Source organism: Micromonospora sp. URMC 106, from assembly GCF_051386395.1.
Taxonomy (GTDB): Bacteria; Actinomycetota; Actinomycetes; order Mycobacteriales; family Micromonosporaceae; genus Micromonospora.
In genome coordinates this window covers 1-57671 of the sequence record NZ_JBPQTP010000019.1, presented here as the reverse complement: position 1 = coordinate 57671, position 57671 = coordinate 1, and the positions used below count along the sequence as shown (strand labels likewise).

General features: G+C 74.4%; 54 protein-coding genes and 1 riboswitch (1 of these 55 running past the window's edge). Of the genes, 4 read left to right on the top strand and 50 right to left on the bottom strand.

Annotated elements, in window-relative coordinates:
• From ACSNOB_RS09360 to rpe, 6 genes are all read right to left on the bottom strand, one after another.
• A protein-coding gene (locus ACSNOB_RS09360; RefSeq protein ID WP_436686177.1) for a bifunctional 3,4-dihydroxy-2-butanone-4-phosphate synthase/GTP cyclohydrolase II crosses the window boundary here: on the bottom strand, window positions 1-105 show its 5' portion. Its footprint begins 1161 nt before the window's first position; only the first 105 of its 1266 coding nucleotides appear in the window; it begins with the start codon at window positions 103-105; the stop codon falls past the left edge of the window.
• A gap of 67 nt (window positions 106-172) precedes the next feature.
• Complete coding sequence (gene pnuC, locus ACSNOB_RS09355) at window positions 173-871, bottom strand: nicotinamide riboside transporter PnuC (protein ID WP_436686175.1); 699 nt, start codon at window positions 869-871, stop codon at window positions 173-175.
• Window positions 871-1578, bottom strand: coding sequence for a riboflavin synthase (locus ACSNOB_RS09350; RefSeq protein WP_436686174.1), 708 nt, complete (start codon window positions 1576-1578; stop codon window positions 871-873). The genes pnuC and ACSNOB_RS09350 overlap by 1 nt, the downstream gene beginning before the upstream one ends.
• Before the next feature lies 1 nt (window position 1579).
• Window positions 1580-2641, bottom strand: coding sequence for a bifunctional diaminohydroxyphosphoribosylaminopyrimidine deaminase/5-amino-6-(5-phosphoribosylamino)uracil reductase RibD (gene ribD, locus ACSNOB_RS09345; protein WP_436686173.1), 1062 nt, complete (start codon window positions 2639-2641; stop codon window positions 1580-1582).
• 159 nt (window positions 2642-2800) lie between these two features.
• A riboswitch (FMN riboswitch) is annotated at window positions 2801-2972 on the bottom strand.
• An 80-nt stretch (window positions 2973-3052) separates the two neighbouring features.
• Window positions 3053-4009, bottom strand: coding sequence for a GGDEF domain-containing response regulator (locus ACSNOB_RS09340; protein WP_436686172.1), 957 nt, complete (start codon window positions 4007-4009; stop codon window positions 3053-3055).
• Window position 4010: 1 nt separating this feature from the next.
• A complete protein-coding gene (gene rpe / locus ACSNOB_RS09335; RefSeq protein ID WP_350681787.1) occupies window positions 4011-4691 on the bottom strand; it encodes a ribulose-phosphate 3-epimerase in 681 nt (226 codons plus the stop codon).
• Window positions 4692-4945: 254 nt separating this feature from the next.
• Between rpe and ACSNOB_RS09330 the strand changes: the two genes are divergently transcribed.
• Both ACSNOB_RS09330 and ACSNOB_RS09325 read left to right on the top strand, forming a co-directional pair.
• Window positions 4946-5833 (top strand): septum formation family protein, encoded by an 888-nt coding sequence (locus ACSNOB_RS09330; protein ID WP_436686170.1) that lies wholly within the window; start codon window positions 4946-4948, stop codon window positions 5831-5833.
• 81 nt (window positions 5834-5914) lie between these two features.
• On the top strand, window positions 5915-6805 hold the full coding sequence (locus tag ACSNOB_RS09325; protein ID WP_436686168.1) for a septum formation family protein: 891 nt from the start codon (window positions 5915-5917) through the stop codon (window positions 6803-6805).
• A gap of 184 nt (window positions 6806-6989) precedes the next feature.
• Here the strand turns inward: ACSNOB_RS09325 and ACSNOB_RS09320 are convergent, their stop codons facing one another.
• The 19 genes from ACSNOB_RS09320 to pyrR all read right to left on the bottom strand — a co-directional run bounded on the left by ACSNOB_RS09320 (window position 6990) and on the right by pyrR (window position 29583).
• Window positions 6990-8531 (bottom strand): RsmB/NOP family class I SAM-dependent RNA methyltransferase, encoded by a 1542-nt coding sequence (locus ACSNOB_RS09320; protein ID WP_436686166.1) that lies wholly within the window; start codon window positions 8529-8531, stop codon window positions 6990-6992.
• On the bottom strand, window positions 8528-9454 hold the full coding sequence (fmt, locus tag ACSNOB_RS09315; RefSeq protein ID WP_436686164.1) for a methionyl-tRNA formyltransferase: 927 nt from the start codon (window positions 9452-9454) through the stop codon (window positions 8528-8530). Before fmt ends, ACSNOB_RS09320 begins: the two co-directional genes overlap by 4 nt.
• 7 nt (window positions 9455-9461) lie before the next feature.
• Window positions 9462-10022: a peptide deformylase gene (gene def, locus ACSNOB_RS09310; RefSeq protein WP_350681795.1), complete on the bottom strand. Its 561-nt coding sequence runs from the start codon at window positions 10020-10022 to the stop codon at window positions 9462-9464.
• Between the two features lie 43 nt (window positions 10023-10065).
• On the bottom strand, window positions 10066-11337 hold the full coding sequence (locus ACSNOB_RS09305; RefSeq protein ID WP_436686162.1) for a cytochrome P450: 1272 nt from the start codon (window positions 11335-11337) through the stop codon (window positions 10066-10068).
• Window positions 11338-11429: 92 nt separating this feature from the next.
• On the bottom strand, window positions 11430-12413 hold the full coding sequence (locus ACSNOB_RS09300; protein ID WP_436686161.1) for an AAA family ATPase: 984 nt from the start codon (window positions 12411-12413) through the stop codon (window positions 11430-11432).
• Window positions 12414-12802: 389 nt separating this feature from the next.
• Window positions 12803-14848, bottom strand: coding sequence for a primosomal protein N' (locus ACSNOB_RS09295; protein ID WP_436686160.1), 2046 nt, complete (start codon window positions 14846-14848; stop codon window positions 12803-12805).
• A gap of 65 nt (window positions 14849-14913) precedes the next feature.
• Window positions 14914-16107, bottom strand: coding sequence for a methionine adenosyltransferase (metK, locus tag ACSNOB_RS09290; protein WP_393109883.1), 1194 nt, complete (start codon window positions 16105-16107; stop codon window positions 14914-14916).
• A gap of 90 nt (window positions 16108-16197) precedes the next feature.
• On the bottom strand, window positions 16198-17406 hold the full coding sequence (coaBC, locus tag ACSNOB_RS09285) for a bifunctional phosphopantothenoylcysteine decarboxylase/phosphopantothenate--cysteine ligase CoaBC (RefSeq protein WP_436686159.1): 1209 nt from the start codon (window positions 17404-17406) through the stop codon (window positions 16198-16200).
• A 14-nt stretch (window positions 17407-17420) separates the two neighbouring features.
• Complete coding sequence (gene rpoZ, locus ACSNOB_RS09280) at window positions 17421-17684, bottom strand: DNA-directed RNA polymerase subunit omega (protein ID WP_007075826.1); 264 nt, start codon at window positions 17682-17684, stop codon at window positions 17421-17423.
• Window positions 17685-17730: 46 nt separating this feature from the next.
• On the bottom strand, window positions 17731-18264 hold the full coding sequence (locus ACSNOB_RS09275; RefSeq protein WP_436686158.1) for a guanylate kinase: 534 nt from the start codon (window positions 18262-18264) through the stop codon (window positions 17731-17733).
• A 25-nt stretch (window positions 18265-18289) separates the two neighbouring features.
• On the bottom strand, window positions 18290-18607 hold the full coding sequence (gene mihF, locus ACSNOB_RS09270; RefSeq protein ID WP_007458370.1) for an integration host factor, actinobacterial type: 318 nt from the start codon (window positions 18605-18607) through the stop codon (window positions 18290-18292).
• Window positions 18608-18785: 178 nt separating this feature from the next.
• Complete coding sequence (gene pyrF / locus ACSNOB_RS09265; protein ID WP_436686156.1) at window positions 18786-19622, bottom strand: orotidine-5'-phosphate decarboxylase; 837 nt, start codon at window positions 19620-19622, stop codon at window positions 18786-18788.
• Between the two features lie 99 nt (window positions 19623-19721).
• Window positions 19722-20996, bottom strand: coding sequence for an adenosylmethionine--8-amino-7-oxononanoate transaminase (locus tag ACSNOB_RS09260; RefSeq protein ID WP_436686154.1), 1275 nt, complete (start codon window positions 20994-20996; stop codon window positions 19722-19724).
• 108 nt (window positions 20997-21104) lie between these two features.
• The gene (locus ACSNOB_RS09255) at window positions 21105-22142 is read right to left on the bottom strand and encodes a quinone-dependent dihydroorotate dehydrogenase (RefSeq protein ID WP_436686153.1); all 1038 of its coding nucleotides are present in this window, start codon (window positions 22140-22142) and stop codon (window positions 21105-21107) included.
• A gap of 73 nt (window positions 22143-22215) precedes the next feature.
• Entirely contained in the window at window positions 22216-25587 is a 3372-nt protein-coding gene (gene carB / locus ACSNOB_RS09250) for a carbamoyl-phosphate synthase large subunit (RefSeq protein ID WP_436686152.1), read from the bottom strand.
• Complete coding sequence (gene carA, locus ACSNOB_RS09245) at window positions 25580-26743, bottom strand: glutamine-hydrolyzing carbamoyl-phosphate synthase small subunit (RefSeq protein ID WP_436686151.1); 1164 nt, start codon at window positions 26741-26743, stop codon at window positions 25580-25582. Before carA ends, carB begins: the two co-directional genes overlap by 8 nt.
• A 58-nt stretch (window positions 26744-26801) precedes the next feature.
• Window positions 26802-28079: a dihydroorotase gene (locus ACSNOB_RS09240; protein WP_436686150.1), complete on the bottom strand. Its 1278-nt coding sequence runs from the start codon at window positions 28077-28079 to the stop codon at window positions 26802-26804.
• The gene (locus ACSNOB_RS09235) at window positions 28076-29002 is read right to left on the bottom strand and encodes an aspartate carbamoyltransferase catalytic subunit (RefSeq protein WP_436686148.1); all 927 of its coding nucleotides are present in this window, start codon (window positions 29000-29002) and stop codon (window positions 28076-28078) included. Before ACSNOB_RS09235 ends, ACSNOB_RS09240 begins: the two co-directional genes overlap by 4 nt.
• Window positions 28999-29583, bottom strand: coding sequence for a bifunctional pyr operon transcriptional regulator/uracil phosphoribosyltransferase PyrR (gene pyrR, locus ACSNOB_RS09230; protein WP_436686147.1), 585 nt, complete (start codon window positions 29581-29583; stop codon window positions 28999-29001). The genes ACSNOB_RS09235 and pyrR overlap by 4 nt, the downstream gene beginning before the upstream one ends.
• Window positions 29584-29869: 286 nt before the next feature.
• Between pyrR and bldD the strand changes: the two genes are divergently transcribed.
• Complete coding sequence (bldD, locus tag ACSNOB_RS09225) at window positions 29870-30358, top strand: transcriptional regulator BldD (protein WP_013285505.1); 489 nt, start codon at window positions 29870-29872, stop codon at window positions 30356-30358.
• Window positions 30359-30448: 90 nt separating this feature from the next.
• On the opposite strand, the gene nusB is transcribed toward bldD, so the two are convergent.
• The 5 genes from nusB to ACSNOB_RS09200 form a co-directional block, all read right to left on the bottom strand.
• Window positions 30449-30859, bottom strand: coding sequence for a transcription antitermination factor NusB (gene nusB / locus ACSNOB_RS09220; protein ID WP_172896683.1), 411 nt, complete (start codon window positions 30857-30859; stop codon window positions 30449-30451).
• A gap of 23 nt (window positions 30860-30882) precedes the next feature.
• Window positions 30883-31440, bottom strand: coding sequence for an elongation factor P (efp, locus tag ACSNOB_RS09215; RefSeq protein ID WP_091095583.1), 558 nt, complete (start codon window positions 31438-31440; stop codon window positions 30883-30885).
• Window positions 31441-31652: 212 nt separating this feature from the next.
• Window positions 31653-32084 carry a type II 3-dehydroquinate dehydratase gene (gene aroQ / locus ACSNOB_RS09210; protein WP_436686146.1) on the bottom strand — a complete coding sequence of 144 codons (432 nt, stop codon included), beginning with the start codon at window positions 32082-32084 and terminating at the stop codon, window positions 31653-31655.
• On the bottom strand, window positions 32081-33157 hold the full coding sequence (gene aroB, locus ACSNOB_RS09205; RefSeq protein ID WP_436686145.1) for a 3-dehydroquinate synthase: 1077 nt from the start codon (window positions 33155-33157) through the stop codon (window positions 32081-32083). Before aroB ends, aroQ begins: the two co-directional genes overlap by 4 nt.
• A gap of 109 nt (window positions 33158-33266) precedes the next feature.
• The gene (locus tag ACSNOB_RS09200; RefSeq protein WP_436686144.1) at window positions 33267-34232 is read right to left on the bottom strand and encodes a helix-turn-helix transcriptional regulator; all 966 of its coding nucleotides are present in this window, start codon (window positions 34230-34232) and stop codon (window positions 33267-33269) included.
• Between the two features lie 80 nt (window positions 34233-34312).
• On the opposite strand from ACSNOB_RS09200, the gene ACSNOB_RS09195 reads away from it, so the two are divergent.
• Window positions 34313-35041: an alpha/beta fold hydrolase gene (locus ACSNOB_RS09195; RefSeq protein ID WP_436686143.1), complete on the top strand. Its 729-nt coding sequence runs from the start codon at window positions 34313-34315 to the stop codon at window positions 35039-35041.
• Window positions 35042-35165: 124 nt separating this feature from the next.
• Here the strand turns inward: ACSNOB_RS09195 and ACSNOB_RS09190 are convergent, their stop codons facing one another.
• The 20 genes from ACSNOB_RS09190 to ACSNOB_RS09095 form a co-directional block, all read right to left on the bottom strand.
• Window positions 35166-35669, bottom strand: coding sequence for a shikimate kinase (locus ACSNOB_RS09190; RefSeq protein WP_436686142.1), 504 nt, complete (start codon window positions 35667-35669; stop codon window positions 35166-35168).
• A 46-nt stretch (window positions 35670-35715) separates the two neighbouring features.
• Entirely contained in the window at window positions 35716-36894 is a 1179-nt protein-coding gene (gene aroC, locus ACSNOB_RS09185) for a chorismate synthase (RefSeq protein ID WP_436686141.1), read from the bottom strand.
• A 183-nt stretch (window positions 36895-37077) separates the two neighbouring features.
• Window positions 37078-37998, bottom strand: coding sequence for a glycosyltransferase family 2 protein (locus tag ACSNOB_RS09180; protein ID WP_436686140.1), 921 nt, complete (start codon window positions 37996-37998; stop codon window positions 37078-37080).
• Complete coding sequence (locus ACSNOB_RS09175) at window positions 37995-38609, bottom strand: glycosyltransferase (protein ID WP_436686197.1); 615 nt, start codon at window positions 38607-38609, stop codon at window positions 37995-37997. The genes ACSNOB_RS09180 and ACSNOB_RS09175 overlap by 4 nt, the downstream gene beginning before the upstream one ends.
• A 74-nt stretch (window positions 38610-38683) precedes the next feature.
• The gene (locus tag ACSNOB_RS09170; RefSeq protein WP_436686139.1) at window positions 38684-39166 is read right to left on the bottom strand and encodes a UDP-N-acetylglucosamine--LPS N-acetylglucosamine transferase; all 483 of its coding nucleotides are present in this window, start codon (window positions 39164-39166) and stop codon (window positions 38684-38686) included.
• Window positions 39167-39391: 225 nt separating this feature from the next.
• Window positions 39392-40654 carry a hypothetical protein gene (locus ACSNOB_RS09165; RefSeq protein ID WP_436686137.1) on the bottom strand — a complete coding sequence of 421 codons (1263 nt, stop codon included), beginning with the start codon at window positions 40652-40654 and terminating at the stop codon, window positions 39392-39394.
• On the bottom strand, window positions 40651-41553 hold the full coding sequence (locus ACSNOB_RS09160; RefSeq protein ID WP_436686136.1) for a sulfotransferase domain-containing protein: 903 nt from the start codon (window positions 41551-41553) through the stop codon (window positions 40651-40653). The genes ACSNOB_RS09165 and ACSNOB_RS09160 overlap by 4 nt, the downstream gene beginning before the upstream one ends.
• Window positions 41554-41560: 7 nt before the next feature.
• Entirely contained in the window at window positions 41561-43171 is a 1611-nt protein-coding gene (locus tag ACSNOB_RS09155; protein WP_436686135.1) for a lipopolysaccharide biosynthesis protein, read from the bottom strand.
• Window positions 43168-44520 carry an O-antigen ligase family protein gene (locus tag ACSNOB_RS09150; RefSeq protein ID WP_436686134.1) on the bottom strand — a complete coding sequence of 451 codons (1353 nt, stop codon included), beginning with the start codon at window positions 44518-44520 and terminating at the stop codon, window positions 43168-43170. The genes ACSNOB_RS09155 and ACSNOB_RS09150 overlap by 4 nt, the downstream gene beginning before the upstream one ends.
• Before the next feature lie 2 nt (window positions 44521-44522).
• Window positions 44523-46136, bottom strand: coding sequence for a lipopolysaccharide biosynthesis protein (locus ACSNOB_RS09145; RefSeq protein WP_436686133.1), 1614 nt, complete (start codon window positions 46134-46136; stop codon window positions 44523-44525).
• Entirely contained in the window at window positions 46129-46680 is a 552-nt protein-coding gene (locus ACSNOB_RS09140; RefSeq protein ID WP_436686132.1) for an acyltransferase, read from the bottom strand. Before ACSNOB_RS09140 ends, ACSNOB_RS09145 begins: the two co-directional genes overlap by 8 nt.
• Before the next feature lie 93 nt (window positions 46681-46773).
• Window positions 46774-48705 (bottom strand): hypothetical protein, encoded by a 1932-nt coding sequence (locus ACSNOB_RS09135; RefSeq protein ID WP_436686196.1) that lies wholly within the window; start codon window positions 48703-48705, stop codon window positions 46774-46776.
• Between the two features lie 221 nt (window positions 48706-48926).
• The gene (locus tag ACSNOB_RS09130; RefSeq protein ID WP_436686131.1) at window positions 48927-50627 is read right to left on the bottom strand and encodes a glycosyl hydrolase; all 1701 of its coding nucleotides are present in this window, start codon (window positions 50625-50627) and stop codon (window positions 48927-48929) included.
• A gap of 153 nt (window positions 50628-50780) precedes the next feature.
• Window positions 50781-51605, bottom strand: coding sequence for a shikimate dehydrogenase (locus ACSNOB_RS09125; RefSeq protein ID WP_436686130.1), 825 nt, complete (start codon window positions 51603-51605; stop codon window positions 50781-50783).
• On the bottom strand, window positions 51605-52804 hold the full coding sequence (gene mltG / locus ACSNOB_RS09120; protein ID WP_436686129.1) for an endolytic transglycosylase MltG: 1200 nt from the start codon (window positions 52802-52804) through the stop codon (window positions 51605-51607). Before mltG ends, ACSNOB_RS09125 begins: the two co-directional genes overlap by 1 nt.
• Window positions 52801-53262, bottom strand: a complete 462-nt coding sequence (gene ruvX, locus ACSNOB_RS09115; RefSeq protein WP_393109831.1) for a Holliday junction resolvase RuvX — start codon at window positions 53260-53262, stop codon at window positions 52801-52803. The genes mltG and ruvX overlap by 4 nt, the downstream gene beginning before the upstream one ends.
• A 73-nt stretch (window positions 53263-53335) precedes the next feature.
• Window positions 53336-56014 (bottom strand): alanine--tRNA ligase, encoded by a 2679-nt coding sequence (gene alaS / locus ACSNOB_RS09110; RefSeq protein WP_436686128.1) that lies wholly within the window; start codon window positions 56012-56014, stop codon window positions 53336-53338.
• The gene (locus ACSNOB_RS09105; protein ID WP_393109827.1) at window positions 56011-56316 is read right to left on the bottom strand and encodes a hypothetical protein; all 306 of its coding nucleotides are present in this window, start codon (window positions 56314-56316) and stop codon (window positions 56011-56013) included. Before ACSNOB_RS09105 ends, alaS begins: the two co-directional genes overlap by 4 nt.
• Before the next feature lie 26 nt (window positions 56317-56342).
• Complete coding sequence (locus ACSNOB_RS09100; RefSeq protein WP_091095618.1) at window positions 56343-56804, bottom strand: DUF948 domain-containing protein; 462 nt, start codon at window positions 56802-56804, stop codon at window positions 56343-56345.
• 150 nt (window positions 56805-56954) lie between these two features.
• Window positions 56955-57578: a hypothetical protein gene (locus ACSNOB_RS09095; protein WP_436686195.1), complete on the bottom strand. Its 624-nt coding sequence runs from the start codon at window positions 57576-57578 to the stop codon at window positions 56955-56957.
• Between the last annotated feature and the right edge of the window lie 93 nt (window positions 57579-57671).

Genomic DNA, 57671 nt, shown 5'->3' with positions numbered 1-57671 from the left:
GATCAGGTCACCCTCGTTCTCCCGGTCGGCGTCGTCGACCACGACGACGGGCCGGCCGGCGGCGATGTCCGCCACCGCCTGCTCGATGCTGGCAAAGGTGGTCATGCCGGTACTCCGCTTCGCTGCGTGCCGCCATGCGGCACCACCGCACCGGACCCTCTGCTTCGCTCGCTCATGCGACGGCCTCCGAGTAGGTCGACGGGATGGGGGCGGGCGCCGGGCGGGCGACCCGCGAGGTGCGCCACCAGCTGACCAGGCCCCAGGCGCAGAAGGCGCCGTAGACGAGGTACATGGCCGCCGAGGGATAGAACCCGCCGCGCAGCAGCAGCGGCACACCGACCGCGTCGACGGCGATCCAGATCAGCCAGAAGTCCACCCAGCCGCGGGCCATCCCGTAGGTGGCGAGCAGGCTGCCGGTGAGGATCCAGGCGTCCGGCAGCGGCCCCCAGGAGCCCAGCGCGGCGAGCACCGGGTACGCGGCGGCCGTGCCGAGGACGGCGGCGGCCAGCAGGCCGAGCCGCTCGCGGCCGGTGGCCCAGCGGGGCGCCACGGCGGCGTGGTCGCCGTCGTCGCCCCGGCGGCGGTTGCGCGACCAGCGCCACCAGCCGTAGAGGCTGACGGCGAAGAAGAACACCTGCCGGCCGGCCTGCCCGTACAGGTCGTGTGCCTGCGGGGTGGCGAAGACCCCGCCCAGGAAGACGGTGAACAGCAGCGCGTTGCCGATCATGCCGACGGGCCAGGCCCAGACCAGCCGGCGCAGGCCGAGCACGGCCGAGGCCAGGCCGAAGCCGTTGCCGACGATCTCCCGGACCAGCACCGGCGAGCCGGCGACGCTCACCTGCGCGTCGAGCAGCCATCCGAGCGGGCCCATCAGGCCACCCCGCCCGTCGTGGCGGCGCCCGGCAGGCCGGGGACCGCAGGCCCGCCGGCCGCCGCGCCCGGCACGTCCGTGGCCGGGGGCCCGCCGGGCGGGCCGGGGTCGGCCGCTCGGGTGCCCAGCAGCCGCTCGACGTACTTGGCGAGGACGTCCACCTCGAGGTTGACCGCGTCGCCGACGCGCCGGGCGCCGAGGGTGGTCAGCTTCAGCGTGGTCGGGATCAGCCCGACGGCGAACCAGTCGGGGCCGACGTCGGCCACGGTCAGCGAGACGCCGTCGACGGTGATCGAGCCCTTCTCCACCACGTACCGGGCCAGGGCGGCCGGCAGCCGGAACCGGACCGTCTCCCACTGCGCGGCCGGCTCCCGGGCGAGCACCTCGCCGACGCCGTCGACGTGCCCCTGCACCAGGTGCCCGCCGAGGCGGCTGCCGAGCGCGGCGGCCCGCTCCAGGTTGACCGGGTCGCCGGCCCGCAGCGCGCCCAGCGCGGAGCGGCGCAGCGTCTCCCCCATCACGTCCGCGGTGAAGGTCCCGTCGGAGACGTCGACCACGGTCAGGCAGACGCCGTTGACCGCGATCGAGTCGCCGTGCCGGGCGTCGGAGGTGACCAGCGGCCCGCGGACCGCGACCAGCGCCGAGTCGTCCGCCGTTTCGGTGATCCGGACGACCTCACCCAACTCCTCGACGATGCCGGTGAACATGTCAGCCCTCCCTCTTCCGGGGCAGCGCGGTGATCCGCAGGTCGGGTCCGACCTGCGTAACGTCGACGTACTCCAGGTCGATGGCCTCGGCGATGGTGGTCACACCGGCGTCGACCAGGGCGGTCGGGCCGGCGCCGAGCAGCCGGGGCGCGACGTAGCCGACGATCTTGTCGACCAGGCCGGCGGCGAGGAAGGCGCCGGCCAGCGTCGGGCCGCCCTCCAGCAGCGCCGCGCGGACCCCGCGTTCGTGCAGGGTGGCGAGCAGCGCCGGCAGGTCGACCCGCCCGTCGGGCCCGACGCCGACCTCCGCGGCGGTGGCGATCCACGTCCGGGCGGCGCCGTCGCGCACCCGGGCGTCGGCCGGCGTACGCGCCGACGAGTCCACCACCACCCGCAGCGGTTGGCGGATGTTGAGCGTGCCGTCGCGCAGGTTGCGGGCGGTGAGCCGCGGGTCGTCGGTGAGCACCGTGCCCACCCCGGCGATCACCGCGTCGACGGTGCCGCGCAGCGCGTGCACGTCCATCCGGGCCGCCTCGGAGGTGATCCACATGCTCGTGCCGTCGGCGGCCGCCGACCGGCCGTCCAGCGTGGCGGCGAACTTCCAGATCACGTACGGCCAGCCGCGGCGCATCGAGGTGAGCCAGGCGATGTTGCCGGCCTCGGCCTCGGCCTCGCGTACCCCCACATCCACCTGGATCCCGGCGGCGCGCAGCGTGGCGGCGCCGCCGGAGGCGACCGGATTGGGATCGGGGACGGCGATGACGACCCGGGCGACGCCGGCCTGGACCAGCGCGGTGCTGCAGGGGCCGGTGCGGCCGGTGTGGTCGCAGGGTTCCAGGGTGACCACGGCGGTGCCGCCGCGGGCCCGCTCCCCCGCCTGGGCGAGCGCGACGATCTCGGCGTGCGGCCCGCCGGCGTAGGCGTGGAACCCCTCGCCGACGACGTGGCCGTCGGCGTCGAGCAGCACGCAGCCGACCACCGGGTTGGGGCTGGTCGTGCCGAGACCGCGCGCGGCGAGTTCCACCGCGCGACGCATCGCCTCGTCGATGGAGACGCCGGCCATGCCCTGCCCTCTCACTCGCCGGTCGGCGCGCGGGCGGTCACGGGAGGCGACGGCATCGGGCCGCGGGCGTGCGGCGGCGGAGGTCCGGGTACGGCGGAGCCGACCCGGGGGCGCGCACGGCACGCTGAGGTCAGCGGCCGGGCAGGGCCCGTCCGTCCCGCGCGCTGTCTCCCATCCGGACTGTCTGGGTGCGGTTTCCCGCGCCCAACCGTCGGCCCCGGATTCTCACCAGGTCCACCGGGCGGCACGAGGCCGACCGGGTCGCGGGCTTACCACGGTCACGCCGTGGATCACCGCCGGTTCGGAATTACACCGAGTCCCGCCAGCGCGTGGTGGGTACACCGGCAGTCTTACACGCCGGACGGGGGAAGGTGCCACACAGGCGAGCTACCTCACAGCGGGAACAGGCGGTCAGGTCACCCCGCGTCGCCGGTCCACCGCCACGTACGAGCCGGGTTGGCTCTTGGCCACCGTCTTCATCTCGGAGGCGACCGCGATCGCCTCCAGGGGGTCGGTGAACCGCTTGTTGGTGTCGGAGATGGAGACGCCGATGGAGAGCGTGACCAGGGCGGCGCGCCGGATGTTGCCCCGGCGGTCCTTCAGCTCCACGTAGCCGCGGGCGGCGTCGGCGGGGTCGTAGAGCGAGTCGGCGGCCTTCTCGAAGTCGGCGGACACCCGGGAGGTGAGCGGCCGGACCTGTTCCGGGGTGCAGACGATGACGAAGTCGTCGCCGCCGACGTGGCCGAGGAAGGCCGGCGGCAGCCCCACCGAGACCACCGCCCGGTGCAGGCTGCGGGCCAGGGCGGAGATGAAGTCGTCGCCGCGCACGAAGCCGTACCGGTCGTTGACGCTCTTGAACCGGTCGATGTCGATGTAGCCGACGGCGTAGTCGACGCCGCTGCGGACCCGGTCGGAGATCTCCCGGCGGATCCGGCTGTTGCCGGGCAGCCCCGTGAGTGGGGAGACCTCGCGGAACTCCTTGTTGCGCCGCAGGGTCGAGCTGACCCGGGCCACCAGCTCCGCGGTGTCGAAGGGCTTGACGAGGTAGTCGTCGGCGCCGGCGCTGAGCCCGTGCACCTTGTCCACCGTCATGCCCTTGGCCGTCAGCATGATCACCGGCAGGGCCGAGGTCATCGGGTCGGCCCGCAGCCGCCGGGTCAGCTCCAGCCCGTCGATGCGCGGCATCATCAGGTCGACCACCGCCAGGTCGGGGCGTTGGCGCTCGATCACCTCGAGCGCCTCCTGCCCGTCGCTCGCGTGGATCACCTCGAAGCCGTGCAGCCGCAGGTTGAACTCGACGAAGCGCGCGATGTCCTCGTCGTCGTCGACGACGAGGATGATGTCCTTGCGGTCGCCGGCGGGCTCCACGTCAGGCCCCGGCGGCGGCGCGTTCCGCGAGTGCCCGCAGCTTCCGGACGGCCTCGGCGGGGTCGTCGGCGCCGTAGACGGCGGTGCCGGCGACGAAGGCGTCCGCCCCGGCCTCGGCCGCCTGCGCGATGGTGTCGGCGGCGATCCCGCCGTCGACCTCGATGCGCAGTTCCAGGTGGCCGCTGTCGACGTGCCGGCGGGCGGCGCGCACCTTGTCCAGCAGTTGCGGGATGAAGCGCTGCCCGCCGAAGCCGGCCTTGATCGTCATGATCAGCAGCGTGTCGAAGCTCGGCAGCAGCTCCAGGTACGGCTCGATCGGGGTGTCCCGGTCGATCGCCAGCCCGGCCTTGGCGCCGGCCGAGCGGAGGTCCTTGGCCAGCGCCACCGGGTCGTCGCACGCCTCGGCGTGGAACGTGACGTTGTACGCCCCGGCGTCGGCGTAGCCGGGGGCCCAGCGGCGCGGGTCCTCGATCATCAGGTGCACGTCGAAGGGCAGCTCGGTGGCGGCCCGCAGGCTCTGCACCACGGGCAGCCCGATGGTCAGGTTGGGCACGAAGTGGTTGTCCATGACGTCCACGTGCAACCAGTCCGCGGCGTTCTCGACGGCACGGACCTCTTCGGCGAGGCGGGCGAAATCGGCGGCGAGGATGCTGGGCGCGACGATCGGCGGCGGTACGGTCACGGGGCCAGTGTACGAACGCGGCCATCAGCCGCCCGCAGCGCGCCACCAACCGGGACACCCGGTGACCCGGCGGTGACCACTGGTGCAGAATTGGCCGTCCCGGCCAGACCAAACCGGACGAAGGGCCAGTCGAGACTGGCCGAACGACGGCACGGCGGCAAGACTCCATCGGGGACGGTGACGCGTGCCGTCGCCACCCGCCCGCGTGGCGGGACGGTGACGGCCGAGGCGTCAGGTCCCGGAAAGGGCGGATGATGCGACGGTGGCTCGCGGCGCTGGCGCTGGCCGGCACGGTGACGGTCCTGCTCGCCGGCTGCGTACGGCCGGGCGGCTCCGACGGCGACCTCACCGACGACTGGCCGGCGCTGGCCGCGCCGCGGCTGTTCGTGCCGGCCACGGACACCTGCCTGCCCCGGGTCACCGCGATCGTGCAGGCCGGCACCTACGAGGTGGTGGACTGCTCCCGCAACCACCTGGCCGAGGCCATCCACGTCGGCACGTTCACCGGCGCTGCCGCTGCGGGCGACCGGCCCGAGCCGGGGTCCCCCGGGCTGCGCCCGGCCCGCGCCGAGTGCGACCAGCGCGCCCGCGAGGTGCTCGGCGGCGACTGGCACTCGGCCCGGATCACCCTGAACATCGCCCTGCCGTCCGCGCCCGCGTGGCGCGGCGGCGCCCGCTGGTTCCGCTGCGACCTGAGCGAGACCGGCAGCATCGACAACACCCGGCCGGTGAACCGCACGGGCAGTCTGCGGGGCGCGATGATCGGCGACTCGCCGCTGATCCACCGTTGCTTCGACCCGAAGCTCATCGGCGAGAACCTGAACTACATGGCCCCGGTGCTCTGCACCGAGCCGCACCGCGCCGAGTTCGTCGGCGTCTACGTGGAGCGGGACATGACCTGGACGCAGTTCCGCCGGGCCCACCGGCAGGCACACACGCGCTGCATGGCGCTCATCGCCGTCTTCGCCGACGTGCCCAACAACAGCGACCTGCCGTACCGGGCGGGCTCCATCTTCTATCCCCCGTCCCAGCGGGAGTGGGAGGAGGGCGACCGCGGGGTGCGGTGTTTCCTGTGGAGCGACGACCGGAAGCTGACCCGCTCCATGCGGGGCGCCGGCCCGAAGGGACTCCCCGCGATCTGAGCGCGGTGCCGTATGCTGCCGCACCGTGGCGTGTCCGCCGACCGTGCGCCGGCCGGACCACGATCGGCGGGAGGTCGGGCGATGCGACGCAGGTGGACGGCGGCCGCGGTCGGTGCGGTGGCGGCCCTGGCGCTCGCCGGCTGCGGCGCCCCGGCCGGCACCGACGGCGACCTGACCGACGACTGGCCGGCGCCCGCCGCGCCGCAGACGTTCGTCCCCGCGGCCGGCGTCTGCCACGCCGGCGTGCAGGACGTCGGCTACCTCACCGCCTACAACCCGGTCGACTGCGCGCAGTCCCACCGCGCGGAGACCGTGCACGTCGGCACGCTCACCGGGGCGGCGGCCGAGCGGACCACGCCCCCGCCGGCCGGCTCGGCCGGCATGCGCGCCGCCCGGGCCGAGTGCGACACGAAGGTCAACGAGGCGGTCGGCGGGGACTGGCGCTCCGGCCGGCTCGGGCTGAACGTGGTGCTGCCGTCGCCGCGGGCGTGGGGCGGGGGCGCCCGCTGGTTCCGCTGCGACCTCAGCGAGCAGACCAGCCTCGACGAGGCGAACGCGAAGGCCCGGACGGGAAGCCTGAAGGGCGCCCTGACCGGCGCCGCGCCGCTCGCCCACCGGTGCTTCGAACCGAGGGTCAGCGACGACGACGTGCGGGAGATGGTGCCGGTGGCCTGCACCAGCAAGCACCACGCCGAGTTCGTCGGCGTGTGGCGGGCCCCGGACATCAGCTACGACGCCTTCACCCGGGACACCCTCAGGGTGCACCGGGCGTGCCGCGCGCTGATCGCGAAGTACGTCAAGGTGCCCAACAACGGTGACCTGCAGTACCGGGCCGGTTCGATCTTCTACCACCCGTTCGAGCGGGAGTGGCGCAACGGCAACCGGGGCGTGCAGTGCTTCCTCTGGGTCAGCGACCGCAACCTGACCCGGTCGATGAAGGGCGCCGGCACGAAGGGCCTGCCGGTCACCTGAGCGCCGCCCGCCCGGGCCGGGCGCGGCGCCGACGCGCGGGCCGGGTCGGCGCACACACCGACGCGCGGGCCGGGTCGGTGCCCACGCGCCCGACCGGAACGCCGCCCACCGCGGCCGGTGCGGCGCGGGGCCGGCCCACCCGCGAGCCGAGCGGGCTCGCGGGTCGGCGTGTCCCGTCCGCGGATCAGGTCCGGCGCAGCATCGCGAGGAACATCGCGTCGGTGCCGTGCCGGTGCGGCCAGAGCTGCACCGTCGGCCCGTCACCGAGACCGGGCATCCCCACCGGCAGCAGCGGCCGGGCGTCGACGAAGTCGACCGGCACGCCGGAACGGCGGGCCGCCTCGGTCACCGTCACGTGCGTCTCCACGGTGTGCGGGGAACACGTCACGTAGGCGACCAGGCCGCCCGGGCGGACCGCCCGCAGCGCCGCGGTGAGCAGCTCGCGCTGCAACCGGGTCAGCGGCGGCAGGTCCGACGGCTCGCGCCGCCAGCGGGACTCCGGCCGGCGGCGCAGCGAGCCCAGGCCGGTGCACGGCGCGTCGACCAGTACCCGGTCGAAGTGCGCCTCCGGCAGCTTCGGGTCGGCGCCGACCGTGCGGCCGTCGGTGTTCAGCACGGTCACCGGCAGGCCGCGGGTGGCCTGGGCGACCAGCCGGGCCCGGTGCTCGGCGACCTCGACGGCGGTCAGCCGCGCGTCCCGCTGCGCGGCCAGCGCGCCGAGCAGCCCGGACTTGCCGCCCGGGCCGGCGCACAGGTCGAGCCAGCGCCCGTCGGGGCCGTCCAGCGGGGCCACCGCCAGGGCGTTGGCCACCAGTTGGGACCCCTCGTCCTGCACGTGGGCCCGGCCCTCGGCCAGCGCCGGCAGGTCACCGGGCGCCCCGCCGGAGAGATAGACGGCGTACGGGGAGAAGGCCCCCGGGGCGCCGCCGACCTCGTCGGCAAGCGCGACCGGGTCGGCCAGCCCGGGACGGGCGCACAGGTGCACCGGCGGGCGCTCGTTGTCCTCGATGAGCAGCCGGGCGGTCTCGCCGAGGTCGCCGCCGAGCGCCTCGGCGAAGGCCCGCACGATCCACTGCGGATGGCTGTACGCCAGCGCGAGATGCCCGACCGGGTCGCTCTCCATCGGCGGGGCGAGCTTGGCCACCCACGCGTCGGAGTCCCGGCCGGCGACCTCGCGCAGCACCGCGTTGGCGAACCCCGTCGCGCCGGGGCCGACCGCGCGGACCAGGTCGACGGTCGAGGAGACCGCGGCGTGCGCCGGCACCCGCGTGTGCAGGAGCTGGTACGCCCCGATCCGCAGCGCGTCGCGCACCGGCGGGTCGATGCGCTGCACGTCCCGCCCGGCCGCGTCGGTGAGGATCGCGTCGAGGGTGCCGAGGTGACGCAGGGTGCCGTAGGTCAACTCGGTGGCGAAGGCCGCGTCCCGCCCGGTCAGCCCGGCGTCGCGCAGGAGCGACGGGAGCACGAGGTTGGCGTACGCGTCGTCCCGGTGCACCGCCGCGACGGCCTCGTACGCGATCTGCCGCGGCAGGTCCACGGCGGGCCGGGCCGGACGGCGGCCGCCCTCGCGCCGGTCGCCGCCCCACCGGCCCTGCGTCGGCCGCTCCCCGCGCCGGTCCCCCGCGGGGCGCTCGCCGCGCTCCCCGGTGGGCCGGCCACCGCCGGGACGCTCGCCGCGTCGCTCGGCGGGGAAACGGTCGCCGGCGGGCCGCTCGGGGCCCGTCACGCGAGTTCCTCCCCCGCGGCGACCCGGGCGCCGCGCGCCCAGTCCGTCGCCGGCATGGCGCGCTTGCCCGCGGCCCGCACCTCGCCGAGCCGCACCGGCACGGTGGCCGTGCCGGCCAGCACCCGCGACTTCTCCACCAGCAGCTCGCCCGGCTTCAGCTCGGGACCGTCCGGCACCGGGGCGACCGGGCCGAGCTTGACCCGCTCGCCGCGGAACGTCGTCCACGGCCCGGGGGCCGGCGTGCAGGCGCGGACGCGCCGGTCCACCGCGAACGCGGGGTCGGACCAGCGGACCCGGGCGTCCTCCACGGTCAGCTTCGGCGCCAGCGACACCCCGTCGGCGGGCTGCGGCTCGGCCCGGGCCGTGCCGTCGGCGATCGCGTCGAGGACGGCCACCAGCAGGCCCGCCCCGGAGTGGGCGAGCCGCTCCAGCAGGTCGCCGGAGGTGTCGGCGGGACGGATCTCGTCCGTGAGCGTGCCGTAGACCGGACCCGTGTCCAGGCCCTCCTCGAGCTGGAAGACGCTGGCGCCGGTCAGCTCGTCGCCGTGCAGCACGGCGTGCTGCACGGGCGCGGCCCCGCGCCAGGCGGGCAGCAGCGAGAAGTGCAGGTTGATCCACCCGTGTCGGGGGATCTCCAGCGCGGCCGGCGGCACCAGCGCGCCGTAGGCCACCACGGGGACGCAGTCCGGGGCCAGCTCGCGCAGCCGGTCCAGGAACTCCGGCTCGCGCGGACGGGCCGGGGTGAGCACCTCGATGCCGTGCTCGTCGGCCCAGGCGCCGACCGGGGAACGGGACAGGCCCCGGCCACGCCCGGCGGGCGCGTCCGGTCGGGTCACCACGGCGACCAGCTCGTGGCGGGAGGCCGCCACGGCGGCCAGGGCGGGCACGGCGACGGCCGGGGTGCCGGCGAAGATCACGCGCACGGGCGGCTCACCGACCCAGGCCGAAGGGGCTGCTGGAGGCGTGCGGGTTGAGCTTCACCGTCGGCGGGGCGGCCGGGTCGTACCACTCCGCCTGGCGGATCGCCTTCATCGCCTCCTTGCGCCCGGCCGGGTCCAGCCGGTCCACGAAGAGCACCCCGTCGAGGTGGTCCGTCTCGTGCTGCACGCAGCGGGCCATCAGGCCGGTGCCGACGATCTGCAGCGGGTCGCCGTAGCCGTTGAAGCCCTTGGCGATCACGTTCTGCCGACGCTTGGTGTCGAAGTAGAGACCCGGGATGGACAGGCAGCCCTCCGGGCCGTCCTGTTCCTCCTCGTCGGGAAACTCCAGCACCGGGTTGACCAGGTGGCCGAGCACGTCGTCGACGTCGAAGGTGAACACCCGCAGGCCCACGCCGAGCTGCGGCGCGGCCAGGCCGGCGCCGTTCTGCTCGCGCATCGTGTCGGTCAGGTCCGCGATGAGCTTGCGCAGCTCGACGTCGAAGTCGACCACCGGATCGGCCGGCGTGCGCAGCACCGGATCCCCGAACAGACGGATGGGCTGGACGGTCACTCGGCGTGGCTCCTTCGGCTGGACGACGTGGTGCCGTACCAGTCTACGGAGTGCCGGGAGCCGCCCCGGCCGGCGTACCGGGATGCGGCGGGGCCGGTTCCGTGTCGATGATCACCGGGAGGGCCTCGTAGCCGCGCAGGGTCAGCCGGGTCCGGTGCCGGGGCCGGCCGGCCAGCGCCAGCCCGGGCAGCCGGCGCAGCAGCAGCGGGAAGGCCACCTGCGCCTCCAGCCGGGCCAGGCCGGCGCCGAGGCAGTAGTGCGGCCCGGCGCCGAAGGAGAGCGGATGGCCCTGCGGGCGCCACGGGTCGAACCGCGCCGGCTCCGGGTAGCGCCGGGGATCCCGGTTGGCCGCGCCGAGCAGCAGCAGGACCCAGGCGCCGGCGGGCACCTCGACGCCACCGACGGTGACCGGCGCGGCGCTCACCCGGGTGGTGAGCTGCACCGGGGAGTCGTAGCGGAGCAGCTCCTCGACGTGGCCGGCGGCGAACTCCGGGTGCCTCCGCAGCGCGTCGGCCTCGCGCGGGTGTCCCAGCAGCACGACCAGGCCGTTGCCCAGCAGGTTGGTGGTCGTCTCGAAGCCGGCGACCAGCAGCACGATGAGGTTGGCCAGCAGTTCGTCGCCGGAGAGCCGTGCGCCGTCGGCGTCGTGCGCCTGCACCAGCGCGGTGGTCAGGTCGTCGGCGGGAGCGCGGCGGCGGGCCGCCACCAGCTCGGCGAAGTAGTCGCGCAGCTCGGTCGCGCCCCGGTCGGCCACGGCCAGCTCGTCCGGCGTGATCTCCGGCTCCAGGATGCCGGTGAGGTCCGCCGCCCAGCGCCGGAACAGCGGCCGGTCGGCCGCCGGCACGCCGAGCAGCGCGCAGATCACCCCGACCGGCAGCGGGTACGCGAACTCGGTCAGGAAGTCGACCGGCCCGCCGTCGGCGCCCCGCGCCGCCATCGCGTCGACCAGCTCGTCGGCCTGGGCCGTCACCACGTCCCGCATGGCGGCGATCCGGCGCGGGGTGAAGGTGCCGGCCGCGAGCCGGCGCATCCGGCTGTGGTCGGGCGGGTTGGTGCGCAGCATCGACCGGGAGATCGAGGCGATGGCGGGGCTGTCCCGCCAGCCGGGCAGGAACTGGTCGCGCAGGGCGTCGTCCAGCACCCCGAACCGGGGGTCGCGGAGCATCTCGTCGGCCTCGGCGTAGCCGGTGACCACGTAGAGTGCCGGCCCGGCCCGGACCACCGGCCCGTGGGCGCGCAGCCGCTCGTACGTCGGGTAGGGGTCGACCCGCCCCCGCGGCGACATGAGCAGGCCGAGGGCCTCGGCAGCGTCCATCGTCCATCCTCCCGCCCGGGGATCGAACGACTTCATCATGCCCCGCCCACCGCCCGCCGGCTGCCCCGCCGGTGGCCGCCGGCCCGCGCGGGTCAGGCGCCGGCGCCCGGCTCCCCGGCCAGCACCGTGCCGCCGCCGAGCAGGGCGTGCTCGGGCAGCGGCAGCTCGATCTTGTGGGCGGCCTCCCAGTCGTGGAGCAGGCCGGGCCGGACCTGGGCGGCGAAGTAGTCCACCGCGCTCATCCCGCCGACCACCGGCTCGTCCACCTCCGCGGCGAGCTGGGCCGGCACCAGACGGAAGCCGCTCTGCAGGGCGGCGCTGAGCCGGCGGTGCCCGTCGACGACGAAGAAGTACTCCCCCGTGTAGCCGATCCGCAGCGGCTCCAGCGCCGCGTCGCCGGCCGCGGCCACCTCGCCCACGAAGTCCGAGTCCCACAGGTCACGCAGGGCGGCGATGTCCTCGGTCGGGTAGACCCGGGCCGGGTCGAGCAGCAGCAGCGGCGGGGCGTCGCGCAGCACGTCCGCGCACAGCCGGCCCTCGTACGCGTCGATGATGTGCTCGATGACCTCGGCGGCCGGGGCGCGGGTGGTGTCGCAGACCAGGTCGTAGTTGCGCAGCCGCGCCTTGTCCACGCCGTAGCGGACGATGAACCGGCCCCGCTCGCTCTCGCTGCGCTCGCGCAGCTTGGCCTTGGCCTCGTCCAGCGAGGCGTAGCTCTCCGCCGGGCCGGAGGGCCGGGCGAGCACCCGCCGGGCCGCCTCGCCCGGCTCGGTGATCATGTGCACCTTGAGCGCGTCGGTGAAGAAGTGCCAGGCCAGCCGGGAGTCCATGACCAGCCGCTCGCCGGAGGCGGCGATGTCCCGCTGGAGCTGGTCGACGTAGCCGTCGACGGCCTGGTCCAGCTCGGCGTGCAGGTTGAGCTGCAGCGCGGTCATCTGCCGCTCCTGCGCCATCTGCCGGTAGAGGTCACCGACGCTGACCCGGCGCAGGCCGAGCCGCTTGGCGATCTCCACCGAGACGGTGCTCTTGCCGCTGCCGAGGTCACCATTGAAGACGATCGACTGACGAACGGTCACGACTGGTCCACCCCTGATCACCGGCTGATTGACATCATCGACATCGCGCCGAACCGACGCGCTCCCGCCACCGTCGCGCGATCCTGCGACCACCCCAGCTCGGCGCGTCTGGCGCCGCGCCGCGACCTGGAGTCGTCGTACGCCCGGGCATGACGGGCGATGCTATCACCCGCTCACCGGCCTCCCCTCGGACACGGCGTGCGACGGCGAACCGCTCGGGCGGTGGGACCGACGGCGCCGTGCGGCGGATCACGGGCGGCGCCGGCCGGCCCGGGGCGCGCACCGCCGGGCACGGGCACCGCCGCCGCACCGGTCGCCGCCGGCACGTCCGCCCACCGGCGGGCCCGCGCACCCCCGGACCGGTTCGTCGACGCTCTGGTCGTCGCCGGTCAGAAGAGGGTGAGGGGGTCCACCTGGAGGCGGACCGGGTCGGCGGCCTTGCGCGCCGCGCGCACCCCGGCCGCCGAGTGCAGCGCGCCGGCCAGGGCGGCCGCCCGGGCCCGCGGCACCCGGATGAGCATCCGCTCCCGCTCCCCGTCCGCCGGCACCGGCCCGAGCAGCTCGGCGTCGGCCGGGAGCCGGGCCTCGGCCAGCAGGTCGGCCACCGCCGCCGGCGGGCCGGTCACGCTGGCCATCCGCACCGCCGGCGGGAAGCCCAGCTCACGCCGTTCGGCCAGCTCCCGGGCGGCGAACCAGGCGGCGTCCCAGCGCAGCAGCGCCTGCACCGGGGCGAGGGCGCCGTCGGCGACCACCACCACCCGGCCGCCGGCGGCGGCGGGGCGGGCCAGCGCGGCGGCGGCCAGCCAGCGGCGCAGCGCCTCCTCCCCCGCCCGCAGGTCGGCCCGGGTGAGCAGTGCCCACGAGTCCAGCAGCAGCACCGCGCCGAAGCCGCCCTCGGCGACCGGCTCGGCGCCCGGGGTGGCGATGACCAGGCCGGCGCCGCCGGGCACGGTGGCGAGCACCTCCTCCCGGCCGGAGGTGCGCACCGGCACGCCGGGAAAGGCGCGCCCCAGCTCCTCGGCGGTGCGCCGGGCGCCGGTGACGGAGGCGCGCAGCCGCCGCCCACCGCACTCCGGGCAGGCGTACGCGGCGGCGACCCGCCCGCACCAGCGGCAGGCCGGGGTGCCCTCGGCCGAGGGCAACGCGAGCGGCCCGGCGCAGTGCGGGCACCGGGCCGGGGTCCGGCACTCGGCGCACGCCACCGACGGCAGGTAGCCGCGGCGGGGCACCTGGACCAGCACCGGCAGGTCGGCCCGGAGCGCCTCCCGGGCGGTGGTCCAGGCCAGGCTGGGCAGCCGGGCGGTGGCCGCCCCGGGGTCCCGGGCCAGTTGCGGGTCGTCGCCGGTGGGCGCGACCGCCGGCATCCGGGCCCGCAGCGTGGCCCGGTCGGCCGCCACCTCGCGGGCCCACCCGGTCTCCACCAGCAGCTGCGCCTCGGCGGTGCGAGCGAACCCACCGACCAGGGCGGCCGCGTCGCCGAGCTGGGCGCGGGTGAGCAGCACCTCCCGCGCGTGCGGGTAGGGAGCACGGGGCTCGGCGTGCAGGTCGTCGCCGTCGTCCCAGATCGCCACCAGGCCGAGCCGGGCGACCGGGGCGAACATCGCGGCCCGGGTGCCGACCACCACGGGCACGTCGCCGCGCCGGGCGGCGAGGAACGCCCGGTAGCGCCGGGCGGGCCCGAGGGCGGCGGAGAGGCAGACGTGCCGCCCCGGGCCCAGGGCGGCCTCCAGTGCGGCGTCGAGGCGGTCCAGGTCGCGGTTGTCGGCGACGACCACCACCGCGCCCCGGCCGCCGGCGACGGTCGCGGCGACCGCCTCGGCGTACCGGGCGGGCCAGTCCTCCCCGGGCAGCGCCGACCAGACCGCCCGGGGGGCCCGCCCGTCGGCCAGCGCCCGGAGCAGCGCCGGCCCGGCCGGGTACTCCCGCCAGCCGCCCGGATCGGGCACGGTGACCGGTTCCCGGGGCGTCGCCGGCGCCCCACCGGCCGGGCCGGGGACCCGGCCGTCCGGCACGGACCGACCGTCGGGCGCGGCGTCACCGTCGGGCGGGGCCGCACCGTCCGGGACGGCCACACCGTCGGGCGCGGTCCGGTCGTCGGGCGCGGCCTCGGAGCGGGCGCGGACGTCCTTCTCCACCCGGGCGTGCCGGGGCGGTACGGCGAGGCGGAGCACGTCGGCGAGGCTGCCGGCGTAGCGGTCGGCGACGGCCCGGGCCAACCGGGCGACCTCCGGGGCGAGCACAGGTTCCGGCGAGACGACCTTCTCCAGGTACGCCAGCCGGCCGGTGTGCCCGGAGTCGTCGGCCCGCTCCAGCAGCCAGCCGTCGACGAGCTGCCCCGCGAAGCGGACCTTCACCCGCGTGCCGGGGACCGCGTCGGCGTCCAGCGCGGCCGGGACGAGGTAGTCGAACGGGCGGTCCAGGTGCGCCAGGGGCACGTCGACGCAGACGCGAGCGACCGGCGACCCGTCCGCGGGTCGCCGGTCGCTGCGCCTGGTGCCGGTCAGGCTCCCGCGGCCGACTTGAGGTCGGCGGCCCGGTCGGTGCTCTCCCAGGTCAGATCCGGCAGCTCCCGGCCGAAGTGGCCGTACGCGGCGGTCTGCTGGTAGATCGGGCGGAGCAGGTTGAGGTCCCGGATGATGGCGGCCGGCCGCAGGTCGAAGACCTCGGTGACGGCCTTCTCGATCGAGGCGACCGGCACGGTCTCGGTGCCGAACGTCTCGACGAAGAGGCTGACCGGGTGGGCCTTGCCGATCGCGTAGGCGACCTGCACCTCGCAGCGCTCGGCCAGGCCGGCGGCGACCACGTTCTTGGCCACCCAGCGCGTCGCGTAGGCCGCCGAGCGGTCCACCTTCGACGGGTCCTTGCCGGAGAACGCGCCGCCGCCGTGCCGGGCGTACCCGCCGTAGGTGTCGACGATGATCTTGCGACCGGTCAGGCCGGCGTCGCCCATCGGCCCGCCGATCTCGAACCGGCCGGTCGGGTTGACCAGCAGCCGGTAGCCCTCGGTGTCCAGCTCCAGGCTCTCCAGCTCCGGGCCGATGACGTGCTCGCGCACGTCGGGGGTGAGCAGCGAGTCCAGCGAGATGTCCGCGGCGTGCTGGCTGGACACGACCACCGTGTTGAGCCGGACCGGGCGCAGCCCCTCGTACTCGATGGTGACCTGGGTCTTGCCGTCGGGGCGCAGGTAGGGGATGGTGCCGTCCTTGCGCACCTGCGCCAGCCGGCGGGCCAGCCGGTGCGCCAGCGCGATCGGCAGCGGCATCAGCTCGGGCGTCTCCGAGCAGGCGAAGCCGAACATCATGCCCTGGTCGCCGGCGCCCTGGGCGTCGAGCGCGCTCTCCGACGCCCCGGTGCGCAGCTCGAAGGCGTTGTCGACGCCCTGGGCGATGTCCTCCGACTGGGCGCCGATGGAGACGCTGACGCCGCAGGAGGCGCCGTCGAAGCCCTTCTTCGACGAGTCGTAGCCGATGTCGAGGATGGTCCGGCGGACGATGGTCGGGATGTCGGCGTACGCCTTGGTGGTCACCTCGCCGGCGATGTGCACCTGGCCGGTGGTGATCAGGGTCTCGACCGCGACCCGGCTGCGCGGATCCTCGGCGAGCAGGGCGTCGAGAATGCCGTCGCTGATCTGGTCGGCGATCTTGTCCGGGTGGCCTTCCGTGACCGATTCGGAAGTGAAGAGGCGGCGTGTCACGGCACTCCTAGTTTGTGGATAAGTCGTTCCGCGGAAGTCTAGTCATCCGGGTCCGCGCCGGGGCCCTTCGGTCATGCTCGGTTCCAGCCGTCAGGAAAGGCCGGGCAACCGCGCCGCCACGAGATCCCAGACGCCGTCGGCGAGATCCTCCTTGGACTGCTCGGGCAACCGGCTGACCGACCCGTCCGCGCCGATGACGGTCGCCGCGTTGGTGTCGGCGCCGAAGACCTTGTCGGGCCCGACCTCGTTGATGACGATGAGGTCCGCCCGCTTGCGGGCGAGCTTGGCCCGACCGTTGGCCTCGGCGTCGCCGGTCTCCGCGGCGAACACCACCAGCACCTGCTCCGGGCGACGGCGCCGGCCGAGCTCGGCGGCGATGTCCGGGTTGGTGACGAGCGCGATGGTGGGCGCCTCGCCGTCGTCCGACTTCTTGATTTTGCCAGCCGCGTAGGTCGCCGGGCGGAAATCGGCCGGAGCCGCCGCCATGACCACCGCGTCGGCCTCGGCGGCCGCCGCCAGGGTGGCCTCGCGCAACTCGGCGGTGGTGCCGACGCGGACCAGGTCGACGCCCGCGGGGTCGGGCAGCGACACGTTGGCCGAGACCAGGGTGACCCGGGCGCCACGGGCGACGGCGCAGCGGGCGAAGGCGTAGCCCTGCTTGCCGGAGGACCGGTTGCCGAGGAAGCGGACCGGGTCGAGGGGCTCGCGGGTGCCGCCGGCGGTCACCACCACGTGCCGCCCGGTCAGGTCGGCGGGGGCGGCGACGCCCCGCGCCAGGGCCCGGCGGGCGACCGCGAAGATCTCCGCCGGGTCGGGCAGCCGGCCCTTGCCGGTGTCCGCCCCGGTGAGCCGGCCGACGGCGGGCTCGATCACCCGGACGCCCCGGGAGCGCAGCGTCGCGACGTTGGCGACGGTGGCGGGGTGCTCCCACATCTCGGTGTGCATGGCCGGGGCCAGCACGACCGGGCAGCGGGCGGTGAGGAGCGTGTTGGTGAGCAGGTCGTCGGCGAGGCCGTGGGCGGCCTTGGCGAGCAGGTCGGCGGTGGCCGGCGCGACCACGACGAGGTCGGCCTGCTGGCCGAGCCGGACGTGCGGCACCTCGTGCACGTCGGACCAGACGTCGTCGGCGACCGGCTGGCCGGAGAGCGCCGCCCAGGTCGGCGCCCCGACGAAACGGAGCGCCGACGCGGTCGGCACGACCCGGACCCGGTGACCCGACTCGGTGAAGAGCCGCAGCAGCTCGCACGCCTTGTAGGCGGCGATGCCGCCGCCGACCCCGAGGACGATCCGGGGGGACATCGGGGCGGGGCGGATTACGGCTGGTCGGTCGGCTCGGCGGTGAGCAGGCCCGCGTTGATCTCGCGCATGGCGATGGAGAGCGGCTTCTCCTGCGGGGTGGTCTCGACCAGGGGGCCGACGTACTCCAGCAGGCCCTCACCGAGCTGGCTGTAGTAGGCGTTGACCTGACGCGCGCGCTTGGCGGCGAAGATGACCAGGGCGTACTTCGACGTCGTCTTCTCGAGGAGCTCGTCGATCGGCGGGTTGGTGATGCCTTCGGGGTTTGCGATGGATCCCACGAATTAACCTCTGCGTCTATCGCACCGCACAGAGCGGTGCTGGCGGTCAACCGCGTGGACGCGGTCGCGCCGGAGCCAGGAAAGAAGAACCGGACAAGCCTACCAGCTCGTCTGCGACCCGATCGGTGAGGTCGTGGGCGACGGTGTGGTCGAACGCCGCCAGGGTGCTCGTCGGGAGGACGGCGCCGGGCGGGTGCAGCAGCACCAGCCGGGCGTCGGGCAGCGCCGCCCGGACCAGCAGCGCGCCGGGAAGGTCGAGGCCGAGCAGCACCGGCTGTCCGGCGGCCAGCCGGGACCGCACCGGTTCGTCCGGCGTGCCGCGCCGGTGGGGCCCGGCCCGGCTCCACTCCAGCAGCTCCCCCGCCGCGACCATGCGGTCGAACTCCGCCGGGGTCAGGAAGAGGCGGTCCACCCCGTCCAGCTCCCCCTCACGGCGGGGGCGGGTGGTGGCCGGCACCGGGACCCACACGGACGGAGAACGCGCCCGGACGCACTCGACGACACTCTCCGTGCCCGAACCCGAAGGTCCGGTCAGGACAGTGAGCCGAGCCGCCGGGCGCGCCTCGTCATCCGTGCTCACTGCTTGTTTCTACACGCTGCCAGCCTCAGTTGGCGGCGAACTCCCCAAGCAGTGCCTTGCGCTGCTGCTCGCCGAGGCCACGCAGGCGACGGCTGTCGGCGATCTTGAGCTTCTCCATGATCTGGGTGGCCCGGATCTTGCCGATACCCGGCATCGCCTGCAGCACGGCGGAGACCTTGAGCTTGCCGACGACGTCGTCGGACTCGGCGCGCTCGAGGACGGCTCCGAGGGTGGTCTTGCCCTGCTTGAGCTGCTCCTTCAGCTCAGCACGGGCCTTGCGGATCTCCGCGGCCTTCTCCAGCGCGGCAGCGCGCTGTTCGGGGGTCAGTGACGGGAGCGGCACCAGTTCTCCTCAGGTCCCTATCGCGACGGGCGGGACGCCACGCCGCATCTGTGAAACGTGGTGTCGCTGTGAACCAAGGGGTCCATGGTTCCCAGCGCGGGGAAAACTAGCGGTCAACGACGGTTTCGGCAACGTGGACGCGCGATGATCATCGCAAAGTGACCGAGCCGTCAGTCAGTCAACGGGCAGCCAGGACGGCCCGGCAGTCGGCCAGCGCCCGCTCCGCGGCGGCCCGCAGCGCGGCCGCGTCCGGGCCGGCGTTCAGCACCTCGCGCGAGTACGAGGGGAGCACGGCGGGCAGGCTGGAGCCGAAGACGACGCGCAGATCCGCCGCGGTGGCGCCCTGCGCCCCGAGGCCCGGGGCGAGCAGCGGGCCGTTCACCCCGGACAGGTCGTGGCCGGTGTCGCCGATGGTCGCGCCGACCACCAGGCCGAAGCTGCCCAGCGGCTCCGCACCCGCGTTGAGCTGGGAAATCTCGTCGATGACGGTCTGCGCCACGGTCCGCCCGTCGGCGGTACGGGCGCGCTGGACGGCGGCGCCCTCGGGGTTGCTGGTGAGCGCCAGCACGAAGACACCGCCGCCGTGCTCCGCGGCCAGTTCGAACATCGGGGCGAGCGAGCCGACGCCGAGGTACGGACTGGCGGTCACCGCGTCGACATGGACGGGACTGGATGGGTCGAGGTACGCCGAGGCGTACGCGGCGACCGTCGAGCCGATGTCGCCACGCTTGACGTCAAGCAGAACGAGCGAACCGGCTTCGCGTAACTGTCGGATAGTTGACTCTAGGATCGCCACCCCGCGGGAGCCGAACCGTTCGAAAAAGGCCGACTGGGGCTTGACCACCGCGACCCGGTCACCGAGGGCTTCCGTGACCGTCCGGGCGAACCGGTCAAGCCCCCGGACGTCGTCGTCGAGCCTCCACCGGGCCAGCAGGCCGGGATGCGGGTCGATGCCGACGCAGAGCGGCCCGCGCTCGGTGACGGCCCGGTGCAGGCGGGTGCCGAAGCTCTCCATCCGGTTGTCTCCCTCTCCTCGCCCGGGCGACCGCCCGGGGCACGCTCGTCGGCGGGCGGCGCGCCGCCCGCGTACTCCCGCCGGACCGTTGCCGGCGGCTCAGCCCGCCCGCACCGCGGCGGCGACCCCGGCGGCGATGCGGGCCAGGTCGGCGTCGTCGGTGACGTACGGCGGCATGGTGTAGACCAGGTCGCGGAACGGGCGCAGCCAGACGCCCTCGGCGAGGGCGGCGGCGGTGGCGGCGGGCAGGTCCACCTCGCGGTCGAGCTGCACCACGCCGATCGCGCCGAGCACCCGCACGTCGACCACCCCCGGCGCGCCCCGCAGCGGCTCCAGGCCGGCCCGCAGGCCCGCCTGCACCCGCGACACCCGCCCCGCCCAGTCCCCGGCCCGCAGCAGGCCCAGGGACGCGTTGGCGACCGCGCAGGCCAGCGGGTTGCCCATGAAGGTCGGGCCGTGCGCCAGCACCCCGTCGGCCGAGATGCCCCGGGCGATCTCCGCCGTGCAGAGCGCGGCGGCCAGCGTCAGGTACCCGCCGGTGAGCGCCTTGCCCACGCACATCACGTCGGGCACCACCCCGGCGTGCTCGGCGGCGAACATCGCGCCGGTCCGGCCGAAGCCGGTGGCGATCTCGTCGAAGATCAGCAGCACCCCGTGCGCCCGGGTGACCTCGCGCAGCACCCGCAGGTACTCCGGGTGGTGGAAGCGCATCCCCCCGGCGCCCTGGACGACCGGCTCCACGATCACGGCGGCCAGCTCGTGGGCGTGCCGCTCGACCGCCTCCACGAGGGCCGCGCAGTAGGCCGGGTCGGGCGGGGTGTCGAAGCCGCCCGGCGGGACGGGGGCGAAGACCTGCCGGGGCAGCACGTCGCCCCACAGGTGGTGCATGCCGCCCTCGGGGTCGCAGACGCTCATCGGGTGGAACGTGTCGCCGTGGTAGCCGCCCCGCCAGGTGCCCAGCCGGCGGCGTTCCGGCCGGCCGGTGGCGCGTTGGTACTGCAGGCACATCTTGACGGCCACCTCGACGCTGACCGAGCCGGAGTCGGCCAGGAAGACCCGCTCCAGCCCGTCCGGGGCCAGCTCGACCAGGGTGGCCGCCAGGCGGACCGCCGGCTCGTGGGTGAGCCCGCCGAACATCACGTGGCTCATCCGGCCGAGTTGGTCGGTCACCGCCGCGTCGAGCACCGGGTGCCGGTAGCCGTGGATCGCCGCCCACCACGACGACATCCCGTCGACGACCTCCCGGCCGTCGGCCAGCCGCAGCCGTACGCCCTCGGCGCCCTCCACCACGTAGGGCGGGCTGGCCGGCGGCAGGGCCGCGTACGGGTGCCAGACGTGCCGGCGGTCGGCGGCGAGGATCTCCTCGGGGGTCACGCGTGCTCCTTCGTCATCGCTCCCGGCGGCCCCGCACCTGCGGCCCCCGTGCGGCCCGGTGTGCGGCACGAACGGGGGCGGAAGGCGCGGGATCGCCGGGACGAGGGGTTACCGGGCCTGGGGCAGCAGCGGGGCGGCGGCCGCGGCGCGGGCGACGGCCCGGGGCAGGGCCGGGCCGCGGTAGATGAAGCCGGTGTAGAGCTGGACCAGGGCGGCGCCCGCGTCGAACATCCGGGCGGCGTCGTCGGGGTCGAGGATGCCGCCGACGCCGATGATCGGCAGCCGGCCGCCGGTCTCCCGGTGCACGAAGGCGACCACCTCGCGGGCCCGGTCGGCCAGCGGCCGGCCGGACAGGCCGCCCGTCTCCTTTCCGCGCTCCCGGTCGGCCGGGGCGAGGCCGTCACGCGCCAGGGTGGTGTTGGTGGCGATCACCCCTGCCGCGCCCCGGGCCAGGCAGACCTCCAGCAGCTCGGCGATCGCCGGATCGGCGAGGTCCGGGGCGATCTTCACCAGCACCGGCTTCTCCCCCACCAGCGCGGCGAGGAGGGCGTCCAGGTGAGCCCGGTCCTGCAACGCGCGCAGGCCGGGGGTGTTCGGCGAGGAGACGTTGACCGCGAAGTAGTCGCCGTGCCCGCGCAGCGCCCGGTAGGAGGCGAGGTAGTCCGCCACCGCCTCGTCCAGCGGGGTCACCTTGGACTTGCCCAGCGAGATGCCCAGCGGCACCCCGAGCGGGCGCGGCAGCGCCGCCAGCCGCGCCGCGAGGGCCTCGGCGCCGGCGTTGTTGAAGCCCATCCGGTTGACCACGGCCTCGCTGTCGGGCAGCCGGAACAGCCGGGGCCGCAGGTTACCCGGCTGCGGGTGTGCGGTGACGGTGCCGACCTCGACGAAGCCGAAGCCCAGCGCCGGCCAGGCCGCCAGCGCCGCGCCGTCCTTGTCCATCCCGGCCGCGAGCCCCACCGGGTTGGGGAACTCGACGCCGAAGACCGTGCGCGGCGCCCGGACGGCGTACCGGGCGCGCAGTGCGGCCAGCGCCGCCGGCCGGCGGGAGAGCCCCGCCAGGCGGCGCAGCGTCCACTCGTGCGCCGCCTCCGCGTCCCCCGCCCCGATCCGGAACAGCCGCGGCCGGACCACCTTCTCGAAGATCACCGCGCGCTCCCCCGGGTCGCCGCCGGGTCGCCGGCGCCGGCCGCCCGGGCGGCCGGTCCGGTGACGCCGGCGGTCACTCGGCGGCCCGCAGGGCGGCGTGCAGCTCCTGGAGCGGGCGCACCTGCATGTCACCGCGGATGCGTGCCTCGATGCCCATCACCGCCGCCGCCGCGCCCGGCACCGTGGTGATGCACGGGATGTCCGCCGTGACGGCGGCGCTGCGGATCTCGTAGCCGTCCGAGCGGGCGCTGGCGCCCGAGCCCTGCGGGGTGTTGACGACCAGGGCGACGTCGCCGCCGAGGATCAGCGACACCGCGTCCTCGCCCGCGCCGGACTCGTAGTGCTTGCGGATCTGCTCGCAGGCGATGCCGTGCCGGCGCAGCACCTCGGCGGTGCCGGTGGTGGCGACGATCTCGAAGCCGAGGTCGGCCAGGCGCTTGATCGGGAAGATCATGCCGCGCTTGTCCCGGTTGGCGACCGAGACGAAGATCTTCCCGGCGGTCGGCAGGGAGCCGTACGCGGCCGACTGCGACTTGGCGAAGGCGTGCCCGAAGGCGGTGTCGATGCCCATCACCTCGCCGGTGGACTTCATCTCCGGCCCGAGCAGCGAGTCCACGCCCTTGCCCGTCGGGGTGCGGAACCGCTTGAACGGCAGCACCGCCTCCTTGACCGCGATGGGGGCGCCGGCCGGCAGCGAGCCGCCGTCCCCGGTGGCCGGGAGCAGCCCCTCGGCGCGCAGCTCGGCGATGGTGGCGCCGAGCGCGATCCGGGCCGCCGCCTTCGCCAGCGGCACCGCCGTGGCCTTGGAGACGAACGGGACCGTCCGGGACGCGCGGGGGTTCGCCTCCAGCACGTAGAGCACGTCGTCCTTCAGCGCGTACTGCACGTTGAGCAGGCCGCGCACGCCGATGCCGCGGGCGATCGCCTCGGTGTAGCGGCGGACCTGGGCCACGTGCGAGCCGGCCAGGGTGATCGGCGGCAGCGAGCAGGACGAGTCGCCGGAGTGGATGCCGGCCTCCTCGATGTGCTCCATGACCCCGCCGAGGTAGACCTCGCCGTCGGCGTCGCAGAGCGCGTCCACGTCGATCTCGATGGCGTCGTCGAGGAACCGGTCCACCAGCACCGGGTGGTCCGGGGAGATGTCGGTGGCCCGGCCGATGTAGTCGCGCAGCGTCGCGTCGTCGTAGACGATCTCCATGCCGCGCCCGCCCAGCACGTACGACGGGCGGACCAGCACCGGGTAGCCGATCTCGTCGGCGATCGCCTTCGCCTCGTCGTACGAGGTGGCCATGCCGTGCGCCGGGGCGCGCAGCCCGGCCCGGGCCAGCACCGCCCCGAACGCGCCCCGCTCCTCGGCCAGGTGGATCGACTCCGGGGAGGTGCCGACGACGGGCACGCCCGCGTCCTTGAGCCGCTGCGCCAGGCCCAACGGTGTCTGCCCGCCGAGCTGCACGATCACCCCGACCACGCCCGGCCCGCCGGCCGCCTTGCCGGAGGTGTCCTCGGCGTGCCAGACCTCCAGCACGTCCTCGAAGGTGAGCGGCTCGAAGTAGAGCCGGTCGGCCGTGTCGTAGTCGGTGGAGACCGTCTCCGGGTTGCAGTTGACCATCACGGTCTCGTAGCCGGTCCCCGCCGCGCCGCCCGTGGGCGCGCCGCGCAGCGCCTGGACCGCGTGTACGCAGGAGTAGTCGAACTCGATGCCCTGCCCGATCCGGTTCGGCCCGGAGCCGAGGATCAGCACCTTCGGCCGGTCCGACCCGACGACCTCCGTCTCGGAGTCGTAGGAGGAGTAGTGGTACGGCGTGGTCGCCTCGAACTCGGCGGCGCAGGTGTCCACGGTCTTGTAGACCGGGCGGATGTCCAGGCGGTGCCGCAGCGTGCGGACGCCGTCCTCGGCGGCCAGCTCCGGACGCAGCGCGGCCAGCTGCCGGTCGGACAGGCCGGCCCGCTTGGCCCGGCGCAGCAGGTCGCCGTCGAGCACCGGGGCGTCCACGATCTCCGCGCGCAGCTCGACCAGGGCGGCGATCTGGTCCAGGAACCACGGGTCGATCCCGCCGGAGGCGGCGGTCACCTCGGCGATCGAGGCGCCGAGGCGCAGCGCCCGCTCGACGGTGTAGAGCCGGCCGTCGTGCGGCATCCGCAGCGCGGCGAGGGTGTTCTCCTTCGTCGCGCCGGCCGGGTCGGGCAGCGTCCAGAAGCCGCCCGCCTTGGTCTCCAGCGAGCGCATCGCCTTGTTCAGCGCCTCGGTGAAGTTGCGCCCCAGGCTCATCGCCTCGCCGACGGACTTCATCGTGGTGGTCAGCTCCGGGTCCGCGCCGGGGAACTTCTCGAACGCGAACCGCGGGATCTTCACCACGACGTAGTCGAGGGCCGGCTCGAACGCCGCCGGGGTCTTCAGGGTGATGTCGTTGGGGATCTCGTCCAGGGTGTAGCCGATGGCCAGCTTCGCGGCGATCTTCGCGATCGGGAAGCCGGTGGCCTTGGAGGCCAGCGCCGACGACCGGGACACCCGGGGGTTCATCTCGATCACGACGATCCGGCCGTCGGCCGGGTTGACCGCGAACTGGATGTTGCAGCCGCCGGTGTCCACGCCGACCTCGCGCAGCACCGCGATGCCCAGGTCGCGCAGCCGCTGGTACTCCCGGTCGGTGAGCGTCATGGCCGGGGCGACGGTGACGCTGTCGCCGGTGTGCACGCCCATCGGGTCGAGGTTCTCGATGGAGCAGACCACCACCACGTTGTCGTGCCGGTCGCGCATGAGTTCGAGCTCGTACTCCTTCCAGCCGAGCACGCTCTCCTCGATGAGCACCTCGTGCACCGGGCTGGCGGCCAGCCCGTCGCCGGCGATGCGGGCCAGATCCTCCGGGGTGTGCGCCATGCCGGAGCCGAGGCCGCCCATCGTGAACGACGGCCGGATCACCACCGGCAGGCCCAGCTCGGCGACCGTCGCCTCGACCTCTTCCATCGAGTGGCAGACCCGCGACCGGGGCACCAGGCCCGACGGGTCGGCCAGGCCCAGGCGTACGCCGGCCTTGGCGACGATGTCCTTGAACAGCTGCCGGTCCTCGCCGCGGCGGATCGCCTCGATGTTGGCGCCGATCAGCTCGACGCCGTACTTCTCCAACACGCCGGCCTCGTGCAGGGCGACCGCTGTGTTCAGCGCGGTCTGCCCGCCGAGGGTGGGCAGCACGGCGTCGGGGCGCTCCTTGGCGATGACCAGCTCGACGAACTCCGGGGTGATCGGCTCGACGTAGGTGGCGTCGGCGAACTCCGGGTCCGTCATGATCGTCGCCGGGTTCGAGTTGACCAGGCTGACCCGGATCCCCTCGCTGCGCAGCACCCGGCAGGCCTGGGTGCCGGAGTAGTCGAACTCGCAGGCCTGCCCGATCACGATCGGCCCGGAGCCGATCACCAGGACGTGCTTGAGATCGGTCCGCTTAGGCATTCTTGCGCCCCTCGCTGTGGTTGCGACCCTCGATGAGCTCCGCGAAGCGGTCGAAGAGGTAGTCCGCGTCGTGCGGACCGGCCGCCGCCTCCGGGTGGTACTGGACGGTGAAGGCGGGCACGTCCTTGGCCCGCAGCCCCTCGACCACGTTGTCATTGAGGCAGACGTGCGACACCTGGACGCCGCCGAACTCGGTGTCGATCACCTGGTCGGGTACGACCGCGCCGGGCTCCGCGCCCGGGAACTGCACGGCGAAGCCGTGGTTGTGGCTGGTCACCTCGACCTTGCCGGTGGCCCGGTCGAGCACCGGCTGGTTGATGCCGCGGTGGCCGTAGCCCAGCTTGTAGGTGCCGAAGCCGAGCGCCCGGCCGAGGATCTGGCTGCCGAAGCAGATGCCGAACAGCGGCACCTTCCGGCGCAGCACCTCGCGGGCCAGCGCCACCGGCGCGTCGGCGGTGGCCGGGTCGCCCGGGCCGGGCGAGAGGAAGACCGCGTCCGCGCCGGTGGCGAGCAGGTCGTCGATGGTGGAGCCGGCCGGCAGCACATGGGTGGTGACGCCGCGGGTGGCCAGCCGGCGCGGCACGTTGCGCTTGATGCCCAGGTCCAGCGCGGCGACCGTGAAGCGGTGCTCGCCCTCGGCCGCCACCACGTACGGCTCGGCGGTGGTCACCTCGGCGGAGAGGTCCGCGCCGACCATCTCCGGGGACTGCCGCACCCGGGCCAGCAGCGCCCGGGGGTCCGTCTCGACGCTGGAGATGCCGACCCGCATCGCGCCGCGCTCGCGCAGGTGCCGGGTCAGCGCCCGGGTGTCCACGGCGCTGATGCCGACCACGCCCTCGGCGGTCAGCCGGTCCTCCAGCCCGCCGGTGGCCCGCCAGTTCGAGCCGATCCGGGCCGGGTCGCGGACGACGTAGCCGGCGACCCAGATCCGGCCGGACTCGTCGTCCTCGCCGTTGACGCCGGTGTTGCCGATGTGCGGGGCGGTCTGCACCACCACCTGCCGGTGGTAGGAGGGATCGGTCAGGGTCTCCTGGTAGCCGGTCATGCCGGTGTTGAAGACCGCCTCGCCGAAGGTCTCCCCGACGCTGCCGTACGCCTCGCCGTGGAACGTCCGCCCGTCCTCCAGGACGAGGATCGCGCTTCTGCGCTTGGTCACGCTGCGTCTCCTTCGATCCGGACCGCGGGGCTCCGCTCCGCTGCACTCCTCGCTCGGATCACTTGACTGCCTTTCCGTCCAGGACCGTCGGCTCGCCGCGCAGGAAGGTCGCCACGATGCGACCTGGCAGCGTCATGCGGGCGTACGGGGTGTTGCGACTGCGACTGGCCAGCTCCGCCGGCTCGATGGTGCGGCGGGCGGCCGGGTCGACCAGGGTCAGGTTGGCGGGCACGCCGGGCGCCGGGTCGAGGCCGTGCCCCTCCAGCCCGGCGATCCGGGCCGGGGCGCGCGACATCCGCTCGGCGATCAGGTCCCACTCGGGGCCGAGCACGTCGAGGGCGATGGAGAGCGCCGTCTCCAGGCCGAGCATGCCCGGCCGGGCGTACGCCCACTCGCACTCCTTGTCCTCCACGGCGTGCGGGGCGTGGTCGGTGGCGACGATGTCGATCACGCCCTCGACCAGCGCGGCCCGCAGCGCGGCGATGTCGGTCGCGGTGCGCAGCGGCGGGTTCACCTTGTAGACCGGGTCGTAGGTCTCCGCCCGCTCGTCGGTGAGCAGCAGGTGGTGCGGGGTCACCTCGGCGGTGACCCGGACGCCCCGGGCCTTGGCCTGGCGCAGCACCTCCACGCTGCCGGCGGTGGAGACGTGGCAGACGTGCAGCCGGCTGCCGACGTGCTCGGCCAGCAGCACGTCCCGGGCGATGATCGCCTCCTCGGCGACCGCCGGCCAGCCGGTCAGGCCGAGCCGGGTGGAGACCTCGCCCTCGTGCATCTGCGCGCCCTCGGTCAGCCGGGGCTCCTCGGCGTGCTGGGCGATGATCCCGTCGAACGCCTTCACGTACTCCAGGGCCCGGCGCATCAGCTTCGGGTCGGCGACGCAGTGCCCGTCGTCGGAGAAGATCCGCACCCGGGCCGCCGAGTCGGCCATCGCGCCCAACTCGGCGAGGTGCTGGCCGGCCAGGCCGACGGTGACCGCGCCGATCGGCTGCACGTCGACCAGCCCGGCCTCCCGACCGAGCCGCCAGACCTGCTCGACCACGCCGGCGGTGTCGGCGACCGGTGAGGTGTTGGCCATCGCGCAGACGGCGGTGTAGCCGCCGAGCGCCGCCGCGCGGGACCCGGACTCGACGGTCTCGGCGTCCTCCCGGCCGGGCTCGCGAAGGTGGGTGTGCAGGTCGACCAGGCCGGGCAGCGCGACCAGCCCGGTGCCGTCGATCACGGTGGCGTCCGGCGCGCCCAGCCCGTCGCCCGTCTGCGCGACGACGCCGTCGCGGAGCAGCAGGTCGGTCGGCGCGGCGCCGACGACGCTCACGTTCCTGATCAGGTACGAGGTCACCGGTTGTTCCCTCCGAGCAGCAGGTAGAGGACGGCCATCCGCACGGAGACCCCGTTGGCGACCTGTTCGACGATGGTGGAGCGGGGCGAGTCGGCGACCTCGGGCGTGATCTCCATGCCCCGGTTCATGGGGCCGGGGTGCATGACGATCGCGTGCTCGGGCAGCCGGCGCATGCGCGGGCCGTCCAGGCCGTAGCGGCGGGCGTACTCGCGGGCGGAGGGGAAGTAGGAGTCGTTCATCCGCTCGCGCTGCACCCGCAGCATCATCACCACGTCCGACTGCGCCAGCACCGCGTCGAGGTCGTAGGAGACGTCGGTGCCGGGCGCCAGCGCCTGCGCGATGTGGACGGGGATCAGCGTGGGCGGCCCGACCAGGGTCACCTTGGCGCCGAGGGTCGACAGCAGCAGCACGTTGGAGCGGGCGACCCGGCTGTGCAGCACGTCCCCGACCACCGCGACCGACAGGCCGGCCAGCCGTCCCAGCCGGGAGCGCATCGTGTACGCGTCGAGCAGCGCCTGGGTCGGATGCTCGTGGGTGCCGTCGCCGGCGTTGACCACCGAGCCGTCGACCCAGTCGGCGAGCCGGTGCGGGGCGCCGGAGGCGGGGTGCCGGACGACCACCGCGTCGGCCCCCATCGCCTGGAGGGTCAGCGCGGTGTCCTTGAGGCTCTCGCCCTTGGCCACGCTGGAGCCCTTGGCCGAAAAGTTGATCACGTCCGCGCTGAGCCGCTTCGCCGCCGCCTCGAACGAGATCCGGGTCCGGGTGGAGTCCTCGTAGAAGAGGTTGACCACGGTGCGCCCGCGCAGCGCGGGGAGCTTCTTGACCTCCCGGCCGGCGACGGTGGCCATCTCGGCGGCCGTGTCCAGGATCTGGGTGGCGGTGGCGGCGTCCAGGTCGGCGCCGGAGAGCAGGTGCCGGATCATGAGGGGGTCTCCCCGTACAGCTTGACCTCGTCGGCGCCGTCGGTCTCCGCGAGGGTGACCTTCACGCTCTCCGCGAGGGAGGTCGGGATGTTCTTGCCGACGTAGTCGGCGCGGATCGGCAGCTCGCGGTGCCCGCGGTCGACCAGGACGGCGAGTTGGACGGACGCCGGTCGCCCGACGTCGTTGAGCGCGTCGAGCGCGGCCCGCACCGTGCGGCCGGAGAAGAGCACGTCGTCGACGAGGACGACCCGCTTGCCGTCGATGCCGCCGGGCGGCACCTGGGTCGGCCCGACCGCGCGGGTGGCGTGCCGGCGCAGGTCGTCGCGGTAGAGGGTGATGTCCAGCACGCCGACCGGGACGGTCACGTCCTCGAAGGTGCTGATCCGGGCGGCGAGCCGCCTCGCGAGCGGGGCGCCCCGGGTGGGGATGCCGAGCAGGACGGTGTTCGCGGCGCCCTGGGTCTTCTCCAGGATCTGGTGGGCGATGCGGTCGACCACGCGCTGGACGTCGGCGCTGGCGAGGATCACCTTCACCGAGGGTTGCCGCGTGGGCGGCGACTGGGCAGCCGGTGGGTAGGCCACGGCGGACCTCCTTCCCCGCCTCACGGGACGGGTCGTTAAAGGACGTCGGATGCCGGCGCCGGACCGCGAGCGGCCCGGACCGGGGCTTCACGCCACGTTACCAGTGGTCACCGCGCGGACCGCCGCCGGCCACTGACCCCCTGGTCAGCCCGGCGAAACCGGACAACTTGCCCGACGGTCCCCAACGGTGAGGTCACGACCACTTGACCACGTGTCGCAATCCCCGTACCGTCACGCTCCGTAGCGATCGCTGGGAGAACCCCACAGCAGCACTGGGAGTGTCCGAATGCCCTCTGAATACGCCAAGTCGCTGGGCGCCCGCCTGCGCTCCATCCGCCAGCAGCAGGGCCTGTCCCTGCAGGGCGTGGAGGAGAAGTCGAACGGGCGGTGGAAGGCCGTGGTGGTCGGTTCGTACGAGCGCGGCGACCGCGCCGTCACCGTGTCGCGCCTGGCCGAGCTGGCCGATTTCTACCGCGTTCCCGTCTCGGAGCTGCTGCCCGACGGCAGCGGGGTGCGCCACGAGCCCACCAGCAAGATCGTCCTGGACCTGGAGCGCCTGTACGACGAGGCCTCGGAGGACCTGGCCTACGTCGCCCGCTACGCCCGGGCGATCCAGCAGCAGCGCGGCGACTACAACGGGCGCGTGCTCTCCATCCGGGCCGACGACCTGCGCGCGCTCGCGATCGTCTACGACGCCTCGCCGTCCGGCCTGATCGAGCGGCTCACCGAGCACGGTGTGCTGGTCGCCGACCCGCGGGCGTTCTTCGCCTCCTGACCCCCCGACCCCGAGAAGGGCCCGTGCCGTCCGGCACGGGCCCTTCTGTCGTTCCTGTCACACGGTCAGCCGCCGGTGACGCGCGCCACCTCAGCGGGTGGCGTACTCGGCGATGCGGCCGAGGATGCCGTTGAGGAAGCGCGGCGAGTCGTCGGTCGACATCTGCCGGGCCAGCTCGACGGCCTCGCTGATCGCCACCGCGTCGTCGATCTCGTCGACGTAGAGCAGCTCGTAGACCGCGATGCGGGCCAGGTTGCGGTCGACCGCGGGCATCCGGTCGAGCGTCCAGCCCTCGGCGTAGCTGGCGATCACCTCGTCGATCCGGTCGAGATGGGCCGCCACCCCCTCGACCAGGCTCACCGCGTATCCCAGGTGCTCGGGCCGGGGCTTCTCGATCCGCTCGATGTAGCCGGCGAGCACCTCGACCGGCGGGCGGTCCCGCAGGTCGGCCTCGAAGAGCACGTCCAGCGCCCGCTTGCGCGCCTTGCGGCGCGCCGGCATCTGCTGCTTGGGACCCTCGGCCATCAGGCGCGGCCGAGGTAACGGCCGTCGCGGGTGTCGACCTTGATCTTCTCGCCGGTGGTGATGAAGAGCGGAACCTGCACGGTCGCGCCGGTCTCGACGGTGGCCGGCTTGTTGCCGCCGGTCGACCGGTCGCCCTGCAGACCCGGCTCGGTGTAGGTGACCTCCAGCACGACGCTGGTCGGCAGCTCGATGTAGAGCGGAACGCCCTCGTGGGTGGCCACGGTCGCCTCGGCCTCGGGCAGCAGGTAGTTCGCCGCCTCACCGACGGTGCCGCCCGGGACGGTGATCTGGTCGAACGTCTCCAGGTCCATGAAGACGTAGTCCTCGCCGTCGGCGTAGAGGTACTGCATCGTGCGCTTGTCCACGGTCGCGGTCTCGACCTTGGTGCCCGCGTTGAAGGTCTTGTCGACCACCTTGCCGGACAGCACGTTCTTCAGCGTGGTACGCACGAACGCACCACCCTTACCGGGCTTGACGTGCTGGAACTCGACGACGGCCCAGAGCTCTCCGTCGAGGTTGAGTACCAGGCCGTTCTTCAGGTCGTTGGTGGTGGCCATTTCCTGCCTTGATCATCAATTGGCGGACAGACCTGGCAAGTCTACTAGTTGTGCGGAGCGCCGCTGCCCGCCGCCGCCCGCCGCTGCCCGCCGCCGCCCGCCGCTGCCCGCCGCCCGCCGCTTCCCACCGCGCCGAGGCGCCTGGCCCGCACCCGCCGGTCCCGAGCGTCGGTGGCCCGGGGAGGGGCGGGAGATCGGGGCGCCCGGAGCCGTCAGCCGCTTCGGGCGGCCAGGTGGTGCAGGGCCAGGCGGTAGCTGTCGACACCGAGCCCGCAGATCACGCCGGTCGCCACGGCGGAGACGACCGAGTGGTGCCGGAACTCCTCCCGGGCGTGGATGTTGGAGATGTGCACCTCGACCAGCGGCCCGCGCAGCATCGCGCAGGCGTCGCGGACCGCGTACGAGTAGTGCGACCAGGCGGCCGGGTTGAGCACCACGGCGGCGCCCTCGTCCGCGGCGGCGTGCAGCCAGCCCAACAGCTCGTGCTCGGCGTCGGTCTGCCGGACCGTCACGTCCAGGCCGAGCTGCCGCCCGGTCGTTTCGCAGAGCGCGACCAGGTCCGCGTAGCTGGTCGCCCCGTAGACGTCCGGCTGCCGGGTGCCGAGCCGGCCGAGGTTCGGGCCGTTGAGCACGTAGACCCTCATGCCGCCACCTCGCGGTAGGCCGCCTCCAGCAGCGCGTCCTCCGGGCCCTCCAGGATCGCCGGGCGGGCCAGCCCGTCCAGCACCACGAAGCGCAGCCGGCTGCCCCGGGCCTTCTTGTCCACCCGCATCGTGGCCAGCAGCTGCGGCCAGGCGTCGGCCGGATAGCTGGTGGGCAGGCCCAGCGCCGCCAGCACCGTGCGGTGCCGCTCGGCCGTGGCGGCGTCCAGCCGGCCGGCGAGCCGGGCCAGCTCACCCGCGTAGACCATGCCGACGGCCACCGCGTGCCCGTGCCGCCAGCGGTAGCCCTCCACCTTCTCGATGGCGTGGGCGAGGGTGTGGCCGTAGTTGAGCACCTCGCGCACGCCCGACTCGCGCAGGTCGCCGGAGACCACGTCCGCCTTGACCCGGATCGCCCGCTCGATCAGCTCCCGGGTCACCGCGCCGGTCGGGTCGGTGGCCGCCGCCGGGTCCCGCTCCACCAGGTCGAGGATCGCCGGGTCGGCGATGAACCCGCACTTGACCACCTCGGCCAGGCCGGCGGCGAGGTCGGCCGGGGGCAGGCTGTCCAGGGTCGCCAGGTCGGCGAGGACCCCGACCGGTGGGTGGAACGCGCCCACCAGGTTCTTACCGGCCGCGGTGTTGATCCCGGTCTTGCCGCCCACCGCGGCGTCGACCATGCCCAGCAGCGAGGTCGCCACCGGCACCCACCGCACGCCGCGCAGCCAGGAGGCCGCCACGAAGCCGGCCAGGTCGGTGACCGCGCCGCCACCGACCCCGACCACCGCGTCGGTACGGGTGAAGCCGGCCTCGCCCAGCCGGTCCCAGCAGGCCGCGGCGACGTCGATGTGCTTGCCCGCCTCCGCGTCCGGCACCTCGATCGGCAGCGGGGCGACGCCGGCCGCGCGCAGCCGATCGCCGGTCGCGTCGGCCAGCCCCTTGAGCGGGGGTGTGTGCAGCACCGCCACCCGGGTCGCGTCCGGCAACAGCTCGGGCAGCGCGTCGAGCAGGTCGCGTCCCACCAGCACGTCGTACGGGCGCTCGCCGCCGACCGGGATCCGGGTCACCTCGTCCATCGCCGGCAGCCTAGTCCAGCCACCCGGTCCCGGACCGGGACTGTCCACGTGGTGGCCACCCGTCGCGCCGTGGCCGCCGTCGCCGGGCGGTCGCACCGGCGGCGTCTGGTCACCCGGGCGTCCGCCCGGCCCAGCCGGCCAGCCGACGGGCGTGCTCCGCCACCGCGGCGCGCAGCGCGTCCGGGCTGAGCACCGTGAACGGCCAGCCCAGCCCGGCGAGGAGCTGGGCCATGCCGTCCAGGTTCTCCGCGCGGGCGCGCAGCAGCACCCCGCCGGAGCTCCCGGTCAGCTCGGCCACGCTCGGCGGGACCCGGCGACGGGCGCTGGCCAGGTCGGTCTCCAGCAGCACCTCGACGTCGTGGGCGTACGGCACGCCGGCCAGCGAGCGGGTCACCTGGGCCACCGGGTCGAACCCGTCGGGCACGGCGAAGGTCTCCTCCCCCGTCTCGACCCCGCCGATCCGGTCCAGCCGGAACGTGCGCACCTCCCCGCGCAGGTGGTCGTGCCCGGTGACGTACCACCGGCCGGCGTGGAAGACCAGGCCGTACGGGTCGAGCTGCCGCCGGGTGGCCGCGCCGGACCACGACTTGTAGTCGAGCCGGACCCGGCGCCGGTGCCGTGCGGCCGCCCCGAGCGTGAGCAGCGTCCCGGACGCCGGGCGGGCCTCGGCCGCCGAGCGGCGCAGCGTGAAGCCGAGGTGCTCCTGCACGGCGGCGAGCCGGTCGCCCAGCGCGGGCGGGAGCACCCGGCGGATCTTGGCCAGCGCGGTGGCGGTCGCCGGTTCCTCGGTGCCCAGCCCGAGCCGCTCGGCCGCGACCAGCCCGAGCAGCACGGCCACCGCCTCGTCGTCGGTGAGCATCAGCGGCGGCAGCTTGTAGCCGGGGCGCAGCCGGTAGCCGCCGTGGCGGCCCCGCTCGGCGGCCACGGGGATGCCCAGGTCGGCCAGGGTCGCGGCGTAGCGGCGCACCGTGCGCTCGTCGACCCCCAGGCGCCGGGCCAGCTCCGCCCCGGTCAGCCGGTGGTGGCTCTGGAGCAGTTCGAGCATCCCGAGCACCCGGGCGGCGGGATGTGACACGGGCCACTCCTAAAAACCGGGCGGAAAGCGTCCGGATTTCATCGTACGGTATCCCCGGAAGACGACAGAGGGAGATCGAAATGGCGACGTTCGTGCTGGTTCCCGGGTTCTGGCTGGGTGGTTGGGCGTGGCGGGAGGTGATCGCGGCACTGCGCGAGCAGGGCCACGAGGTCTACCCGGTGACGCTGACCGGGGTGGCCGAGCGCGCCCACCTGGCCGGCCCGGAGGTGGGCCTGGAGACGCACACCACCGACATCGTCCGGCTGATCGAGGTGGAGGACCTGACCGACGTGGTGCTGGTGGGGCACTCCGGGGGCGGCCTGCCGGTGACCCAGGCGGCGGACCGCGTCCCGGACCGGATCGCCCGGGTGGTCTACGTGGAGAGCGGGCCGATGCCGGACGGGATGTCGCAGTTCGACAGCAACCCGCCGGAGGAGCAGGAGCGGCTGCGCGCCCAGATCGGTGACGGGCACCTGCTGCCCCCGCCCGCCTGGGACCCGGCCGAGGACCCGGAGAACCTGGCCGGCCTGGATGCCGCCGCGCTCGCGCTGCTGCGGCGGCGCGCCACGCCCCATCCGCTGCGCGCCGCCACCGACCCGGTGCGCCGCACCGGCGGTCGCGCGGTGCCGACCGCGCTGGTGGCCAGCACCTTCCCCCTCGAGGTGGTCGAGGGCATGATCGCGCAGGGACACCCGTTCTTCGCCGGGCTCGCCGGCGGCCAGTTGCACGCGCTGCCCACGGGGCACTGGCCGATGCTCAGCGAGCCGAAGGGCCTGGCCGACGTCCTCGACCGCATCGCGGGGAGCTGACCGGCGCGGTCGGCCAGCCGCTCGGGGCGGCGCACGAGCTGACTGGCGACGCCCCTGCCCGCCCGGCGGGCAGGGGCGGGGTCGGCCGCGCGGCCCGCGCGGCGAGGTCGGAACGGGCCCGCGCTCAGCGCTTCAGCAGCGCGGCGACCTCGGCGGCGATGTCCTCCGGGGCCCGTCCGTCGGTGACCACCGTCGCGGTGGCCACCTCGGCGTAGAGCGGGCGGCGCTGGTCCAGCAGGTGCTTCAGCGTGGCCCGCGGGTTGATCGCCAGCAGCGGACGGCCCGCGCCCAGCCCGACCCGCTTCACGGCGTCCGGCAGTTCCACGGACAGGTGCACCACGGGATGTCCGACCAGGGCGGCGCGGTTCTCCTCGGCGAGGACCGCGCCGCCGCCGAGGGCGAGCACCCCGTCGCAGGAGGCCAGCGCCGCCGCCACCGCGGCCCGTTCGAGGGTACGGAAGTGCGCCTCGCCCTCGTCGATGAAGATCTCCGGGATCGGCTTGCCGGCCATCCGTGCGATGTCCACGTCGGTGTCGCGGAACTCGACCCCGAGCAGCCCCGCGAGCGTCTGCCCGACCGTGGTCTTGCCGGAGCCCGGCGCCCCGACCAGTACGCAGACCGGCGCCATCAGCGGCACCGCCCGCCGCCCGCGCGACCGGCCGACCCGCCGGCGCTCACCGGATCACCAGCGCGTCGAGGTAGCCGGCCAGGTTGCGGCGGATCTCGGCGACCGAGTCGCCGCCGAACTTCTCGGTGGCCGCCTCCGCCAGCACCAGCGCGACCATGGCCTCGGCGACGACCGCCGCGGCGGGCACCGCGCAGACGTCGGAGCGCTGGTTGATCGCGGTGGCCGGCTCGCCGGTGGTCACGTCCACCGTCGCGAGGGCCCGGTTCAGCGACGAGATCGGCTTCATCGCGGCCTTCACCCGCAGCGGCTCGCCGGTGGTGATGCCGCCCTCCAGCCCGCCGGCCCGGTCGGTGACCCGACGCACGCCGGTGGCGGTGGGCATGATCTCGTCGTGCGCCTCGGAGCCCCGCGAGCGCGCCTGCTGCCAGCCGTCCCCGATCTCGACGCCCTTGATCGCCTGGATCGACATCAGCGCGGTGGCGAGCCGGGCGTCGAGCTTGCGGTCCCACTGCACGTGGCTGCCCAGGCCCGGCGGCACCCCGTACGCCAGCACCTCGACCACGCCGCCCAGGGTGTCGGCGGCCTTCTTCGCGGCGTCGACCTCGGCGACCATCCGGGCGCTGGCCTCGGGGTCGAGGCAGCGCAGCGGGTCGGCGTCGATACGCGCGGCGTCGGCGGGCGTCGGGCGCAGCCCGGGCTTGACGGCCACCGGGCCCAGCTCGACCACGTGGGAGACGATCTCGATGCCGAGGGCCTGCCGGACGAGCGCCTTGGCGACCGTGCCCACGGCGACGCGGGCGGCGGTCTCCCGGGCGCTGGCCCGCTCCAGGATCGGCCGGGCGTCGGTGTGGCCGTACTTCTGCATGCCGGCCAGGTCGGCGTGGCCCGGCCGGGGCCGGGTGAGCGGCGCGTTGCGGGCCTGCCCGGCCAGTTCCTCCGGGTCGACCGGGTCGGCGGCCATCACGGTGCGCCACTTCGGCCACTCGGAGTTGCCGACCCGGATCGCGACCGGGCTGCCGAGGGTCAACCCGTGCCGGAGCCCGCCGATGATCTCGACCTCGTCCTGCTCGAACGCCATCCGGGCGCCCCGGCCGTAGCCGAGCCGGCGACGGGCCAGCTCGGCCGCGATCTCCCCGGTGGTCACCTCGATGCCGGCGGGCACGCCCTCCAGCATCGCGACGAGGGCGGGACCGTGCGATTCCCCTGCAGTCAACCAGCGCAACACAGCGGTCAGTCTGTCACGCCCGGTGGCCGCCGCCGTGCGGTGCCCGCCGCGTCCCGCCCTGCGGACGCCGCCGTCCGCCGACCGGCCGGCACGCCGGACCCGGCGAGGCGCGCCGGGGCCGGACCCTGCCGTTCGTGTCGGCGCAGGGCACCTCGTTCGCGGCGGCACGCCGGACCCGCACGCTCAGATGCCCCGGCCGCGCTTGTGCAGGGTGCGCAGCACCGCGTCGGCGCGGACCACCCGCCCGGCCACCGCGAGGGCGAGGTAGGCCCTCGGCTCGCGCGGGTTGCGCCGGATGGTGTGCCGCGCCCAGCGCATCGCGCCCCGCCGGTCGCCGGAGGCGGCCCGGGCGAAGGCGATCTGCCCGGTGACCCGGGCCTCGCCGGCCGGCTGGGTGGCGAACTCGGGGTAGCGCTCCAGCAGCCACTGCAGCGCCTCGGAGATGGTGTCCCAGCGCTGCGCGAAGTAGGACCGCTTGTGCCAGCGCACCAGCGCGTACGGGGTGCGCAGGTTGACCAGCGGCGCGCTGCGGGCGGCCCGGAGCAGGAACTCGTAGTCCTCCGCGTAGCTGCCGGGGATCTCCTCGTCGACCAGCCCGAACCCGTCGCGCAGCGCGGCGGCGCGGATCAGGAACGTCGACGGGTGCAGCTCGGTCATCCGGTCGCGCAGCAGGTCGGCCAGGGTGACCGAGTCCTTCGGCAGCACCCGGTCGACGGTGTGCCCGTCGTAGCTCACCCGGATGCCGCAGCAGACGAACTCCGCGTCGGGCGCGGCGGCGAGCGCCTCGACCTGGGCGCGCAGCTTGCCGGGCAGCCACTCGTCGTCGTCGTCGCAGAACGCGACCAGCTCTCCGGTGGCCGCCAGGATGCCCGAGTTGCGGGCGCCGGCCAGGCCGGGAGTGCGGGTGTTGCGGATGACGCGCACCGGCCGGTCCGGGCGGGACAGCTCGGCCAGCGAGTCGTCCGGCTCGGACCGGTCGTGGACGACCACCACCTCGACCGGGCCGGGGTGGTCCTGGTCGAGGACGGCCCGCACGGCGGCCCGGAGCAGCTCCGGACGGTCCCGGGTCGGCACCACCACGCTGACGCTCGGGTGCTCGCTCATCGCCGCTCTCCGTTCCGGCCCGACCGCGCCCACGGCCGCCACCTCGTCCGCTGCCGCCGCCCGGTCGACGCGGCCACCAGTTCCTCCACGATCCGTCCCACCTGCTCCACCGCGACCCGGCGCGCGTCGGAGGCCCGCTGGTCGGCCGCGACGGCGAACCGGGACGGGTCGGCCAGCCCCGCGTCAAGCGCCGCGAACAGCTCCTCCCGGGTCTCGGCCAGCGCCACCATGCCCGCCGCGCCCAGCCGGCGGGCGAAGAGCTGCTGGTGGTCGTCGACGTGCTCGCCCCGGGCCGGATCGCGGGGCACCACGATCGGCAGGCGACCGTGCCGGCGGGCCTCCAGGATGGTGGCCGGCCCCCCGTGGCAGACCACCAGGTCGGCCTCGGCCATCGCGGCCTGGAGCTGGTCGTGGCCGAGGAACGCCACCGCCCCGGGCACGCCGGGCGCCGGGGTGTGCCCGTGCTGGAGGGTCAGGCCGACCTCGTCGGCGACGCCTTGATGCCACTGCCCCAGCCAGCCGACCAGCCGGGCGAACGGGTGCTTGTCGGTGCCGACGGCGACCAGCAGGCGGGCCCGGTCGGCCTCGCCGGGGTCGCGGGGCCGGGGCACCCGGTTGGCCTGCGACGGCCGGGGACGGCCGGAGGCGACCGGGTGCGCGGGGGCGGTTCCGGTGCTCTCGGCGGTCACAGCAGGGTCCCCACGACCGTGGCCTCCGGGTACTGGCGGCGCTGCTCCTCCCACTGCACGAGCATCGCGGACAGGAACGGGCGGCAGAGTCGGGCGGTCAGGGTCGGGGTGTCGATGCGGTCGTACACCTCGATGTAGACGGTGGGGATGCGCCGCAGCCGGGCCAGCACCACGAACGGTACGGCGACCCCCGCGCCGGTGGTCACCACAGCGGCGACCTCCCGCGACCGCAGCACCCGCCAGGCGAGGACGGCGTTGCGCAGCAGGTTCGGCACGTTGCGGGTGGTCGGGTGGTGCGCCGGGACCAGTTCCTCGCCGGCGAGCAGCGACACCGCCTCGGGCGTGTCGAAGGTGACCCAGCAGCGGCGCCAGCGTTCGTACCACGGCCGCAGGGCGAGCAGTTGGGCCAGGTGGCCGCCGCTGGAGCCCACCAGGAGCAGGACCCCGGGCCCGCCGGCATCCTCGATCGTCGTTGCCACGCGACTCCCCCACACGTTCGCTTGGAGTTCCGGTCGCCGCCACGCGACAGCAGATCACAGTCCATCGGCCGGTGAAATAGGACGACCGGGCGACAGTCGATCTCCACGGGTGGCGGAGCAGGTGCGCCGCGCCGCCCGCCAGCCATCGACGGTCGTCACGACCTGGAGTTTTGCCGTCACCGTCCGCAGCGGACGGCCGCGTGCCGTCCCGCCGGATCGGGTGGATCAGCCGCTATGTCGTTTCTCGACGACGTCCAACAGGGCGGGATGCAGCGCGGCGTTCCAGCCCGCGCCGGCCGCGGCGAGCCGCCACGTGCGCAGCCACATCTCCAGCAGGTAGCCGTCGGCCACCAGCCGCCGCGCCGGCGGATCGAGCCCCAGCCCGGCGCCGTGCCGGTCGAGGTGGGCGTCGACGGCCCGGGCCGCCGCGGCGGCCAGCTCGCCCCGCAGCACCAGGGCGCGCTGGAACGCGTCGTGCGCCAGGTCGAAGCCGAGCGGCACGTCCGGCCCGCTGTGCTCCCAGTCCCAGGCGACCAGCCGACCGGCGTGCACGCCGAGGTTCCACGGCACCCAGTCGCCGTGCCAGTGCCCGAACTCGACGGTCGTGTCGCCGTGGCGACGGGCCAGCGCGGCCACGGCGGCGACGGCCCGGGCCCCGTCGGGCGTGGCGGCGGCGGCTCGCTCGGCCTGGGCGGCGAGCCGGGCCAGGAAGGCCGAACCGGCCAGCGGTCGCGGCGGCGCCGGCGCGCGGCCCCGGCGGGCCACCGCGAGCAGCGCCGCCAGTCGCGGCGCGTCGTCGGCGGGCACTCCCCGTACGGCCGGCGGCAGCGGCTCGACCAGGGCGATCACCTGCCCGGCGGCGGTCACCTCGGCCAGCAGCCGGGGCGCCGCCGGGTGGTCGGGGGTGCCGGTGACCGCGGGCAGGTCGCGCAGGGCCGCCGCCTCGGTGGTCACCAGGGCTCGGGTGGCGTCGTTCCAGCCGATCTTGGCGTAGCCGAGGGGCCGGCCGGCCGGGTCGAACAGTTGCAGGGTGGGCTTGTGGTTCGGGTCCGGCGGGCGCACCCCGCAGGCGGCGTACACCGACGGCCCGCCCAGCGCGCCGGCCAGCCGCCGCGCCAGCAGCACCTCGTCGGCGGCGAGCCCGTCGGGCAGCGACACGGTGAGCCGCGGGAACGGGGCCAGGTCGACGGCGCCGACCCGGGCGAGCGCGCCGAGCCCGGCCCGCACCGCCCGGACCCTGGGCGGGCGCAGCGCGTTGTACGCCAGCAGCGAGGCGGCCGTGGCCCGGGGCGCGCCGAGCGGCAGCAGGAACCGGGCCCGGCCGACCGACGGGACGACCGCGTAGCGGGCGACGGCGCGGTGGCCGGGCGGCGGGGGGCCACCCACGGTCAGGGCGATCCGCTCGTCGCCGAACACCGCCCGGGTGACCCAGCCCAACCCGTCCGTACGCGACCGGGGATCGGCCGGCGCCGCGACCCGCGCCGTCACGCGGCCCGGTCCGGCCAGTCGAGGTCCAGCCCCAGCCGCTGCCGCAACGCGTCGTTGTACGGGCGGTAGTACTCGGTCAGCTCGGCGCGCACGGCCGGCTCCAGCGGCGCCGAGCGGCGGTCGTTGTAGACCTTGAAGTCGGGCAGGTCGTGCGGGGGGAGGCCGAGGAAGTCCAGCGTCCGACGGTAGGTGGACCGGGCGTCGCGGTAGAGGTCCTCGCTGGGCAGGAAGAGGATCTGCTCCCGGTCGAACCGCTCCAGCCACGGCTCCAGGTGCTCCAGGTAGCGGCCCCGGGCGCGGTAGGTGTACCAGTCGTAGGGCTCGCTGAAGTACTCCGGCTCCGCGATCAGCCGTTCCCGCTCCCCGGCCGTGCGCTCGTCCTCGGCGGCGAGCGCGGCGGCGAAGTCGAGCGGCTCGATGCCGTGCGTGCGCCGCTCCTTCCAGTGCGAGTACGCCCGCTCCACCGGGTCACGCAGCAGCACGATCAGCCGCACCGACGGCATGAGCGCGGCGACCCGCTGCGCGGCGAGGGGGTGGAACATGTACAGCGGCGCCGCCTCGCCGGCCCGGACCGGCCCGCCGTGCCGCCTCTCCAGCGCCTCGCGCTGCCCCTGGGTCGGGAAGTGCGACCGGTACCACGCCTCGCCGCGCCGCCAGTGCTCCTCGAAGTAGTGCGCGGACTTGGTGTTCCACGCCGGGAAGAGCCGGGGCACCAGCGGGTGCTGGATGAGGTAGTTCCACAGCGACGTCGTGCCGCCCCGCTTGGTGCCGATGATGAGGAAGTCCGGCAGCGGCCGCCGGTCGCTGGTGCGCACCCCGTAGTCGACGAGGGACTCCTTCACCCGGTTCGTCACCTGGGTCGGGACGAGCTGCTTCACCCGGTCACGGATGGACGGCACGACGGCCTCACCTGCCCTTCGACTCCGCCGGGGCGGGCCCGGCGGCGGCCGGGGCCACCTCCCGCCGCCCACGGATCTGCACCATGGTCACCCGGATGCCGTGCCGCACCCGGGGCAACGTCAACAAGCCGACGCAGCCGGCGGTCAGCACGCCCACCGCCACCACCAGCCCGCCGATCCCCCGCCCGCCGGCCAGCACCCCGACCGCCGCCGCGACCCCGACCCCGACGACGGTGGCCGCACCGGCCCGCAGCATCGCCGCGTCGACCAGCGGCTGGCCGACCACGACGCGGGCGCAGCCGGCCGCGGTGAGGTTCTCGGTGGCGATGCCGAACGCCCACGCCAGGGCCGCCCCGGTCGCGCCGTGTTGCGGGATCAGCCACAGGCCGAGGGAGACCGTGACCAGCAGCCCGGCCAGCGTGGCGGCCAGGTGCAGGCCGCTGCGGCCACCCATGAGCAGCAGGCTCTGCACGTTGCCGACCCCGGTGTTGACCAGCATGGCCAGCGCGAGCACGGTCATCGCGGTGGCGCCGGCGGTGAACTCCGGCCCGAAGAGCTGGAGGAAGGCCGGGCCGAAGACGGCGAGCAGCAGGTAGACCGGCCAGGACAGCACCAGCCCCCAGGTGGTCAGCTGCCGGTGCACGGCGGCCGCCGCGCCCCGTTCGCCCCGCCCGAGCAGCCGCGACAGCTGCGGCGACACCGCCACCCGCAGCCCCTGCATGGCCAGTTGGCCGGCGAGGACGTAGCGGCCGACGGCGCCGAAGACGCCCGCGTCGGCCGGCCCGGCCAACACCGAGGTGAGCAGCACGCCCACCCACATGTTGCCGGCGTCGATCGCCGCGGAGGCGGCCCGGGGCAGGGCGAAGCGCCAGAAGGCCGACCAGTCGGCCCGTTCCGGCCGCAGCGCCGCGCCCCGGCCGACGCCGAGCGGGCCCACGACCAGCGTCAGGCAGGCGAGCAGGGCGAGCGCCGCCGGGACCAGCCAGCCGGTCATGCCGGCGAGCAGACCCCCGCCGGTGAGCACGGCCGCGCCGACCAGCGCCGGCCGCGCCACCGGCAGCAGGAAGAACTGCACCCCGACGTACGCCCGGATGGGTCGTACGCAGCGCAGCGCCGCGAGCAGCAGCGTCATCGCCACCACCACCGGCACCGCGGCGAAGCTGGCCGTCAGCAGGGCCGCGCCGCCGGCGCCGGAGTCGTCGAGCAGGCGCGGGGCGAGCGCGTCCGCGGCGAGCGCCCCGGCCACGGCGACGACGACCGCGGCCAGCAGCGGCGGCAGCAGGGCCACCGGCAGCACCCGGGCGGCGTCGCCCCCGGCTCCGCGGCGGCGGCGGGGCAGCGCCCACATCAGACCGGTCTCGGCGCCGAGGGTGCAGACCGCGGTGGCGACGGTGACCACCCCGATCGCGGCGAAGAACGCGCCGGAGCCGACCGTGCCGTAGCCGCGGGTGATGACGACCGCGAGCAGGAACCCGAAGAGGCCGCTGGTGGCCGCGCCGATCAGCCCGGCGACCCCGCTGCGGGCGCTGCGCCGGGTCTCGGCCGCGTCGTCGACCGGTCCGTCGCCGTCCCCGGCCGGGTCGGCGACGCCGGTCGGGGGTCGGGTGGCGGCGGTCATGCCGGCGCCGCTTCCGCGGCGACCGGGCGGGGGCGGCGGAAGCGGACCGCCGTCTCCCGCTCGGTGAGCGCCATCGAGAAGGCGACCGCGAAGAAGGCGACCGCGAGGTTCTGGTTCGCCATGCCGTAGAAGGGGATCTGCACCAGGCAGATCACCGGCACGACCGACAGCCACTGCCCGGCGGCCGAGGTGGCCCGGGCGCAGATCAGCGCGGCGGCGAGAAACCAGGCGAGGAAGCACAGCAGGGCGGGGACGCCGTGGCTGAACAGCACCATCCACAGCTGCCCCTGGGTGCCGATGGGCGCCTGGGCCGTGACCGTGTCCACGTTGACGGGCGCGCCGTAGCCGAGCCAGGGCGACTCCTTCACCCGGCGGATCACCTCGACGTAGAGGGAGAGCCGGTCGGTGTTCGTGTCGCTGGCCTCGACGCGGTTGCCGATCAGCTCGGCGATCGGGATGAACAGGGTGGCGATTCCGCCGATGACCACCACGCCGACGATCGACGCGGCCACCCGGACGTTGCCGCGCAGGGCGGCCCGGACGCCGAGCACCGCGAGCCCGGCGCCGATGCTGAGGAACATCGCCCGGTTCAGCGTGAGGAAGGCCGGAACCAGCGACAGCGGCAGCGACGCCAGCAGCGCCCAGCGCAGCGCGCCGCGCCGGCGCAGCATGGTGAAGGCCACCACGCAGGGCAGGGTCATCGCGTACGCGCTGCCGTAGTTGTTCGTGTACGCGAACGGCGCGGCCGGCCGGTAGATCGGGTTGAGCGACCGCTCGCTGTACTCGGCGGTGCTCAGGTGGACCATGTCGTGGATGAACGGGGTGCGGGCCACCCCGCCCGGCAGCAGCACCTCCACCGGGGTGGTCAGCGCGAACCGGGGCGCCAGTACGCCCAGCCAGCCCAGCGCGACCAGCGCGAACCAGAACGCGCAGAGCGGCACGAGGACCGCGACCAGATCGGCGCGTTCGCGGGCGACCGCGTAGACGTAGACGCCGACCACGAGCGCGGTGAGGTAGAAGGCGAGCCGCAAAGCGAAGGTCAGCACCGAGGCCGGCGACTGGAGCTGGGTGGCGCTGACCACCACGACGGCCAGGAACAGCAGCCAGATCCCGGCGGCCGGGGGCAGCGGCACCCGCCCCCGGATGACCAGCAGCGCGAACAGCAGCGCGCCGAGCAACGGCCAGCCGAGGTAGAACGCTCCGGTCAGCCACCACACGGGCACCAGGCCGAACATCGCGGCCAGCGGCCAGAGCGGCAGCCGGGGCGGTGTCGGCGGCCGTGGCAGCGGGGCGGCGGCGTTCGGGCGCCCGGCGGGCTCGCTCGTGGCCGGCGCGCGGGTGACGGGCACGCTCAACCCCGGCCGCTGCGGGTCAGCACGAAGCCGAGCGGGGTGACCCCGGCGGCGCGCAGCCGCTCCACGAGCCGGCGCAGGTCGTTCTGCCGGGTGCGGTCGCGCTCGACCACCACGACGGCGGTGCCCTGCCGGGCGACGGCGACGCCGCGCTCGTCGGACTCGGCCGGCGGGGCGTTGAACAGCACGAGGCTGTGGTCCGCGCCCTGCCGCCAGGTGCCGAAGCGGACGCTGCCCACGCCCACCGTCACCGGGTCCGCGCCCGTCACCCGGCCCTTGTCGCCGGTCGCCACGTTGGAGACCCGGGGCAGGGTGAGTGTGGCGTCCGGGTCGGTGGACGGGCGCGCGCCGGGCGGGTGCGGCGACGGTCGGCGGGCCGCCGGCTGCGGCGGGCCGCCGACCGCCTCGTCCGCCGAGCCGGCCGGGCGGGGCTTCGGGACGGCCGGGCGGGACGGGTCGGCCGCGGCGGGCAGCCGCTCCCGGTCGGCGAGCACCGTGCCGCGCAGCCGCTCGGCGCGACCGCTGTCGTCGGCGACGAAGACCTCCCGACCGACAGCCGCCAGGGCGACGGCCAGCCCGGCGGTGATGGCGGTCGGGTCCTCCTCGCGGGCGGTGAGCAGCGACACCCGGGCGGGTTGGCGCACCCGCTCGGCGATGGCCATCGCCACGTACCGGATGTCGGCGTCGACCGCCTCCTTGCGGCCGCGCCACCCGCGGCTGCGGACCGTGCCGAGCAGCGGCAGGCCGGTGGCGTCGCGGCCGTCGTCGACCGACCGGATCCGCCGGTCGACGGACTCCCAGGCGTACGCCAGCACCACGCCGAGCAGCGCCCCGCCGAGCAGGCCGGCGAGCAGGTAGAGCGGGCCGTTCCCGGCGGAGGAAGCCAGGGCCCGCTCGGCGGTCTGGGTGACCCAACCGGGGTTGACGTCCACCGCGGCGATCTCGGTGCGCGCGGCGTTGAGCTGGGTGAGCTGGTTGTTGATGCCGGCGAGCTCGGTCACCGCGGCGTCGACGGCGCCCTCCCGGGCGTTGTTGACGCGCTTCTGCAGGGCGGCCTGCTGCGCGGCGACCTTGCTGATGCTCTCGTCGTACGAGCGCAGCATCTCCTCCCGCTGCTTCTCGTACATCGCCCGGCGCACCTCCAGGTAGGCCCGGGCGGCCAGGTTGACGCCCTCGACCGCCTGCTCGGCGGTGGGCGCCTGGTAGACGAAGCGCAGGATCTGCCCGCCGGTGGGCACCTCCACCTCCAGGGCGTCGCGCACCTCGCGCGGATCCAGCCCGCCCGCCTGCGCCAGCCGCTGCACCACCTCGGTGCCGGTGGCGATGCCGCTCTCCACGTTCATGTTCACGGCCCGGTCGGCATTGGCCCCGCTGGGCGTGAACGCGTCTGTGACCACGGGGCGGACCGCCACGACGGCGCTGGCGGTCACCGCGGCGGGGACGAGGAACACGTAGCCGAGGGCGGCGAGCAGGCCGACGGCGGCGACGGCCGCCACCAGCCGGATGCGGTGCAGGGGGACGCGGAGCAGGTCGGTCAGCGTGACGGTGCGGCCCGCCCCGCCACCGTTGGCGGGAACGTCGGTGGACCAGGAGTGGGGAGGAACGTCAGTCATGGAACTTCTTCACCGTCTGTTGTGGATTTCCGGCGACCACGACCCGTGGCGGCACGTCCGTGCGGACCACCGTGGCGGCGCCCACGACACTGTCCCGGCCGATCCGCACGCCCTTCATCACCAGGGCGTGGGCGCCGATCCACACGTTGTCCTCGATCGTGATCGGGGCGCGGGTGGCGGGGACGGGCGGGTCGTGCCGCTGCTCGGGCGGCAGGTTGTGGAAGTCGTTGTCCAGCAGCTCGCAGTCCGAGAGCAGGCACCGGTCGCCGATCGTGACCGACGTCCAGGTGCCGATCCAGGTGGCGTTCAGCAGGCAGTCGGCGCCGACCCGCACCTCGCCGGGACCGGCGAAGCGGACCAGCTTGTTGAGCCGGGTGCGGTCGCCGATGCTCACCCGTACGCCCCGGCGCAGCCGGATCCGGCCGCGGATCTCCACGTCCCGGCCCAGCGTCAGCCCGGGGTAGCGCAGCCGGTACCAGCCGCGCTTGACCGCGAAGACGGCCCGCACCGCGAGGCCCCGGCGGATGCCACCCGCGCCGACCAACGACCCCTCCCTACGTCGGCGGGCCGGCGACGGCTGATCCGTCGCCGGCCCAACGTGAACAATCTACCGATGTCCGTTACGAACGGTTGACCGTCACTGCACGGAGAAGAACGTCGACGGGGTGGACCAGGTCACACCGGCCGCCGCCGGGGCGACGACCGTCGCCGCCGCCCCGTCGACCGCCGGGGCGGCCGTCGGGTCGAACGGGACGCTGCGCAGCGCCCCGTCGGTGGCGCCGTAGACGATCTTCCCGGCGACCCAGGCCATGCCGCGCACGGTCGACCAGGCGACCCCGGTGGTGGGCAGGGTGAACTCGGTGGCGCCGAGGTAGTTGCCGTCGATCTCGAAGTAGCGGTAGTAGAGGCCGCTGGCGCCCGTCCGGGTGTAGTAGAGGCGACCGTCGAGGTAGAACGCGCCGGTCATCGCGGCCGGGTTGAACCAGTCGTTGTAGCCGGACGCCTCCCACGGCGCGCCGATCGCGCCGCCGTTGAACATCGAGATGTCGATCCGGCTGCCGGTGGGGGTGCCGGCGACCGTGTGCGACCAGTAGATCCGGTCGGCCACCCGCCAGGTCGCGCCGGCCGCGGTGTAGTTGGGCTGGCTGACGGTGGTGGGGGCGCCGGTGCCGGTGCCGTCGAACGGCACCCTGGCCAGCTGGCCGGGGCCGGTGCCGACGTAGAGGTTGCCGGCGCTCGCGGTCGGCGCGTTCTTCGGGGTGATGGTGCGCCCGCCGGTCAGCGGGAACATCCCGAGCCGGCCGTGGTACTCGTTGCCCATCCCGTCGGAGTTGTGGCCGAAGTAGAGGCCGTCGCTGCCGCGCCAGAGCACCGGCACCGACGAGCCCCAGTTGCTGGTGCCGGCCGGCATGGACGCGCTGCCGCTGCGGCGCGGGTTCCAGTTGACCGGCATGCCGGTGGCCGGCGTGACCGCGGCGATGCCGAGCCGGTCGATCGCGCCGGCGCCGGCCTGGTCGCTGGCGTTCGGGTTGTTCAGCCAGCGGAAGTGCCCGCCGAGGTAGATGACGTTGTCGGCGACCTCGACGGAGGTGATGGTGTCGTTGCCGGTGTAGTCGACCCAGGTGCCAAGCTGCCCGGCGCCCCGGGCCGCGGTCTCGAACCGCACCAGCGCGTCGCAGTACGCGGCCGGCCAGCCGGCGCCGCCGTTGGTGCCGACGACGAACCAGCTGCCGTCGCCGCCGAACTTGACGTCCTGCACGTAGTGCACGAAGGTCGCCGGCGCCGCGCACGGCGGGACGAACTTCTCGGTGCTCCAGTTCAGCACGGTCGGCGTGCCCGACAGGTCGACCAGCGCCATCTGGTTGCGCGGCAGGTCGTTGACGTACAGGAAGTTGCCGCCGACGGCCAGGGTGCCGCCGTCCGGCGAGACGTCGATGGTCCACACGTACGAGGTGGTGCTGTGGCGTCCGACGGTGGCGTTGACGTTGAAGGTCGGGTCGATCGCGCCCGTGGTGGCGTTGAGCCGGCCCAGGCCGGCGTGCGCCGCGCCGTTGAGCCAGTTGAACGCGCCGGCCACGTAGAGCCAGTTGCCGTGCAGCGCCACGTCCCGGACGGTGCCGCCGTCGGAGCGGCCGACCCAGCTGTCGACGATCGCGCCGGTGGTCGGGTTCAGCGCCACCAGGTTCTTGCGGGAGACGCCGTTGACGGTCTTGAAGGCGCCGCCCACGATCAGCGTGCCGCCCGGCCCGGCGACCAGGGTGTTGACGGCCCCGTCGAGCACCGGCAGGAAGGTGGTGGAGATCGTCCCGGTGGCCCGGTCGTACGCGAAGAGGTAGCGCTGGGTGGTCCACGCCGCGCTGGCGGTCTGCCGGATCTGGGTGAAGCTGCCGCCGACGTACACCGTGGAGCCGACCTGCGCGAAGGCGCGGGTCTCGCCGTCCCTGGCGTGGGGTGTGGCGTCGGCCGGGTTCGCCGAAACCAGGGTCGCCGGTTCGGGAGCCGGCACCACGGCGGCGGAGGTCCCGGTGGGGACGGCCAGCACGGCGGCGAGGGTCACCAGCGTGACCACCGCCGCCCGGGTGCGGAATCCGGCGAATCGCCGAGAGAGCGGGATTTCGGGCACGCTACGCCTCCAACGTGGAAGAGAACCCGCGTAGCGTGCCCTGCCGACCCCGGATGGCGATATCCGCCGATTGGGCGGTCACCGCATCGGCATGACGACAGCGCGCGTGACGAGTCGGATGTCCGACTCATCGCGACAGCGGCGAGTCACCATACGGTCACATTTAGTCAGCGACCGCCCCCGGTGGGCTGCCGCAGGTAGCTGTCGCGCCCGGCGCGGGCGAACCCGGCCACGGCCGACGCGTCGTGGTTCATCGTCATGTCGCAGGTGCTCGACTTGCGGGTCATCCCGGCCGAGTTGAAGTAGATCGCGGCCTTGATCTTCGGGTGCGCCTTCAGCGCCGCCGGGAACTCCTCGAACCACCGCCGCTTGGCGTCCGGATCGGCCGCGTCGAAGTTGGTGCCGAACTCGGCGAGCATCCGCGGCTTGCCGACGCCGAGGCGGTGCTCGTCCAGCCACCGGTAGAAGCCGCCGATGGTGGTGGCCGGGCTCTTCCACACCCTGCTGCCGTTGCAGACGTGGAAGTTGTACGGGTCGTAGCCCACCCAGTCGACGTACCGGTCACCCGGATAGAGGTCGGCGTACCGGTCGTAGTGGCCGGACCAGCCCATCATCGTCCACACCCAGACGGCGTTGTGGGCGCCCGCCGCGGCGAACCGGTCGTGCACGTGCCGCCAGGCGCGGACGAAGTCGGCGTCGCTGCCCTTCGCCGGCTCGTCCTCCGGCTCGTGGTCGAAGCCCATGAAGACCGGCACGCCGGTGTCCCGGATCCGGCCCGCGACCGCGTCGATGGTCGCGTCGTACCGGCCGCTGTAGACGTCCTGCCAGGTGAGCACGGTGCCGGAGGAGAAGATCCGCGACTCCCAGGCGAAGAACATCAGCCGGCCCTCGCGCATCTGCTGCCGCTGATAGGAGTCCGGGAACGCGCCGTTGCTGCCGGCGTTGGAGAAGTCGTGGTAGCGGTGCACGACGTCGAACTTCCGCCCGACCTGCGCCTCCACCTCGGCAACCGCGGCGCCGTGGTTCCACCCGTCGTCGGCCCCGGCCGGGGAGTACATCCCCCACCAGGCGCCGCAGGAGGGCACGAGCCTGCTCGACACCTCGCCGCACCGCCCCGTGCCGCCCGTCGTGCTCGCGGACGGGCTCGGCGTCGGCCGGGTCGGGCTGGCGCTGGGAGTCGGCCGCGGCGCGGGCGTCGGCGCCACCGTCCGGCTCGGCGAGGGCGCGGCGCTGGTCACCGCCGGCGTGGGCGGGGTGCCGACGTCGTAGCGGATCTCCAGGCGCGGACGCAGGTCGGGGTTGCGGTGCTCCGTCGACGCCCAGTAGATCCGCGTCTCCGGGCCGGCCTGCGCCAGCGAGACCGTCCAGGTGCCGTTCCCCCTGACCAGGGCCGACACGTCCCACTCGTTGAACCCCGCCGTCACCCCGGAGACGGTGTCCAGGGTCGGGCCCGCCGCTGCCGGCGCCGGGCGCGCCGCGCCGGCGTCGACCGTGGACGCGTGCGCGGTCACCGTGGCGGGGAACCCCTGCCAGGCGTGCACCCGCAGCGTGGCCCGGACGTTGACGGCGGAGGCCGGCAGCGTGGTCACGGCGAACCGGACGACCGCCTCCCGGGCCCCGCGCGGGTTGCCGTCGCAGCGGGCCGGGCAAGTGGCGAGCGTGGTCTTGGCGCCGTTGTCGCCGTCCTGCGGCACCGTCGTCGCCGTGGTGTCCGCCGCCGCCCCGATCGACAGGTCGTCGGCGGCCAGCAGCGGCATCGTGGTGGCCACGATGCCGGCGACGACGGTGGTGCCGACCACGCCGAGCACCACGGCCTTGCGCCGTGGGCCCCGGCGCCGGGTGAGGCGGTGCAGTCCGTGCCTGCTCAAGGAACACTCCCTGTGTCTGGGACGGTAACGGTCAGCAGCGTATCCACGGCTGTGACGCGACGTGCGCAGGACAGCCGGACGTAAGCGCGTCTTAACCGTCGCCTAAGGATGCCCTGGACGACCACAGGGGACACTCCCGTCCCGCGAGGACGGTCAGGCGGCGCGCGCGGCGGCCAGCGCGGCGGCCATCGCGGCCCGGGGCGCGGTGACGCCCGTGAAGTGCTCGAACTGGCCCACCGCCTGGGCCAGGAGCAGGTCGAGCCCGGAGACGATCCGGCAGCCGGCGGCCTGGGCCGAGGCGGCCAGCGGCGTCGGCCACGGGTCGTAGAGCGCGTCGAAGAGCACCGTCTCCGCCCGCCAGGTGACCGCGTCGGCGAGCGGGTCGGCGACCCCCTTCGGCACGGTGGAGACCACCACGTCGGCGCGGCACCGGTCGGCCGCGTCGGCCCAGGGCGCGCCGACCATCTGCACGCCGACCGCGCGCGCCACCGGGCGCAACTCCTCGACCGCCTCCGGGCGGCGGGCCACCACGGTCACGGCGCGGGCGGCCAGCCGTCCGGCCGCCGCCACCGCCGCCCGGGCGGTGCCGCCCGCGCCGAGCACCGTCACGGTCGCGCCGGGGCGCACCCCGGCGTCGGTGAGCACCTCGACCATGCCGACGACATCCGTGTTGTCGGCGTACCAGGAGCCGTCCGGTCGGCGTACCAGCGTGTTGGCGGCACCGACGGCGGCGGCGACCGGCGAGACCTCGGCGGCCACCGCGAGCGCCGCCTCCTTGCCGGGCATCGTCACCGACAATCCGGCCCACTCCGGGCCCAGGCCGGCGACCACGTCCGGCAGCTCCGCCGCCGCGCACTCGATCCGGGTGTACGACCACCCGGTCAGCCCCGCCGCCGCGTAGCCGGCGTGGTGGATCACCGGGGAGAGGGAGTGCGCGATCGGCTTGCCGAGCACCCCCGCCCGCCGTGTCGCCGCCATCAGATGATCCCGGCCTCCTTGGCCTTGGCCATGTTCTTCTCGTGCTCCGCGAAGGTCTCGGCGAAGGCCGAGTGCCCCGCCTTGTCGATCGCCACGAAGAAGAGCCACTTGCCGGGCGGCGGATCCATCGCGCCCTCCATGGCCTGCTTGCCCGGGTTGTTGATCGGCGTGGGCACGAGGCCGCGCAGCTTGCGGTTGTACGGGTTCTTCGGGTCGTCGAGCTCGGCGGTGGTCATGTCGCCGGAGCGCTTGGTCGGCTTACCGATCGACTCCAGGTAGTAGTTGACCGTCACGTCCATCTCGAGGCAGTTGCACGGGAACTCGCCGAACACCCGGTTGTAGGCGACCCGGGCCACCTTACCCAGGTCGTCCTTGTTGCCCGCCTCCGCCTGCGCCAGCGAGGCGACGATCAGTGCCTCGTAGGGGCTGATGCCGCCGCGCTCCTTCTGCACCCGGTCGGCGAACTTCATCTCGCCGGTCACGCTGAGGAAGTTCTCCACCATCAGCTTGAGGATGGTCTCGGCGGTCGCCTTCGGCGGGATCTCGTAGGTGTCCGGGTAGAGGAAGCCCTCGATCGACGGCTTGACCTTCTTGCCGTCGGTGCGCTTGAACCACCAGTCCGGCACGCCGAGCGCGATCGGGTCCTTCGCCGCCGTCTCGAACTCCTTGACCGGGATCTTGGTCTCCGCGGAGAGCAACTTGTAGACGTTCTTCGCCGTCCGGCCCTCCGGGATGGTCACCCCGTTGACGATCTTGTTCTTCAGGTCGAGCATCGCGGCGACCGCGCTCTCGCCGCTCATCTGCTTGCGCAGCTTGTAGGTGCCCGGCTGGATGTTCTTGCTGCGCGAGTTCGCCTCGGCGGCCTCGACGAACGCCTTGGCGCTCTTGACCACGCCGGCGGCGACCAGCGCGTCGGCCATGTCGGCGATCAGCGCACCCTGCTTGATCTCGACCGTCACCTCACCGGTGCCGCTGCCGTCGTAGTCGGGGGTGACGAAGTAGTTCTGGACCCGGTCGAAGCCGTAGAAGGCCCCGCCCCCGATCCCGCCCAGCAGGACCAGGGCGAGCAGCAGGGCCAGGACGGTCCTGCCCCGGCCACCGCCGGAGCCACCGTTGCGCTTACGCATCGCGCTGCGCCGGTGCTTGCCCTTCTCCCCCCGCTCCTGCTCGTCGAACCCGAGGTCCAGATCGTCGATCATCGCGTCCGCCTCCGCTGCGCGTCCAGCCAGCTCTGCAGAATCTCCACCGCGGCAGCCTGGTCGACCACCGCCCGTTGCCGTTTCCCCCGGACACCACGCTCGGCAAGCCTACGAGACGCCACGACCGTGGACATCCTCTCGTCGGTGAGCGCCACCGGAACGGGCGCTATTACATCGGCCAGTCGGTCAGCGTACGCCTTCACGTGGACGGCCGCCGGACCGTGCTTGCCGGCGAGATTGACCGGAAGCCCGACGACGACCTCGACCGCCTCGTGCTCGGCCACCAGCGCGGCGAGCTCGGCGATGTCGCTCGGCACCGCGTCCGGGCCGGCCGTGAGGTCGCGGGCGAGGGTGACCAGCGGGGTGGCCAGCACGCCGTGCGGATCGGAGCGGGACACCCCGACCCGGACCTGCCCGACGTCCACCCCGAGCCGGACACCGCGGGACAACTCGCTCACGGTCGGTTACTCCCCCCGAAACGGCGAACCAGGGCGGACCACCCGGGTCCGCCCTGGTCGCTGCGGTCTCGCCTCACGCCTCGGCGATCGCCTTCTCGACCGTGAGGAGCAGGTTCGGCGCCTCGGCCGCCGGCAGGCCACCGCCCTGGGCCAGGTCGGGGCTGCCGCCGCCGCGCCCGGAGAAGGCCGCCTTCACCAGGTCGGCGGCGGACAGGCCCCGGCCACGGGCGGCCGGGTTCACCGCGACCACCAGCGACGCCTTGCCTCCTGCCCGGGCCGCCACCGCGACGACCGCCGGCCGGGCCGGGTCGATCTTGCCCCGGATCTCCTGGGCCAGCGTCCGCACGTCGTTACCGGCCGCGCCCTCCGGCGCCTCGGTGCCCACGTACGCCACGCCCCGCACGTCCTTCGCCTGCGCGGCGAGCGCCGCCGCGCCGCCGAGCACCAGCTGGGCCCGGAGCTTCTCCAGCTCCTTCTCGGCGTCGCGCAGCTGCGTCACGGTCTGCTCGACCCGGTCGGCGACCTGGTCGTTGGGCACCCGGTACAGCTCCGCGAGGCGGGACACCAGCAGGTGCTCCCGGGCCAGGAAGTTGAATGCGTCCATGCCGACCAACGCCTCGACCCGGCGGACGCCGGAACCGATCGACGACTCGGAGAGGATCTTGACCAGGCCGAGCTGGCCGGAGCGGGCGACGTGGGTGCCGCCGCACAGCTCCCGGGCGTAGTCGCCCACCTCGACGACCCGCACCTCCTCGCCGTACTTCTCGCCGAACAGCGCCATCGCGCCGATGCGCCGCGCCTCCTCCAGGGAGGTGATGAACGCGTGCACCTCCAGGTCGGCGAGGAGCACCTCGTTGACCTGCTGCTCCACGTCGCGCAGCACGCTCGGCGCCACCCCGGTCGGGGTGTTGAAGTCGAACCGCAGCCGACCCGGGGCGTTCAGCGACCCGGCCTGGGTCGCGGACTCGCCGAGGAAGTTGCGCATGGTCTGGTGCACCAGGTGGGTCGCGGTGTGCGACCGGGAGATGGCCCGCCGGCGGGTGGTGTCGATCTCCGCGTAGCCGGTCTCCCCCGCCCGCACCTCGCCCCGGACCACCCGGGCGCGGTGCACGATCAGGCCGGGCACCGGCTGCTGCACGTCGAGCACCTCGACCTGGCCGCCGCCGACCGTGATCATGCCCAGGTCGGGCTGCTGCCCGCCGCCCTCGGCGTAGAACGGGGTGGCGTCGAGCACCAGCTCGACCGTGTCGCCCTCGACCGCCGCCTGGCGGGGGCCGTCGACGCCGAGCACCGCCCGGACCGTCGACTCCCGGGACACCTCGCTGTAGCCGGTGAAACGCACCGGGCCGCCCGAGTCGAGCACCGACCGGTACGCCGACAGGTCGGTGTGCCCGGTCTTGCGCGCCTGCGCGTCGGCCTTGGCGCGGGCCCGCTGGTCGGCCATCAGCCGGCGGAAGCCCTCCGCGTCGACCGCCAGCCCCTGCTCGGCCGCGATCTCCAGGGTCAGGTCGATCGGGAAGCCGTACGTGTCGTGCAGCTGGAACGCCTTCTCGCCCGACAGGCTGGACTTCCCCGCCGTCCGGGTCTCGGCGATCGCCGTGTCCAGGATCGTCGTACCGGCGCGCAGGGTGGACAGGAACGCGTCCTCCTCCGCGTACGCGTAGTCCGCGATCCGGTCGAAGTCGGCGGCCAGCTCCGGGTACGACGGGGACATGCAGTCCCGGGCCACCGGCAGCAGCTCGGGCAGCGCCCGCTCCTGCCAGCCGAGCAGCCGCACGGCCCGGATCGCCCGGCGCATGATGCGCCGCAGCACGTAGCCGCGTCCCTCGTTGCTCGGGGTGACCCCGTCGCCGATCAGCATCAGCGCCGTACGCACGTGGTCGGCGATCACCCGCAGCCGGACGTCGTCCGGGTGCGACTCGCTGGCGACGTGGCCGGAGTGGGCGCCGTAGCGCTTGCCGGTCAGCTCGGCGGCCTTGTCGAGGATCGGCCGGACCTCGTCGATCTCGTAGAGGTTGTCGACGCCCTGGAGGATGGAGGCCATCCGCTCCAGGCCCATGCCGGTGTCGATGTTCTTCGCCGGCAGGTCCCCGAGGATCGGGTAGTCCTCCTTGCCGGTGCCCGGGCCCCGCTCGAACTGCATGAAGACGAGGTTCCAGAACTCCATGTAGCGGTCCTCGTCGACCGCCGGGCCGCCCTCGCGGCCGTACTCCGGGCCGCGGTCGTAGAACAGCTCGGAGCACGGGCCGCACGGGCCGGGGATGCCCATCGACCAGAAGTTGTCCGCCTTGCCCCGGCGCACGATCCGCTGGGCGGGCACGCCGACGGAGCGCCAGATGTCGAACGCCTCGTCGTCGTCGAGGTAGACGGTGGGCCAGATCCGCTCCGGGTCCAGGCCGAAACCGCCCTGCTCCTGCGACTTGGTGACCAGGTCCCAGGCGAGCGGGATCGCCCCGTCCTTGAAGTAGTCACCGAAGGAGAAGTTGCCGTTCATCTGGAAGAACGTGCCGTGCCGGCTGGTCTTGCCGACCTCGTCGATGTCCGGCGTACGGATGCACTTCTGCACGCTGACCGCCCGCCGGTACGACGGGGTCTGCTGCCCAAGGAAGTAGGGGACGAACTGCACCATGCCGGCGTTGACGAACAGCAGGTTCGGGTCGCTGATGGCGGGCAGCGGAGCGGACGGCACCACGGCGTGGCCGTTCGCCTCGAAATGGGCGAGGTACCGCCGCTTGATCTCCGCCGTCTTCATCGCTGGTGTTCCTCCGGAAAGATCTCTCGGTCGCCGACGCGCGGGTCCTCCCGCAACTCGGCGAACTGGTCGTCGAACGCCTCACCCTGGGCGAACGCCTCGTGGATCTCCTGCTCGCGCTCGGCCATCGCGATGCGGACGTCCTCCACGAAGCTACGCAGCGACTCCGCCAGCCCGCCAGCGGATTCGGACAACGTGCTGGCGATGCCGGCGGGGGTGTACGCCTGCGCGGTGCGGGTCGCCTTGCGGACCACGACCACGCCGACGGCCAGCCCGATGCCGAGCCAGAACAACCGCCTCATTCTCGTGCTCCTCCTGGTCGTGGCCGTCAGCGGTTGCCGCGCTTGGCGGCCCGCCGCTGCTGCTTGATGGTGTCGCGCACCTCGCGCTCGGTCTCGGCGTGCCGGCGGGCGGCGGCGGCCTTGCGGACGCCGTAGCCGAAGGCGGCCACCTTGACCAGCGGGTTCGCGGCGGCGGCGGAGACGACGGTGGCCAGGTTCGCGACGTTGGCGGTGACGTTCTGCGCGTGGCTGGTCATGGTGTCGACCTTGGCGAGCTGCAGGTTCACCCCGTCCAGGGAGGTCTGCACCTGCTCCAGGGCGGTGTTCACGTTCTTGACCGTGGTGTTGACGTCGCCCAGCAGCGGCGCGGTGCGGTCGTTGAGGTCGTTGATCATTCGGGTGGTGGCGTCCACGGTGTGCCGCAGCCGTAGGATGGGCAGCGTCAGGATCAACACCAGCATCGCGAACGCGATCGCCGCGATCAGCGCCGCGACCTCTCCAAAGTCCACGCCTGTCCTCCTCAAGCAGGGTCCCGGGGACCGGACGTCCCCGGAACGCGCGACCGTCTTGCCCACACCGCCGCTCGGCGACCCGCGGGGGTCAGCGGGAGCTGGCGGATCCGCCAGCCCCAGACCCTACCGTCCGTGATGGAAACCGGCTCAGGACGGTGAGGGTGTCAGTTCGCCGAGCGGATCCTCGCTGAGCGTCGGGAAGGGGTCCTCTCCGGTCAGCGACGGGTCGGTGCTCGGCTGTGGCCGGGTCCGCTCGTCGTCGATCGCGTTGCGGACCTTCACCGAGACCAACGATCCGGCGCACTGCTCCGCAGCGGTCGAGGGGTCGGGCGACGGCACCACGGCCGGCTCCCCGTCCACCGGCGGCGGCACGCAGGTCCGCTCGCGGACCCAGAGGTCGAGGGTCAGCTCGTCGCGACGCCAGCAGGTGTAGCTGCCCTTCTCCTGCTGCTCGGGACAGCGGGTCACCCGCCACGGCCGCCAGCCGTCCTCGGTCAGCGCCCGCTCGTAGACCTGCGCGGTCTCCTCCGGTGAGCGCTCGGAGGTGATGGTGCGCTCGCGCAGCCGACAGTCGAGCAGGCACCACCTGCTGCCGCTGACGTCGTCGACCGTCTTCACCGCCGCCCAACCCGGCACGTTCAGCTCGTCGAGGGTGTCGAAGACCGGGTCGCGGCTGAGCGTGCGGATGCCGAAGAAGAGCGGAATCGCCCCGAGGAGCACCACGCTGACCAGGGCCAGGACGCCCATCCGCAGCCGCCGCCGCTCGCGCATCTGCCGCCGCAGCTCCGACCGGGCGCCGCGCAGCCCACCGGGGGCGGACGCGTCGTCGTCGGGCGACTCCGACTCCGCGGCCCGCCGCAGCGC

Coding starts and splice junctions, on each gene's coding strand:
- pnuC (WP_436686175.1), bottom strand. CDS start 871: ATGGGCCCGCTCGGATGGCTGCTCGACGCGCAGGTGAGCGTCGCCGGC.
- ACSNOB_RS09350 (WP_436686174.1), bottom strand. CDS start 1,578: ATGTTCACCGGCATCGTCGAGGAGTTGGGTGAGGTCGTCCGGATCACC.
- ribD (WP_436686173.1), bottom strand. CDS start 2,641: ATGGCCGGCGTCTCCATCGACGAGGCGATGCGTCGCGCGGTGGAACTC.
- ACSNOB_RS09330 (WP_436686170.1), top strand. CDS start 4,946: ATGCGACGGTGGCTCGCGGCGCTGGCGCTGGCCGGCACGGTGACGGTC.
- ACSNOB_RS09325 (WP_436686168.1), top strand. CDS start 5,915: ATGCGACGCAGGTGGACGGCGGCCGCGGTCGGTGCGGTGGCGGCCCTG.
- ACSNOB_RS09305 (WP_436686162.1), bottom strand. CDS start 11,337: ATGGACGCTGCCGAGGCCCTCGGCCTGCTCATGTCGCCGCGGGGGCGG.
- coaBC (WP_436686159.1), bottom strand. CDS start 17,406: ATGTCCCCCCGGATCGTCCTCGGGGTCGGCGGCGGCATCGCCGCCTAC.
- pyrF (WP_436686156.1), bottom strand. CDS start 19,622: ATGGAGAGCTTCGGCACCCGCCTGCACCGGGCCGTCACCGAGCGCGGG.
- carB (WP_436686152.1), bottom strand. CDS start 25,587: ATGCCTAAGCGGACCGATCTCAAGCACGTCCTGGTGATCGGCTCCGGG.
- ACSNOB_RS09235 (WP_436686148.1), bottom strand. CDS start 29,002: ATGATCCGGCACCTGCTCTCCGGCGCCGACCTGGACGCCGCCACCGCC.
- bldD (WP_013285505.1), top strand. CDS start 29,870: ATGCCCTCTGAATACGCCAAGTCGCTGGGCGCCCGCCTGCGCTCCATC.
- nusB (WP_172896683.1), bottom strand. CDS start 30,859: ATGCCGGCGCGCCGCAAGGCGCGCAAGCGGGCGCTGGACGTGCTCTTC.
- efp (WP_091095583.1), bottom strand. CDS start 31,440: ATGGCCACCACCAACGACCTGAAGAACGGCCTGGTACTCAACCTCGAC.
- aroQ (WP_436686146.1), bottom strand. CDS start 32,084: ATGAGGGTCTACGTGCTCAACGGCCCGAACCTCGGCCGGCTCGGCACC.
- aroB (WP_436686145.1), bottom strand. CDS start 33,157: ATGGACGAGGTGACCCGGATCCCGGTCGGCGGCGAGCGCCCGTACGAC.
- ACSNOB_RS09195 (WP_436686143.1), top strand. CDS start 34,313: ATGGCGACGTTCGTGCTGGTTCCCGGGTTCTGGCTGGGTGGTTGGGCG.
- ACSNOB_RS09190 (WP_436686142.1), bottom strand. CDS start 35,669: ATGGCGCCGGTCTGCGTACTGGTCGGGGCGCCGGGCTCCGGCAAGACC.
- ACSNOB_RS09180 (WP_436686140.1), bottom strand. CDS start 37,998: ATGAGCGAGCACCCGAGCGTCAGCGTGGTGGTGCCGACCCGGGACCGT.
- ACSNOB_RS09155 (WP_436686135.1), bottom strand. CDS start 43,171: ATGACCGCCGCCACCCGACCCCCGACCGGCGTCGCCGACCCGGCCGGG.
- ACSNOB_RS09145 (WP_436686133.1), bottom strand. CDS start 46,136: ATGACTGACGTTCCTCCCCACTCCTGGTCCACCGACGTTCCCGCCAAC.
- ACSNOB_RS09125 (WP_436686130.1), bottom strand. CDS start 51,605: ATGGCGGCGACACGGCGGGCGGGGGTGCTCGGCAAGCCGATCGCGCAC.
- mltG (WP_436686129.1), bottom strand. CDS start 52,804: ATGATCGACGATCTGGACCTCGGGTTCGACGAGCAGGAGCGGGGGGAG.
- alaS (WP_436686128.1), bottom strand. CDS start 56,014: ATGAAGACGGCGGAGATCAAGCGGCGGTACCTCGCCCATTTCGAGGCG.
- ACSNOB_RS09105 (WP_393109827.1), bottom strand. CDS start 56,316: ATGAGGCGGTTGTTCTGGCTCGGCATCGGGCTGGCCGTCGGCGTGGTC.
- ACSNOB_RS09095 (WP_436686195.1), bottom strand. CDS start 57,578: ATGCGCGAGCGGCGGCGGCTGCGGATGGGCGTCCTGGCCCTGGTCAGC.